General features: G+C 33.7%; 49 protein-coding genes (1 of these 49 running past the window's edge). 24 read left to right on the top strand and 25 right to left on the bottom strand.

The features are described 5' to 3' along the window. On the bottom strand, positions 1-361 hold the beginning of the coding sequence (locus tag FLAPXU55_RS01965; protein ID WP_180856354.1) for a flavin reductase family protein. 515 nt of this gene lie to the left of the window's left edge; only the first 361 of its 876 coding nucleotides appear in the window; its start codon is at positions 359-361; its stop codon lies off the left edge, out of view. Between the two features lie 161 nt (positions 362-522). Between FLAPXU55_RS01965 and FLAPXU55_RS01960 the strand changes: the two genes are divergently transcribed. After that, positions 523-1677, top strand: a complete 1155-nt coding sequence (locus FLAPXU55_RS01960; protein WP_180856353.1) for a sensor histidine kinase — start codon at positions 523-525, stop codon at positions 1675-1677. Positions 1678-1770: 93 nt separating this feature from the next. Here the strand turns inward: FLAPXU55_RS01960 and FLAPXU55_RS01955 are convergent, their stop codons facing one another. Together FLAPXU55_RS01955 and greA are read right to left on the bottom strand one after the other, a co-directional pair. Beyond that, on the bottom strand, positions 1771-2160 hold the full coding sequence (locus FLAPXU55_RS01955) for an HIT family protein (RefSeq protein ID WP_180856352.1): 390 nt from the start codon (positions 2158-2160) through the stop codon (positions 1771-1773). Positions 2161-2212: 52 nt separating this feature from the next. Next, positions 2213-2689, bottom strand: coding sequence for a transcription elongation factor GreA (greA, locus tag FLAPXU55_RS01950; protein WP_053472608.1), 477 nt, complete (start codon positions 2687-2689; stop codon positions 2213-2215). Between the two features lie 155 nt (positions 2690-2844). Here greA and FLAPXU55_RS01945 point away from each other — a divergent pair, with 155 nt between their 5' ends. Beyond that, a complete protein-coding gene (locus FLAPXU55_RS01945) occupies positions 2845-3258 on the top strand; it encodes a Rieske (2Fe-2S) protein (RefSeq protein ID WP_053472607.1) in 414 nt (137 codons plus the stop codon). A gap of 43 nt (positions 3259-3301) precedes the next feature. Here FLAPXU55_RS01945 and FLAPXU55_RS01940 read toward each other — a convergent pair whose 3' ends face one another. From FLAPXU55_RS01940 to FLAPXU55_RS01920, 5 genes are all read right to left on the bottom strand, one after another. Further along, positions 3302-5464: a TonB-dependent receptor gene (locus FLAPXU55_RS01940; RefSeq protein ID WP_180856351.1), complete on the bottom strand. Its 2163-nt coding sequence runs from the start codon at positions 5462-5464 to the stop codon at positions 3302-3304. Between the two features lie 314 nt (positions 5465-5778). Next, positions 5779-6183 (bottom strand): alternative ribosome rescue aminoacyl-tRNA hydrolase ArfB, encoded by a 405-nt coding sequence (gene arfB, locus FLAPXU55_RS01935; RefSeq protein WP_180856350.1) that lies wholly within the window; start codon positions 6181-6183, stop codon positions 5779-5781. After that, positions 6183-8297, bottom strand: coding sequence for a DUF4301 family protein (locus FLAPXU55_RS01930; RefSeq protein ID WP_180856349.1), 2115 nt, complete (start codon positions 8295-8297; stop codon positions 6183-6185). The genes arfB and FLAPXU55_RS01930 overlap by 1 nt, the downstream gene beginning before the upstream one ends. Next, complete coding sequence (gene pnuC, locus FLAPXU55_RS01925) at positions 8261-8881, bottom strand: nicotinamide riboside transporter PnuC (protein WP_180856348.1); 621 nt, start codon at positions 8879-8881, stop codon at positions 8261-8263. Before pnuC ends, FLAPXU55_RS01930 begins: the two co-directional genes overlap by 37 nt. Positions 8882-8912: 31 nt before the next feature. Beyond that, positions 8913-9641 (bottom strand): phosphoglycerol geranylgeranyltransferase, encoded by a 729-nt coding sequence (locus FLAPXU55_RS01920; protein WP_053472602.1) that lies wholly within the window; start codon positions 9639-9641, stop codon positions 8913-8915. Between the two features lie 94 nt (positions 9642-9735). Here FLAPXU55_RS01920 and FLAPXU55_RS01915 point away from each other — a divergent pair, with 94 nt between their 5' ends. The 3 genes from FLAPXU55_RS01915 to FLAPXU55_RS01905 all read left to right on the top strand — a co-directional run bounded on the left by FLAPXU55_RS01915 (position 9736) and on the right by FLAPXU55_RS01905 (position 11096). Beyond that, positions 9736-10332, top strand: coding sequence for a Crp/Fnr family transcriptional regulator (locus FLAPXU55_RS01915; protein ID WP_180856347.1), 597 nt, complete (start codon positions 9736-9738; stop codon positions 10330-10332). Positions 10333-10413: 81 nt separating this feature from the next. Then, the gene (locus tag FLAPXU55_RS01910) at positions 10414-10701 is read left to right on the top strand and encodes a hypothetical protein (RefSeq protein ID WP_180856346.1); all 288 of its coding nucleotides are present in this window, start codon (positions 10414-10416) and stop codon (positions 10699-10701) included. Beyond that, complete coding sequence (locus FLAPXU55_RS01905) at positions 10698-11096, top strand: group III truncated hemoglobin (protein WP_180856345.1); 399 nt, start codon at positions 10698-10700, stop codon at positions 11094-11096. Before FLAPXU55_RS01910 ends, FLAPXU55_RS01905 begins: the two co-directional genes overlap by 4 nt. Positions 11097-11127: 31 nt before the next feature. Here the strand turns inward: FLAPXU55_RS01905 and FLAPXU55_RS01900 are convergent, their stop codons facing one another. Then, positions 11128-11625 (bottom strand): hypothetical protein, encoded by a 498-nt coding sequence (locus FLAPXU55_RS01900; RefSeq protein WP_180856344.1) that lies wholly within the window; start codon positions 11623-11625, stop codon positions 11128-11130. 23 nt (positions 11626-11648) lie between these two features. After that, positions 11649-12299, bottom strand: a complete 651-nt coding sequence (locus FLAPXU55_RS01895) for a 4'-phosphopantetheinyl transferase family protein (protein WP_180856343.1) — start codon at positions 12297-12299, stop codon at positions 11649-11651. Positions 12300-12589: 290 nt separating this feature from the next. Between FLAPXU55_RS01895 and ahcY the strand changes: the two genes are divergently transcribed. The 11 genes from ahcY to FLAPXU55_RS01840 all read left to right on the top strand — a co-directional run bounded on the left by ahcY (position 12590) and on the right by FLAPXU55_RS01840 (position 21166). Next, the gene (gene ahcY / locus FLAPXU55_RS01890; RefSeq protein WP_053472596.1) at positions 12590-13906 is read left to right on the top strand and encodes an adenosylhomocysteinase; all 1317 of its coding nucleotides are present in this window, start codon (positions 12590-12592) and stop codon (positions 13904-13906) included. Between the two features lie 138 nt (positions 13907-14044). Continuing rightward, positions 14045-14566: a hypothetical protein gene (locus FLAPXU55_RS01885; RefSeq protein WP_180856342.1), complete on the top strand. Its 522-nt coding sequence runs from the start codon at positions 14045-14047 to the stop codon at positions 14564-14566. 115 nt (positions 14567-14681) lie between these two features. Next, positions 14682-14966, top strand: a complete 285-nt coding sequence (locus tag FLAPXU55_RS01880; RefSeq protein ID WP_180856341.1) for a hypothetical protein — start codon at positions 14682-14684, stop codon at positions 14964-14966. Positions 14967-14974: 8 nt separating this feature from the next. Beyond that, entirely contained in the window at positions 14975-16057 is a 1083-nt protein-coding gene (locus FLAPXU55_RS01875) for a hypothetical protein (protein WP_180856340.1), read from the top strand. A 211-nt stretch (positions 16058-16268) separates the two neighbouring features. Next, positions 16269-17180, top strand: a complete 912-nt coding sequence (locus FLAPXU55_RS01870; protein ID WP_180856339.1) for a hypothetical protein — start codon at positions 16269-16271, stop codon at positions 17178-17180. 6 nt (positions 17181-17186) lie between these two features. Then, on the top strand, positions 17187-17714 hold the full coding sequence (locus tag FLAPXU55_RS01865) for a metalloprotease family protein (protein ID WP_053472589.1): 528 nt from the start codon (positions 17187-17189) through the stop codon (positions 17712-17714). 56 nt (positions 17715-17770) lie between these two features. Beyond that, a complete protein-coding gene (locus tag FLAPXU55_RS01860) occupies positions 17771-18103 on the top strand; it encodes a DMT family transporter (RefSeq protein WP_180856338.1) in 333 nt (110 codons plus the stop codon). Between the two features lie 220 nt (positions 18104-18323). After that, positions 18324-19172, top strand: a complete 849-nt coding sequence (locus tag FLAPXU55_RS01855; RefSeq protein ID WP_180856337.1) for a bifunctional helix-turn-helix domain-containing protein/methylated-DNA--[protein]-cysteine S-methyltransferase — start codon at positions 18324-18326, stop codon at positions 19170-19172. Between the two features lie 178 nt (positions 19173-19350). Further along, positions 19351-20064 (top strand): 2OG-Fe(II) oxygenase, encoded by a 714-nt coding sequence (locus FLAPXU55_RS01850; protein WP_180856336.1) that lies wholly within the window; start codon positions 19351-19353, stop codon positions 20062-20064. A 261-nt stretch (positions 20065-20325) separates the two neighbouring features. Beyond that, positions 20326-20571, top strand: coding sequence for an Ada metal-binding domain-containing protein (locus FLAPXU55_RS01845; RefSeq protein ID WP_180856335.1), 246 nt, complete (start codon positions 20326-20328; stop codon positions 20569-20571). Next, a complete protein-coding gene (locus FLAPXU55_RS01840) occupies positions 20558-21166 on the top strand; it encodes an alpha-ketoglutarate-dependent dioxygenase AlkB family protein (protein ID WP_180856334.1) in 609 nt (202 codons plus the stop codon). Before FLAPXU55_RS01845 ends, FLAPXU55_RS01840 begins: the two co-directional genes overlap by 14 nt. 2 nt (positions 21167-21168) lie before the next feature. Here FLAPXU55_RS01840 and FLAPXU55_RS01835 read toward each other — a convergent pair whose 3' ends face one another. Together FLAPXU55_RS01835 and FLAPXU55_RS01830 are read right to left on the bottom strand one after the other, a co-directional pair. Continuing rightward, complete coding sequence (locus FLAPXU55_RS01835; RefSeq protein WP_180856333.1) at positions 21169-21492, bottom strand: MmcQ/YjbR family DNA-binding protein; 324 nt, start codon at positions 21490-21492, stop codon at positions 21169-21171. 29 nt (positions 21493-21521) lie between these two features. Continuing rightward, the gene (locus FLAPXU55_RS01830; RefSeq protein ID WP_180856332.1) at positions 21522-22277 is read right to left on the bottom strand and encodes an NUDIX hydrolase; all 756 of its coding nucleotides are present in this window, start codon (positions 22275-22277) and stop codon (positions 21522-21524) included. A gap of 287 nt (positions 22278-22564) precedes the next feature. Here FLAPXU55_RS01830 and FLAPXU55_RS01825 point away from each other — a divergent pair, with 287 nt between their 5' ends. Then, a complete protein-coding gene (locus FLAPXU55_RS01825) occupies positions 22565-22822 on the top strand; it encodes a hypothetical protein (RefSeq protein WP_053472583.1) in 258 nt (85 codons plus the stop codon). Positions 22823-22871: 49 nt separating this feature from the next. On the opposite strand, the gene FLAPXU55_RS01820 is transcribed toward FLAPXU55_RS01825, so the two are convergent. The 11 genes from FLAPXU55_RS01820 to FLAPXU55_RS01770 all read right to left on the bottom strand — a co-directional run bounded on the left by FLAPXU55_RS01820 (position 22872) and on the right by FLAPXU55_RS01770 (position 40522). Beyond that, positions 22872-25100 (bottom strand): glycoside hydrolase family 3 N-terminal domain-containing protein, encoded by a 2229-nt coding sequence (locus FLAPXU55_RS01820; RefSeq protein WP_180856331.1) that lies wholly within the window; start codon positions 25098-25100, stop codon positions 22872-22874. A 14-nt stretch (positions 25101-25114) separates the two neighbouring features. Continuing rightward, positions 25115-26539 (bottom strand): glycoside hydrolase family 30 protein, encoded by a 1425-nt coding sequence (locus FLAPXU55_RS01815; RefSeq protein ID WP_180856330.1) that lies wholly within the window; start codon positions 26537-26539, stop codon positions 25115-25117. A gap of 1 nt (position 26540) precedes the next feature. Next, positions 26541-27380: an endonuclease/exonuclease/phosphatase family protein gene (locus tag FLAPXU55_RS01810; RefSeq protein ID WP_180856329.1), complete on the bottom strand. Its 840-nt coding sequence runs from the start codon at positions 27378-27380 to the stop codon at positions 26541-26543. 73 nt (positions 27381-27453) lie between these two features. Continuing rightward, the gene (locus FLAPXU55_RS01805) at positions 27454-28536 is read right to left on the bottom strand and encodes a glycoside hydrolase family 16 protein (RefSeq protein WP_180856328.1); all 1083 of its coding nucleotides are present in this window, start codon (positions 28534-28536) and stop codon (positions 27454-27456) included. Between the two features lie 6 nt (positions 28537-28542). Further along, positions 28543-30300 (bottom strand): cellulase family glycosylhydrolase, encoded by a 1758-nt coding sequence (locus FLAPXU55_RS01800; protein ID WP_180856327.1) that lies wholly within the window; start codon positions 30298-30300, stop codon positions 28543-28545. Between the two features lie 29 nt (positions 30301-30329). Then, positions 30330-31802: a glycoside hydrolase family 30 protein gene (locus FLAPXU55_RS01795; RefSeq protein WP_180856325.1), complete on the bottom strand. Its 1473-nt coding sequence runs from the start codon at positions 31800-31802 to the stop codon at positions 30330-30332. Positions 31803-31827: 25 nt separating this feature from the next. Then, positions 31828-33297 carry a glycoside hydrolase family 30 protein gene (locus FLAPXU55_RS01790; RefSeq protein WP_180856382.1) on the bottom strand — a complete coding sequence of 490 codons (1470 nt, stop codon included), beginning with the start codon at positions 33295-33297 and terminating at the stop codon, positions 31828-31830. A gap of 91 nt (positions 33298-33388) precedes the next feature. After that, the gene (locus FLAPXU55_RS01785) at positions 33389-34843 is read right to left on the bottom strand and encodes a glycoside hydrolase family 30 protein (protein ID WP_053472577.1); all 1455 of its coding nucleotides are present in this window, start codon (positions 34841-34843) and stop codon (positions 33389-33391) included. 133 nt (positions 34844-34976) lie between these two features. Continuing rightward, the gene (locus FLAPXU55_RS01780) at positions 34977-35852 is read right to left on the bottom strand and encodes a hypothetical protein (RefSeq protein WP_180856323.1); all 876 of its coding nucleotides are present in this window, start codon (positions 35850-35852) and stop codon (positions 34977-34979) included. A gap of 34 nt (positions 35853-35886) precedes the next feature. Next, on the bottom strand, positions 35887-37401 hold the full coding sequence (locus FLAPXU55_RS01775; protein ID WP_056207999.1) for a RagB/SusD family nutrient uptake outer membrane protein: 1515 nt from the start codon (positions 37399-37401) through the stop codon (positions 35887-35889). A 10-nt stretch (positions 37402-37411) separates the two neighbouring features. Then, positions 37412-40522: a SusC/RagA family TonB-linked outer membrane protein gene (locus tag FLAPXU55_RS01770; RefSeq protein WP_180856321.1), complete on the bottom strand. Its 3111-nt coding sequence runs from the start codon at positions 40520-40522 to the stop codon at positions 37412-37414. 345 nt (positions 40523-40867) lie between these two features. Between FLAPXU55_RS01770 and FLAPXU55_RS01765 the strand changes: the two genes are divergently transcribed. After that, positions 40868-43738, top strand: a complete 2871-nt coding sequence (locus FLAPXU55_RS01765) for a triple tyrosine motif-containing protein (protein ID WP_180856319.1) — start codon at positions 40868-40870, stop codon at positions 43736-43738. Positions 43739-43774: 36 nt separating this feature from the next. Here the strand turns inward: FLAPXU55_RS01765 and FLAPXU55_RS01760 are convergent, their stop codons facing one another. Together FLAPXU55_RS01760 and gldJ are read right to left on the bottom strand one after the other, a co-directional pair. After that, the gene (locus tag FLAPXU55_RS01760) at positions 43775-45061 is read right to left on the bottom strand and encodes a UDP-N-acetylmuramoyl-tripeptide--D-alanyl-D-alanine ligase (RefSeq protein ID WP_180856317.1); all 1287 of its coding nucleotides are present in this window, start codon (positions 45059-45061) and stop codon (positions 43775-43777) included. 100 nt (positions 45062-45161) lie between these two features. Further along, a complete protein-coding gene (gldJ, locus tag FLAPXU55_RS01755) occupies positions 45162-46847 on the bottom strand; it encodes a gliding motility lipoprotein GldJ (protein ID WP_180856381.1) in 1686 nt (561 codons plus the stop codon). 214 nt (positions 46848-47061) lie between these two features. On the opposite strand from gldJ, the gene porU reads away from it, so the two are divergent. The 6 genes from porU (at position 47062) to FLAPXU55_RS01725 (ending at position 57447) form a co-directional block, all read left to right on the top strand. Beyond that, positions 47062-50898, top strand: a complete 3837-nt coding sequence (porU, locus tag FLAPXU55_RS01750; RefSeq protein ID WP_180856316.1) for a type IX secretion system sortase PorU — start codon at positions 47062-47064, stop codon at positions 50896-50898. Positions 50899-50939: 41 nt separating this feature from the next. Continuing rightward, positions 50940-52145 carry a type IX secretion system outer membrane channel protein PorV gene (porV, locus tag FLAPXU55_RS01745; protein ID WP_180856309.1) on the top strand — a complete coding sequence of 402 codons (1206 nt, stop codon included), beginning with the start codon at positions 50940-50942 and terminating at the stop codon, positions 52143-52145. A 76-nt stretch (positions 52146-52221) separates the two neighbouring features. Further along, positions 52222-52704: a cytidine deaminase gene (gene cdd, locus FLAPXU55_RS01740; RefSeq protein WP_180856307.1), complete on the top strand. Its 483-nt coding sequence runs from the start codon at positions 52222-52224 to the stop codon at positions 52702-52704. Between the two features lie 157 nt (positions 52705-52861). Further along, positions 52862-53860: a pyruvate dehydrogenase (acetyl-transferring) E1 component subunit alpha gene (pdhA, locus tag FLAPXU55_RS01735; protein ID WP_053472631.1), complete on the top strand. Its 999-nt coding sequence runs from the start codon at positions 52862-52864 to the stop codon at positions 53858-53860. A gap of 4 nt (positions 53861-53864) precedes the next feature. After that, complete coding sequence (locus FLAPXU55_RS01730; protein WP_180856305.1) at positions 53865-55505, top strand: pyruvate dehydrogenase complex dihydrolipoamide acetyltransferase; 1641 nt, start codon at positions 53865-53867, stop codon at positions 55503-55505. Between the two features lie 94 nt (positions 55506-55599). Continuing rightward, a complete protein-coding gene (locus FLAPXU55_RS01725) occupies positions 55600-57447 on the top strand; it encodes a hydrolase/aminopeptidase (RefSeq protein WP_180856303.1) in 1848 nt (615 codons plus the stop codon). Positions 57448-57671: the final 224 nt, after the last annotated feature.

Raw genomic sequence — 57671 nt, 5'->3', positions numbered from 1 at the left:
CTGACGGAATCTGTGTTAAACCTGCTTTAATAAATTCGTTTACACCTTCTCCATATTCTGTACTTGCTAACGAAGTCTGCTGTACCAAATCGTAATTTACGACATTTATAACAACTTCCTTTGTTGCTTCGGCATTAATTAAAGTATGTTTTACTGTATTGTCGCGTACACGTCTTGAAGGCGAAAAAACCAGAATTGGCGGATTAGCACTAAAAACATTAAAGAAACTAAATGGCGACAAGTTTGGAATTCCTTTTTCGCTTATTGTACTTGCAAAAGCTATTGGTCTCGGCCCTACCGAACTTTGCAGATAGGCATGCAGCTGCGGCGTTGATATTTCTTTTGGATTGATACTAATCATAATTTTCTAGTTTAACCGAACCTCATTTCGGTTGTACAAAAGTAGAGAAATCGTTCAATTCATGGAAATAGTTTTAGAAGATAAAACCAAAAAAACTTTTAAAGCCCTGCAAAATATAAAATGTGTTAATTTCGTTATATTTATACCTCAAAAATTAATTTATGCGTTTTTCTGAAAGTAGAAATACAACTCGCTGGGTCATCATTATTATTTCCTTTTCAATCATTACTTTGATTCTTTGGAACACTTATACTTTTTTCCAAATTTTTAAAAATGAAGAACGTCTGAAAATGAACCTTTTTGCGAATGCGCAAATTACAATCGTTAATGCAGACGAAAATACCGATGTAGATCTTCCGCTTCAAATTTTCAGCAACAACACTTCAATTCCTGCTGTAGTAATGCTTTATGGTAATGTTGTAAGTTCTAAAAACGTTCCTGATGATATTCTTAATGACAAGAAAAAATTAAAAAATTTCCTGAAAAATTTAAAGAATGAAAATGAACCCATAACGTTTGAATATGCTCCGGGAAAATATCAACATTTGTATTATGGTAATTCAGAATTACTAAATAAACTAAAATATTATCCCATTGCCTTATTACTGATTATATTTTTATTTGTTGCTTTAATTTATAATTTTTACAAAAGCACCAAAATGGCGACACAGAACAAATTGTGGGCGGGAATGGCAAAAGAAACGGCACATCAAATTGGAACGCCGCTTTCCTCATTAATTGGATGGGTTGAAATTTTAAAAACCGAAGAAATTGATCAGTCTATAACATTAGAAATAGAAAAAGATATTGATCGATTACAAACTATTACGGATCGTTTTTCTAAAATTGGTTCTATTCCTGTTTTGGAACCGTATGATATTGTCAGCGAAACTTTAAATACTTATGAATATTTACAATCTCGTTTTTCTAAACAGGTTTCGTTCTCATATCATGCTCCTGAAAAACTTATTTTTGCTTTAATTAATCCAACACTTCACAGCTGGACAATTGAAAACCTGATCAAAAATGCGATTGACGCCATGAAAGGAAAAGGAACCCTGGAACTTTCAATTGAGCAGGATTCACATCATGTAAAAATACATGTGAAAGATTCTGGAAGCGGAATTCAAAAAAAACAATTCAAGACTATTTTTGAGCCTGGTTTCACAACAAAAAAACGCGGCTGGGGATTAGGCCTTTCTTTAACGAAAAGAATTGTCGAAGAATATCACAACGGAAGTATTAAGGTTTTGCATTCTGAAATTGGAAAAGGGACTACTTTTCAAATCAGTTATAAAATAGTTGAACCTCTTTAAAAAATAGAAATAAAAAAACACCAACTCATAATTTGAATTGGTGTTTTTTTTGCATTTACAAGACTTCGACTTCGCTCAGTCTGACAATTATTTTTAAAGATTTGCCTGAATATCTTTTGCTAAAGCTTCAAATTCATCTTTTGAAAGAGAAACTTTATTTTGAAAACGCATTTCATCCATATGGTTTAACGGAATCAAATGTACGTGTGCATGAGGAACTTCTAAACCTACAACTGCAATTCCGATTCTTTTGCAAGGAACCGTTTTTTCAAGTGCAGCCGCTACTTTTTTAGAAAATTTCATCAAACCTAAATACAGTTCGTCATCCATATCAAAAATCTTATCGATTTCTTGTTTTGGAATACAAAGTGTGTGTCCTTTAGCATTTGGATTTACATCTAAAAACGCTAAAAAATTATCATCTTCAGCAATTTTATATGCAGGAATTTCTCCGTTTACTATTTTTGTGAATATGCTGCTCATTGTTTTATTTTTAAAATCTTAATAGTGTGATTGCTTCGTTCCTCGCAATGACTTAGTCTCTTGAGATTTCCAAGATTTCAAATTTCAAAACACCATTTGGTACCGTAATTTCTGCTACTTCACCAACCGATTTTCCTAGTAAACCTTTTCCAATAGGAGAAGTTACAGAAATTTTTCCTGTTTTTAAATCTGCTTCACTTTCTGCAACAAGTGTATATTTCATTTCCATTCCGTTGCTTTGGTTTTTAATTTTCACATTAGAAAGTACCAAAACTTTCGAAACATCTAATTGTGATTCGTCAATCAATCTTGCGTTAGAATATACTTCTTCTAATTTAGCAATTCTCATTTCTAATAAACCCTGCGCCTCTTTTGCAGCATCATATTCGGCGTTTTCAGATAAATCGCCTTTGTCTCTTGCCTCTGCTATATCTTGAGATGCCTTAGGACGCATTACACTTTTTAAATGCTCTAATTCATCTTTCAATTTTTTTAATCCCTCTGCGGTATAATAAGATACTTTACTCATAACTTCATCGTTTACATAAATAGAAAAAATCCCATCGGGACGGGATTTTGTATTACAAATATACTATTATTTTTAATAGTACATAATTATATGTTAATCATATAAAAATCAAATCTAAATAAATTATTTTTGTTTAACTAATTCTTATTAAAATAATGAAAAAAATCTGGCTCTTACTTCTTTTCGTTTCTGTGCTTATCGCATGCAGCGACAGCGAACGCAGTAATAAAAATCCTTACATACCTAATTACAGCGTTAATTTGTCTGTAGACATGAACCTGCCGGCGTATTCAAATCTTAAATTTGTAAGTAACGGTGTTATTGTTCCTAATTACGGAGCAAAAGGAATTATTATTTTTAATGCAGGAAGTGGCTATAATGCATTTGATGCAGCGTGTCCCAATCAGGAATTAACTTCTTGCGCTGCAATGACAATTGATGGTATAAATGCAGTGTGTTCGTGTGATAAAACTTCTTACAGTTTGTTTACTGGACTTGGAGGAAAAGAATATCCGCTAAAACAATATAAAGTACAAGTAACCGGAACTGTGATTCACGTTTACAACTAGAAATAAAAAAGCCTGAAAATTTAATTTCAGGCTTTTTATTTTTTTAGAATTTCAATGTTAATCCGGCTAAGAAATTAATTCCTGCCTGCGGATAGTAATAGGGATAAATATCCCACATTGCTCCGTTTGAAACATATTTTTTGTCTAAAATATTATTTACCAAACCTGTTATTGTAATTGATTTAAAGATTGATTTTGGTTTTATTTCATAAGAAACATTCAAATCGTTTACAAAATAGTCAGCCAGTTTAGCTTCTGGCAATTCGATATTATTCATGTATTGTTCACCCACATATTTTTGCAATAAAGAAATATGCAAACTCTTGATTGGACTATACACAATTATATTTCCAGCAATAACTTCTGGAGAATAAGCAATTTTAGTTGTTCCATAATATTGTCCTTCAACCGCAAGATCAACATTTTTATTACTGCTAAGAGTGAAATTCGGCCTAAGAATAAATTTATCTGAAAGTGAAATTGTTGCATCAAATTCAAAACCTAAACGGTAGCTTTTTTCAGTATTAGCACGAATTGGCGCTCCAACATCATCTAATCTTCCAGTCAAAATCAATTGATCTTTGTAACCCATATAATAGAAATTAGAATTCAACTGGAATTTCTCTGAATTAAACCTCCATCCTAATTCAAAATCGTTTAGTTTTTCCGGTTTTACATTTCCGCCTTCGTAATCGGTTCTGTTTGGTTCACGATTCGCACGAGCGTATGAAAAATACAAAGTATTTTTTTGATTGATTTCGAAATTCAAACCAGCTTTTGGATTAAAGAAATTGAAAGTATCATCAACTAACCCAGTTTCAGGACTATCTGCTTTATATTCTACTCTTCTATACTGTAAATCACCATAAAAGCTTAATTTTTCTGTAAACTGATAATTTGCTTTTGCGAAGATATTTCCATCTGTTTTTGTAGAAAAATCATCGTAATAATGATCTCCTAATTCTGACTGTGAAGCGTTTCTTGCCCAGATTACTTTTCCGTAATGATCGCCTTCGTATTTGTTCCAGCCGCCGCCAAGAATAACATCTAGTTTTTCATCTTTATATTTTGCTGAAAATGTAGTTCCGTAAAAATCATTATCTAACCATTTTTGACGTACCAAATCTGTTATTGTAATAGCTCCAACAGGATTCAAATTATATTCAGCCATATCGGCATCTTCTTTATAATTTTCATAGTAGCCCTGCCCTTTTGTATAATGCAAAGCTAAATTAGTACTCCATTTATCAGAGAAAGATTCGCTCCAGTGTAACTGATAATGATCTTGTTTATAATTGTCAGTTTCATTGTCATAAAAACGCACATTCCCTGCTTCATCTGTATACATTCCCGCAGAGTTAAAAGTACGGTCTGAATTTAAAGTTGCAGCGTCAATTCCGTTCCAGGATTGGTACGTTTTTTCTGTTCCGCCAAAAACCAAAGCTTTGATTAAAGTTGTTTTTCCAACATAAGTTCCTTGCAGGAAATAAGATTTCAAGTCAGAACTCGCTCTGTCAACATAACCATCAGATTTAATTCTTGACAAACGTCCTGCCAATTCAAAATGATCATTTAGCAGACCTGTGCTGAATTTTACTGTTTCTTTTTGAGAATTAAAACTTCCAAATGAACCTGAGACTTCTCCAGTTGGTTTAGATGCGTAACGATCTGTCAGCATATTTAAACTTGCTCCAAAAGCTCCTGAACCATTTGTAGAAGTTCCTACTCCACGCTGTAATTGTAAGCTTTCTACAGAAGAAGCAAAATCGGGCATGTTTACCCAAAAAGTTCCCTGACTTTCTGCATCGTTGTACGGAATTCCGTTAATAGTCACGTTTACTCTTGTAGCATCGCTTCCGCGGACTCTGATTCCGGTATAACCAATTCCTCCTCCTGCATCTGAAGTTGTAACAACAGATGGAAGATAATTCATTAAAACAGGAATATCCTGTCCAAGATTTCTAAATTTAATTTCCTTTTTGTCCATATTACTAAACGTAACTGGAGTTTTAGTCGTAACACGAACTGCCGAAACCAAAACATTATCAAGCTGATTTACTTGAGTCGAGTCTTGTTCCTGTCCGAAAGTGAATAGAGAATAGAATAAAGAAAATAGAATAAAGAAAATAGATTTGGTTCTGGCTGCATTTTGAACCTTAGAACCTTTGTAGCTTTGTGCATTAGCACCTAAAAAAAAAGTTTTCATTCGTAAAGAATTACGAATAAAAGGGGGAATTATTCTTTTGTTAAATTAATAAATGTGTTTCACGACAAAACAAAGTATTTACACTGAAATTGTCGTTTTTTCCCTTAGCAACATTACTCGCTCAGGTTCTTTGGGTATGATCTCAGCTCGTTATTTAGAGCACCCCTTTGAGACAATGCAAATTTAGTGTTAAAATATTTAAAACTCCAAAAAAGAAATTCCAAATTCCAAAAAACTCACTTTTCAAGTTAGTGTCTTTGGAATTTGGACTCGAGCGATAGCGAACAGGCGAAGCAATTTAAAAAATTGGGATTTTACTCCAAGTTAGGTTTTCTCCTTGATTTTTTTATTTCAGAAACATTCTTTTTGTCTTTAATCCTTTTTTTGATTACCGATTTTGGAATCTTTGTCGCTTTTCGAATCTTCGGAACATATAATCCCTTTTTAATTATTTCCAAAAAACGTTTCGTAACAATATCTTTATTTTTAAGCTGACTTCTGTCTTCGTCGCAATTTAAAATTAAGATATTTTCGGTTGTTAAACGAGCAGCAATATTAGTTTGTAAAAGCAGTTTTTCATCTTCAGACAAAGCTTGTGAAGCATTTAAATCAAAAGACAAAACCACTTTTGATGAAACTTTATTTACATTTTGTCCGCCCGCGCCACTGCTTCTAACGGCTTTGAAACTTAACTCTGATATGATTTTATCGCTATCCATTATTGTGGCTGATGGGCCGGTTTTAGTAAATCATTTACGGTTTTCACCGGATTAAAAGTAATTAACGGAACTGCCACAAAAACAGTTAACCAATTTGCCATTGATCCATTCCATAATCCCGGAAGTTCATAGCTTTTTACCGGTTTTCCTTCAACACTTTTCTCAACGATAAATCCTGATTTTTGATCTACAAATTGTTTCAGGTCAAATTTTTCGCCTTTATAATTCTTAATTCCACAAACTAAATCAACTGGATTAAAATGTGTGGCTTCTTCTAAAATTTCAAGTTGTTTTTTATTCGCTAGATCAACCTGTGATGTTTCTACAATTTGCAGAGAAGTTTCTCCTTTTTCATTCATTACCCAAAACGGCCCGCCGCCCGGTTCTCCTTCATTTTTTACCATCCCGCAAACTCTGATAGGTCTGTCTAATAAATCTTTAATTTTAGCAATTTTATTTTCAAAAGTAAATTTATTAAAATCTTTAGTCATTTTAATGTTTAGCTTTTGCACTAAAAAATCTACAATTTCCTGAATATTATTTTCATATATTTCATTCTTTTCAATGGCACTTAAATAACCAAATACTTTTTGTTGTACGGCAATTAAAATACCTCCTAAAGCTTTTTTGTACAATGTAATTTGATCAATATGATTTTGAATTACATTATCGATATTTTTAATAAAAATGATATCTGAATCCAGATTATTTAAATTCTCAATTAAAGCACCGTGTCCGCCTGGTCTAAAAACTAGATTGCCATCTGCACTTCTAACAATTTTGTTTTTTGCATCAACATTAATAGAATCTGTGCTTTTATTTTGATACGAATAATTTATATTAATTTTTGTTCCTGAAGGTTTTTCTATTTTCTCTCTAACCTCATCAACTGCTTTTTCAAACAAATCCTGATGAATTTCTGAAACTGTGAAATGTAAATTTGAAACACTTTTTGATGTAGCATAATGCACACATTCATTTAAATGTTCTTCAATTGGGTTTGCAATGTGCGTTTTATATAAATGAAATGGCAAAACTGCTTTTGGCTTGTTTGCTGAATTATAATAATCCGGAGACAAGAGCAATTTTATAAAATAATAATTTTTATAATCTCTTTCTAAATTTTCAAAATCAGGATAAATTTCTTTTAGCTTTTGATGAACTTCTTCAAAAAAAGGAAACTTATCCATCCCGATAATAAAAATGGCAAGTTCTTTATCTTTTTTTCGATTTAGATAAGCGTTTATAGTTTCTTTTTCGATATCAAAATCATTTAAAAACGCACTTAAAAACTTAAACATTCTTGTTGCCGCGCCAGAAGCAGGAACGAATTTTTTAATTTTTAGTTTTTCTTTCTGATGATCAAAAAAAGAAGCTTTTTCTTCAAAATCAGTTTCAGACAAACTTAAGATTCCGTTGTTTATGGTTGCCGGACTAATCAGATTGCTTTTTGCTATTCCTTTCTTAAATATTTTTAATTGCTTTAAGATATTTTCGAAAGGGATTCCGTGATTATAAATTTCAACAAAATCTTGAGATGAAAGTCCTTTTTCTTTAAAATTATTTAAAGCATCCACAATAGCGGTTGCTTTTGCTAAACGGCTTTCTTTATCGCCTGAAAGTGTTATAAAAGGTTTTTTAGTATCTATTAAAGTTTGTTTAAAGACAGAGAATACTGTTTCTCTTCCTTCCGGAGTATCTCTAATATCATCTTTCTCCCAAGGAACATCAATATCCGTCAGGAAAAATAAATCGTAATCATGTTCAAGTGCAGCTTCATTTAAAAGAGGGTCGCAAAAACCATAATATACTTCCGAAAAAACTTTGGTAACCATTAAATTGGTATCGCAAAACAAATATTTATTTGCTGCAGCAAGTTTTTCATTTTCTAGTGCAGTCTGCCCGTAAGCAATAGGCATCATATCATCAGCAGTACAAATATGCTGATTTTCTTCCCATTTTTCCTGCAGGTAATCACGTGCAAATTCCGGAACCCATTCGGTTTCATAATAATCTGCAAGCTGTTTTGCTAAAGTTGTTTTACCTGTACTTTCAGGGCCAAATAAAGCAATTTTTATTATTGTTGTTTTTTGCTGTCTAAGATCTTTTTCCATTCTAAATAAGCTGAAATAGCCAAAATTGTAAAAATTAAATATTGAAGTGACAGCATCCCTAAGCCGCGATAAGCATAAAGAGGTACTACAATAATATCACCGATAATCCACAATGTCCAGTTTTCGATTTTTTTCTTTGCCATATACCACATTCCTGCAAAAAAGATTCCAGACGATATCATATCGACATAATTGTCATTGTGTATTTCGTAATTGAAATATTTATAAATCCCGAAAACTACGAAAATGGTCACGAAAAACAACAAAACCCCGATTATTTTTTCATTAAAATTTGTTCTTGTAATTGGCAGGTTATCTTCAACCGTTCCGCCTTTTGCCCAAACATACCAGCCATAAATGCTCATAATCGAGAAATAGGCGTTGATAATCATGTCGCCAATATAACCGGCAACATATAAAAGATATACTGAAATTACAGTGGCAATTAATCCTGTTGGATAAACCCAGATATTTTCTTTTTTAGCAAACCAAACACTTAAAATTCCAAAAACAAAGACCAAAAACTCTAAAGCGATATGCCATAAAGGAGTATTTTTATAACTATTAAGAAAAAAGTCAATCATTTTTGCGGTATTTGTGGCTGTTAAATTTTATTTATAAATCAAAAAAATGACTGTCGTTTTCAAAAGCAGTTCCAATAACTACTAAATCTGCACCGGCATTATATGCCTTTTTAATTCCGTGCAAATCTACAATTCCTCCTCCAACAATTACAGGAATTTCTATGTTTTGAGCAATTAATGAGATCATTTCCAGCGGTACCGCTTTTTTTGCGCCACTTCCTGCTTCTAAATAAATTAATTTATTTCCTAGCATTTCACCTGCCTGAGCTGTTGCTAAAGCCAAATCAAAATTTTCTCGGTTAAGCGGTTCTGTTTTACTAACGCGGGCAACTGCCGTTTCATTACCGCTTTCGATTAAAATATATCCCGTTGAAATAACTTCAAGCTTTGTTCTTTTGAGAATTGGTGCTGCCTGAACCTGATATTCTATTAAATAATCGGGATTTCGGCCAGATAATAACGACAGGAATAAAATAGCATCGGCTTGCGGGGAAATCTGCGACGGATCGCCCGGGAAAATTATAACAGGCAGATTTGTTTTTTGTTTTAACTGTGTAATTAAATCTTCTAAAATGGTACTTTGAACAATACTTCCGCCCACAAAAATATGTGTTGCAGGTGATTGGTTTATTTTAAGTAATAAATGATCTAAATTTTCCCAAACAATTTTATCAGGATCTAAAAGAATAGCCAATAGTTTTTGCCCGTTTTTCTTAGCATCCAAAATTTGTTGGTGAATCGTGCGTATTTTTTGCTCCATAACGGCAGTAAAAGTAAAAAGTTTTTAACGTAGAAGAACTATTTTGAATGAATTATATTTGTAAACTCTCTGTTAACACCCAAAGAAAACAAATATGATTGCGACTGAATTATTAGAAAAATATGGCGCCTTGAAAAAGTCTTTTGAAAAAAGTGAAATCATTTTTGAAGAAGGAAATCTGCCAACGCATTATTATCAGATAATTTCGGGCGAAATTAAAATGAGTAATTACAATGATGACGGACGCGAATTTATTCAGGGCATCTTTTATAAAGGTCAATCTTTTGGAGAACCTCCTTTATTTTTAAACCAAAAATATCCTGCCAATTCTATTGCGGTTGAAGACAGTGAGATTCTACTGCTTCCTAAATCAACTTTTTTGAAACTGCTGGAAGAAAATCCTGCAATAAGCATTAAAATAATCGAAAATCTCGCACAGCGTTTGTATTATAAATCGGTTATGGCTGCCGAAATTTCTACACACGAACCAGAACATAGAGTATTGAAATTAATTGATCACGGAATTGCTTATTTCAATTTTAAAAAAGATGTAAACGGTTATTTAATCAATTTTACCAGACAGCAAATTGGCGACTTAACCGGTTTACGCGTTGAAACCGTTATTCGAGCTATTAAAGCTTTGGAAAAAAAAGGTGAATTAAAGATTATTAACCGAAAAGTATACCGATAAAATAATTCTTGTTTTATGATTTTAATCATAAAACGCAACAGTAGAGTGCATGTACCTTTGTAGTGTAAAAATCTCAATATCATGACACTATATCAAACAACATTCGAAAATTTCAATAAAAATTATATTGGTTCTGCAACAATGGCTGTAATTGGCCAAAGCTGTTTAGGTGCGGCTGCAGCAATGTATATTCTTTCTCACGGAACTTCTATTGGTCAAATGATCCAATTAGCAATTATTGTATTGGCTTGTATCTTTGTAAACACTTCAATTTTGGCACAAATGAAACATAGGGTTGTTTTTAACCTTTTAATTTTGAGTACATTTCTAAGCATATTATTTATTCTTTTAAATACCTTTATTCTGTGAAAAAGCAAATTGAAAATAGAGCCGATATTTCTTTCTTAGTAAATCAGTTCTATGCTAAAATAAGAGCCGACAAAGAGATCGGCTTTTATTTTAATACGATGATTCAGGATTGGGATATGCATCTGGAAAAACTGACTGATTTTTGGGAAACTAATTTGTTTGCCGTAAGAAAATATAAAGGGAACCCGCATGCTGTTCACAATGAAGTGGATGCACATTTTGATGGCAAAATTACGGCTAATGAATTCGGAATCTGGCTTAATCACTGGGCTCAGACATTAGACGAGCATTTTGAAGGCGAAAATGTAGAAACACTAAAAAGACGCGCCCGCAAAATGAGCACTTTTTTATATGTGAGTATGTTTGAGCATCGAAAAAAAGAAAGTGAAGTTTAAAAACTGAACTTACATTCTACAGTAAGAAACTTTATAAATTATAAATTTCTTTTACAAGTAATTTTGATTTTTCAATAATATAAAATGAATCTTCATCTAATATGTCTTTAGGATTTAAAACGTTGTCGTTTTCGAAAATAAACTTTTTAACAACCTGATTTATAGGCTTCAACTTTCGATTATATTCAGTTTTCATCAATTCTGAATATATTAACTCTCCATCTTTATAGTATAGATTTAAGTGTTCGATCCCCTTTGGTGTAGTTTCGCTGTATTTAATTCTTAATGGCTTTTTCTTTTCTTCATCATTAAAAAAATACGCTTCCCATCCATAATTTTTATTTGGTCCATGCGAATATTTAACTATCCCTTCAATTATTCCTTCGGTTTTTTGCTTCCCAATACTGTCAATAAATCTAACTTGATAAGTAATTTCATCAGCTTTAGCTTCAAATCCTGATTTATTTTTTTGTCCATAAATCAATTGAAATGATTGTAAAAGCCAAATTATCACAAATAGTTTTTTCATTTTTCAGACCATTAATGTTAAAACTATTTCTCAAAAGCATAAACCAAAGTAAAATTTCCTTCAAAATTATCTGATTTGATTTCTTCGTAATGCACATCAAAATCTTTTATTAAATCATCAAAATGAAGGCTTGCTTCTGTATGTGGTTTATCTAAAGAAAAATCTCCAACTTTGATATGATCTTTAAAACTAATTCCTTTTTCGTTTCTAATCTTAAAGATTGCTTCTTTTGCACCCCAGATTACGGTAAGTTTTTTAACGTATTCGCCTAAAACATTTGGATTTAAGTACTCAAATTCAGTGTCAACAAATTTATCAGCAATGCGGAGGATTTTTTCACGCTGCAATTCCATATCAATTCCTACGGTTTCATGGCTTATAATTATGGCCGCAAAATGATACGAATGTGTAATTGAAATATAATTATGACAATCAAAATAAGGTTTGCCGAATTCGTCATAATGCAAATCTTTATCTGTAAAGCCCATTTCCTGAATCAGCATGCGAACACTTAAAAAAGCGCGCTGATGCATTTGCGATTTCATTCCGTCCAGTCTCTTTTGTGTTTTTTCTTTCAACACAACTTTGCTCAATAACTCTTCTAAGGATTCGGTTATTTCCCAAATTAAGATTTTAGTCGTTTCATTAAATTGTATGGTTTGAAATAAAGGCATTCGTGTTTTTCGTTACGGTTATTATTTTTAACCATATAAGTCATGTAAGAAAATATAACTTTTGGGTCAAAAAATGTATTAAGTAAATATAAGCAATTCGCAGCAAAGGTAATAGTTTCAGAATCTTTTTTAAATGAACTTACATTACTTATATGGTTAAAAACGATTCATAAACTAACATTCTAGAGATTAAGATTTTAAAGATTTCACAAATCTTACAGAAAGTAGTAAAAATAAAAAGGTATTCCGTAAATTTGCAAAAATTTTACAATTATACAAATATACTATAAATGAGTACTACAACTACGCCTTTTGTGGCTTTCAAAGTAAAAGACATTTCTCTAGCGGCTTGGGGAAGAAAAGAAATTGAATTGGCTGAGGCTGAAATGCCAGGTTTAATGGCGCTTCGTGCAGAATACAAAGACGAACAACCTCTTAAAGGTGCTCGTATTGCTGGATGTTTACACATGACGATTCAAACTGCAGTTTTGATCGAAACTTTAATTGCTCTTGGTGCAGAAGTTACTTGGTCTTCTTGTAACATTTTCTCTACTCAGGATCAGGCTGCTGCTGCTATTGCTGCTGCGGGAATTCAGGTTTATGCTTGGAAAGGTCTTGACGAAGAGTCATTTGACTGGTGTATTGAGCAAACTTTATTCTTTGGTGAAGACAGAAAACCATTGAACATGATTCTTGATGACGGTGGAGATTTAACTAATATGGTTATTGACCGTTTCCCGGAATTAGTTCCTGGAATTAAAGGTCTTTCTGAAGAAACTACAACTGGTGTACACAGACTTTACGAAAGAGTAAAAGCTGGAACTTTACCAATGCCTGCAATCAACATTAACGACTCTGTTACTAAATCTAAATTTGATAACAAATACGGATGTAAAGAATCTGCTGTGGATGCTGTACGTCGTGCAACTGACTTAATGTTAGCTGGAAAAAGAGTAATCGTTTGTGGATACGGAGACGTTGGAAAAGGAACTGCTGCTTCTTTTAGAGGTGCAGGATCTATTGTAACTGTTACTGAAATCGACCCAATTTGTGCTTTACAAGCTGCAATGGACGGTTATGAAGTTAAAAAATTAAATACTGTAATTGCTAATGCTGATATCATCATTACAACTACAGGAAATAAAGATATCGTTCTTGGAGAGCACTTCGAGCAAATGAAAGATAAAACTGTTGTTTGTAACATTGGTCACTTCGATAACGAAATTGATATGGCTTGGTTAAACAAAAACCACGGTGCATCAAAAATCGAAATTAAGCCTCAGGTTGACAAATACAACATCAACGGAAAAGATATCATTATCTTGGCTGAAGGTCGTTTAGTAAACCTTGGTTGTGCTACAGGTCACCCAAGTTTTGTAATGAGTAACTCATTTACAAACCAGACTTTGGCTCAAATCGAATTATGGAACAACAGCGCAGCTTACAAAAATGAAGTTTATATGTTACCAAAACATTTAGATGAAAAAGTTGCTGCTTTACACTTAGCTAAATTAGGCGTTGAACTAGAAGTTTTACGTGACGATCAGGCTGCTTATATTGGTGTTCCAGTTGAAGGTCCATTCAAACCAGAATACTACAGATACTAAGAAATTTTAGATTTACGATTGTAGATCTTAGATTTTTAATTCATATTCCCAACCCGACAGATTTTTAAAATCTGTCGGGTTTCATTTTTTAATCTAAAATCAGAAATCTACAATCTAAAATTTATATTTTGGCATACTGTGGTTTCAAAATATAAGTATATTTTTGAAACCCAAAACCAAATTATGAGAACACTTCTACTTGCCTTACCAATCATACTATTGCCCCTTTTTGCATCCGCACAAAATTTTGATCCTTCAAAATATGGACCTCAAAAACAAGACTTATTATTTCCTGGAGCGAATCAGAATCCAAAACTTCCACAACTGGAAACCGTGAAACCTCTTTCTAGAAATGATGTAGAAAAAACAAAAGCAAAATTAGCAAGAGAAGAGCAAAAACTAATCAAGCTTGCAGAAAAAACATGGCAAATAGAACTCGACCTAAGGGCAAAACGGGAAAGTTTAAAAAACCTTGAAAATACTTCGAAGAACAATAATGATCCTGATTATCAAAAAAATATTGAAAAACTAAAAAAGGAAATCGCTATATCTCAAAATAAACTAGATGACGCGAAAAGTAAGCAGGATTTTAGAGCTGAAAAAGTACTTGAATTAGAAATAATGCTGGAAGAATCCAAATTTACGAGAAAGGGTTCTTAAAAATATTTCAAACCCGATAGGTTTTAAAAACCTGTCGGGTTTTCTGTTTTTAATCTAAAATTTTAAGTTTAAATTTGAAATTAAAGAACTCTCCAAAATAAAATTCTTTAAAATTATGATCGAAAAAGTTTTATGTGACATACATGGTTCAAAAGAAATGTCTTTCACGTGTATTCACATTGCAATGGCAATTGATTCAAAAGAAAAATTAGGTTTCTTCTATTCAGAAGCTGAAGAAGATCTTCCACAAATTGCATGGTGCAAAGAATGCGAACAATATCTTTTAGATAATGACGAAGAATGGACAGAAGTTTTTCAAACTAAAGCCGATTTTAAAATGTTGTGTATTGATTGCTTTGATGAAGCAAAAAACAAGGAATTAGAAATTCACTTACGATAAATAAATTCATGAAAAAAATTATTATCCTACATATATTCCTAATCCTAAGTTTTTCAGCATTCGCTCAAAATAATGATATCTGGTTTTCATTTCCCAATAAAGACACAACGCTTATCGGATTTAAAGATAAAAATGGCATTGTCAAAATACCACCAAAATTTACTACTGGTTTTACAACTGCCCGTAAATTTGAAAATATTATTGCCGCTAGTGAAGAAAAAGATGGGAAATGGAAAAGCTATTATTTAACCAAAACAGGAAAAATAGTTGGTCGTGACAGTTTATATAGTTTTGACAATGGTCCCGATTGTGAAAATGAAGGTTTAATAAGATTTACAGATCGCAAAACAGATAAAATGGGAATGTTTAATGGCAACGGAAAAATTGTAATTCCTGCAGAATACAGTAATATAACCAAAGCCATAAATGGAATGTTCATAGGATTAAAAGACGCGAAGAAAGTAATTGATGGCGAACATTTTTTCTGGACTGGCGGAAAAGAATTCTTAATAGATACAAGCAATAAAATCTTAATCGAAAATTTTGCTTACAATGATGATTTAAACTTTTATTCTGTAGAAAAATCAAAAGATCCAAGCAAAGACCCAATAAGAGAAAATTTCCTTGGGGTTGACCGACAATATTATTCGTTTGTAAATTTTGATAAAGAATTTAAATATTGGCTCCAGAATACATTACTTTCTGATTTATCCAAAAGCAATTTAGAAAAACATTCTTTTGATAAAATCTCGTATTGGAAAGAACCAGATGGCTGGATAAACTTATCAAAAACTAAATTCATCAATCAAAATTATATCTATTTAAAATCTAAACTTCAGGAACTCAAAAATCCAAAAACAGATTACTTTGTTTCTACTGACGGATTAAATCAGTTTATTTTTGAATCAAGCGAATACGAAATATATTTCAACAATTGTAATGAATCAAAAGATTGGATATATCCAGTTAAAAACATTGTGATCAATCCAAAAAATAAACTTGAACACGGACAAGATCATTTTGAATTTTTAAGAACTGAAAACGGATATAAATTGATAAGTGTTTCTACCAAAAAAGAAGAATTAAAGTAAATTGATCTAATACTCAGACATTTATTTTTAATTAAAAATCTTAAAACTTTTAATAATCACTAACTTATTAACTCAAACAAATAAATTTTGTTAATATATTAATCTTTCATAATTGTTTTTCGAAATAAAACATTCAAAAACTTTTATATCTTCGGCACCAAATTCAAAAAAAGATATAAATCTATTAATTCATAGTTGAATCCCTTTTATAATGAAAAAAACAGAATGTACTAATTGTGACAATAAAAGTGTACCAATTAATGAAACAATTACAATTGATGAAAAAGATTTTTGTAACTCCTGTTTTGAAACTAATTTCCCCGACGATAAAAGTCTTAGTGGGAAAAAAGTAGAAAAAAAATATGATCCCACAATTTGTTCTGCTTGTTCTAAAGACTTTGAAGAAATAGAATTAAACAAGATTGGAGTATACCCTCATTGCAATAATTGTGAAACAGCAGTCAATAATCGAGTTTTCCCTACCTGGGTAAAAGCGTTCTTTATTGGTATTATAGCTATTGTTCTATTTTCATTTTATTGGAATTGGCAATATTTCGACGCTTATAATAAATTTCAAGAATCAATTGGTTCTTTTGAAAAAGGAGATTTTGCCAATGCATCAAACTTAATGCAAAAAGCAAGTACAGAAGTTCCTGAAGTAGAAGACCTCAAAACGCTTGCTGATTTTTATAGTGGCTTCAATTTTCTTAAACAAAACAAAAGCAAAGAAGCTTTAAACAAATTTAATTCCTGCATAGGAAAAATACCTCCTGATTACAATCTTGATTTATATATTAATATGGCAAAAATTGGGGTGACTTTTGATAAAAAGGATTACGACGGTTTTCTTGCCGCATCTCAGGAAGTCCTTAAAATTGACTCAACTTCTGCAGAATGCTATTCAGGTGTTGCTTCTGCTTATTCTTGCATTTATGCCACTAAAAATGATGAATCTGCAAAAATTAAAAGCTTCGAATATTTAAAAAAAGCAAAAGCAATAGACAGTACAAGTTCTGAAGCCAAATTCTATTATAATATGATAGAATATAGATTATTTGCCCATACAGTAATAACTAGAGAAGAGTTTATTAAAAAATTTCCAAACGGTTGGATTAAAAATTAAAAAGATATGTTTTTTATACCTGGTGAATTAATTTCAATTGTGTCATTTCCCGGAATCATTGTTCATGAATTTGCACATATGTTATTTTGTAAAATTAGAAAAGTAGCTGTTTTTGACGCATGTTATTTTAGAGTTGGAAATCCTGCGGGATACGTGATACACGAAAACACGAGCAATTTCACATCAACTTTTTTAATCTCTATGGGACCATTTTTTGTAAACACTCTTTTATGTTTACTTATATGTCTTCCTGCTTATATGCCAATAAAGTTTTTTGATATTGAACATCCATTATCTTATTTTTTAATCTGGCTTGGAGTTTCAATAGGCATGCATGCTATTCCATCAAATCAAGATGCCGAAAATGTGTTTAAAGAAGCAAAAATAGCAATCAAAAATAAAAACATATTAGCAATAATATCTTTTCCCATAATTGGATTAATTTATGTCTTTAACATTCTAAGAATCATTTGGGCAGATGTAATTTATGGTGTTGCAATAGGAATAGGAATTCCTTCTTTAATATTTGGATAAAATTTAAGATTCTTCATTTCACTTTATAAAGTCTAACTTTGTAAAAAACCGGAACTATGAAGAATTTTTTATTTTTATTTATTGCCATTATCTTCGAAATCATTGCAACTTCGGCATTAAAAAAGTCTGAGCAGTTCACACAGCTTTTACCAAGCATTATTACCGTTGTTGGCTATTTTGCTGCGTTTTATTTTTTGAGTTTTGCAATCAGAACAATTCCGGTTGGTTTTGCATATGCAATTTGGTCTGGAGTTGGAATTGTTTTAATTACAATCATTGGTGCTATTTTCTTTAAGGAAATTCCAGATCTACCTGCGATAATTGGATTGAGTTTAATTATAATTGGCGTTGTTGTCATTAATGTGTTTTCTAAAACTACGGCTCATTGAGACATAATGCCACGAAGTCGCTAAGGCACAAAGTTTTTATTTTTTAAGTTTATATCAATCTTTGCCGATTTACTTTGCGTTCCTTCGACTTCGCTCAAGATGACAATATTGTGAAAGAAAAACTTAGCGACTTTGTGCCTTTGTGGCAAAAAACTCAGCAAGTTTCAGATTTTATACCTGCAAAAAGCAATCGATATTTGCCTTATAAAATTGAATGAAAATGAACACACAGGAAAACATCAATTATAATCGTATCGCAGATGCCATCGATTATATTAAAGCAAATTTTAAAGAGCAGCCAAATCTTGATGAAGTTGCAGAGAAAGTGCATTTGAGTCCGTTTCACTTTCAGAGGCTTTTCAGCGATTGGGCAGGAACAAGTCCGAAGAAGTTTTTGCAGTATACCAGTTTGGAACACGCCAAAAAACTACTCAAAGAAAATCAGGCGACTATTTCTGAAACCGCATACGAAACGGGACTTTCAGGCACCAGCCGACTTCATGATTTATTTGTAAATATTGAAGGAATGACACCGGCCGAATACAAAAATGGCGGAAAAAATCTGGAAATAAACTACAGTTTTGCCGAAAGTCCGTTTGGGAATATTATTGTGGCTTCAACTCAGAAAGGTGTTTGTTTTATGGCTTTCGCCGAAGATGAAGCTATTGGATTTAATGATTTAAAGAATAAATTTCCAAATGCTGCTTTTTCCCGAAAACTTGATTTAACACAGCAAAATGCACTTTTTATTTTCCAAAATGACTGGAGTAAATTATCTGAAATAAAACTGCATTTAAAAGGAACCGATTTTCAACTGAAGGTTTGGGAAACTTTATTAAAAATTCCGATGGGACAGCTTTCTACTTATGGAACTATTGCGCATCAAATTCAAAAACCAAATGCTTCAAGAGCCGTTGGAACTGCAATTGGGAGTAATCCAGTCGCATTTTTAATTCCGTGTCACCGCGTAATTCAGTCTTCGGGAATCTTTGGCGGTTATATGTGGGGAAATACCCGAAAAACGGCTATTATTGGCTGGGAAGGTGCGCAGGTAAATCCAAATTTATAATTTACAACATAATATAATACACACAATATATGTGTAGAGACGCACAGCAGTGCGTCTAACATTATGTATTCCAACCAAAATTGACGAGCAATCTATGTCGACAATCGTTGCGTAGACGCACCGCTGTGCGTCTCTACGGATATGCTTTGTCAAAAACTCAATCTTTATTTAAAAATTTATGCAAACTATACAATCAAAAATGGCTTCTCAAAATTGGGAAAGCATCACCGAATCTATGCACGAAAATGGCTTTGCTATTATTCAGAATGTACTCAATAACGAACAATGTGAAGACTTAAAATTCGATTATGATAATCCAAATTTATACCGAAAAACGGTTGTTATGGAACGTTATAGATTTGGTTTGGGCGAATACAAATATTTCAATTATCCCCTGCCCGATTTAATTCAAAATATACGAAATTCCATTTACCCGAAATTAGCACCAATTGCAAATGCATGGATGAAGGCTTTGAATATTAATACTTTTTTTCCTGAAACACATCAAGAATTATTAAAACAATGTCACGACAATAATCAACTCAAAGCGACTGTTTTAATTTTAAAATATGGAAAAAGCGGATTCAATACTTTACATCAGGATTTATATGGTGATATTTATTTTCCCATTCAAATTGTGCTTTTTCTTTCTGAACCTGATGAAGATTTTACGGGAGGCGAATTTGTATTAACACAGCAAACGCCAAGAGCGCAATCGAAAGCAATTGTTTTAAAACCTAAGAAGGGTGATATTTTAGTTTTTACAACAAATTTTAGACCTGTAAAAGGCACAAAAGGTTATTATCGGGTAAATACGAAACATGGTGTGAGCGAAATTCATTCTGGCGAAAGATATACGCTGGGAATTATTTTTCATGATGCATTAAATTAAGGTTCAAAGGCCCAGAGGTTTCAAAATAACGCATATCTGTAGAGACGCACAGCAGTGCGTCTACGCAACGTGAATCAAAAAAGAAAGATAATTTCTCCCGCAGATTTGGCAGATTTAAACAGATTTTTTAATCATTATAATCCTTTAAATCTGTGGCAAAAAACATCATATACAGCGTCTATCACCGTATTCAATCTGTGTCGACAATCTTTGCGTAGACGCACTGCTGTGCGTCTCTACAGAATAAAATGTGGTAAAATTATGATTGAACACAATAAAATTTCAGATTCAGATCTTCGGAATAAAATTAAAAATGCGGAGATTTGTTTCGGCGGCAACCGGAAACTAAAAATTTACGGAACCCTGAAATGTTCTTCGGGAAAAAGAATGAAACGTGAAAATCGGGTTTTCTTTTCTTCTGAAAATGAAGCAAAACAAAACGGTTTCAGACCTTGCGGACATTGTATGAAACCTGAATATTTAAATTGGAAAAATGGACTTATTTAATCCTGAAATAAACGAAACAACAAACCTACTTCCGAAAGATGGAACTGTAAATTATTACGGAAAATTATTTTCGAGAGAAGATTCTAATCATTATTTGGATGTTTTATTGAATACAATTGAATGGAAAAATGATGAAGCCATAATCTTTGGGAAATTAATTTTGACCAAAAGAAAAGTGGCTTGGTACGGCGATCAGGAATTTGAATATACGTATTCGAATACTACAAAAAAAGCACTTCCGTGGACGAAAGAATTATTGGAATTAAAGAAAATTATTGAGGATGAAACGGGAGAAACTTTCAATTCCTGTCTATTAAACTTATATCATTCCGGCGAGGAAGGAATGGCCTGGCACAGCGATGCCGAAAAAGATTTGAAAAAGAATGGTGCCATCGGTTCTGTAAGTTTTGGTGCTGAACGCAAATTTGCTTTCAAACATAAAGAATCTAAAGAAACGGTTTCTTTGATTTTACAACATGGAAGTTTATTGGTTATGAAAGATGAAACACAAACGTACTGGCTACATCGTTTACCGCCAACAAAAACTACTCAAAAACCTAGAGTAAATTTGACTTTTAGAACTATTGTAAGGTAGATTTATTTCTTCTTTTTTGGAGCCACGTTTTGGTAGGAAAGCTGTAAAGCATCTTGAAACATTTCTGGCCGAACTTTAGAAAGCTCTACAATTGTCCAGCCTTGTTTTCCCCATTTATTTGGAATTGGATAAAAAATCATTTCGCTTGAAGCACAAAAAACAGATTGATCAATTTCGTTTAATTTCAAAACGGCGTGATTGTTTTTTTCATCAAAAGTGGCAAATATCTTTTTGTTTACCCTAAAAGAGGTTTTCTCAAAATGTGGTTCTTCAACTGCATTTTCAAAGGATAAAGCTGCTTTTCTAAAATCTTCAGAAGAAACCATAATTGTAAATTTTAAAGTTAGACCTTTATTTACCAGCCTTGATTCAATCCATTTTTTAAAACTTCATCGTATTTCTCTTTATCAAAAGAATATAAGTTTGGCGCTTTATGTGCTACATTATTTTTCTTTTCATCCAATTTATTCAAAATTCCGATATTAGTTATTTTTCGCATAAAATTTCTTCTGTCAAGTTTTTTGTCCAGAATCGTTTCATACAATTTTTGCAGTTCCGGCATTGTGAATTTTTCCGGTAATAAATTATATCCAACAGGCATTAAATTTAATTCTGTTCTTAGTGTGTCAAGGGCTTTATCAAGAATTTCTTTGTGATCTAAAATAAGTTCAGGAACTTCTTTATGGTCGATCCATTCTATTATTTCAGAAGAACTTGTTCGGACAGGAACAATTTTTAAAAAATCTACCAAAGCATAATACCCAATGGTTACAAAACGACGTGTCAGCCATTTGCCTTTCTCCGGATCGATATCTAAATATTTTAGAACCTCTTTTCCAAAATGGTCATCATTTCGTTTAATTTTTCCAAATGCTGCAAACTGTCTTAAAAAAACACCTTCTACTCCGGTCCTTTCATTTAAAACAGTCACTGCTGCTGTATCAATATCCTGATCTATCGGAATAAACCCGCCTGGTAAAGACCACTTTTCACTGTGCGGAACTTTAATCAGCAAAACTTTTAATTGATTATCATGAAACCCAAAAATAACGCAATCAATGGAAAGTCCCGGCTGGTAATTCTCGTTATTTTCTATAATAAATTTCAGCATTTGAGTTCTTATTAAACTTGCAATTTACTTTTATTTTTCAAAACTGTTACATTTTTATAAAAAGCACGTCTTTATAAAATAAATAAGTATTGAAAAAATCAAAAGTGTACAAATCACAATTTTAGTTAAAATTACGAAATGAATTGAAAAAATAAGTACATTGCGTCATAATAACACATTTGAACAACAAATTGTTAAAACAGAAACATTAAGAAAGAAAAAGATTACAAATATTTAACTTTGTATTCTGTAGATAAATAGAGAATTGAAATTTAATAAACGAGATTATGAGTGTCAATCCGCTAAAAAATATTAACAAAAAAATTAGATCCAAAATCTGGACTTCCTTCGGATTTGTTTCTAAGACTTATCTTTTAGAAGCTTCGCTAAAATACAGTGAAGAACAGGAAAGAATTTTTAACGAAATGATCGTTAAAACTGAAGCGAAAGATAAAAAAGCAAAACGCGAAGCTTTTGATAAAGCTTTGTACGCATCTTATAAAGGAATTGGCGCTATGGATTTTATAAATACTGTTTTGAAATAATTCAAAACCTTTATAAATCCATAGCGCCAATTTTAATTGACATTCTATATTACTGTACTAATTCAAAATCTGATTTTAGTTTAATATCTGCTGATGAAGCTCCAATCAGCACTTCAAAATCTCCAGGCTCTGCCGTCCATTCTAATTTATCATTGTAGAAAGAAAGTTTTTCTTTGTCGATTGTAAATTCGATTGTTTTAGTTTCTCCTGCATTTAATTTCACTTTTTGGAAATCTCTTAGTTCTAAAACCGGACGAACTACTGATCCAAATTTATCTTTTAAATATAGCTGAACCACTTCTTCTCCAGCAACTTTTCCAACATTTGATAATTGAAATGAAACTTTAATTGTTTCGCTGCTTTTGATTTTTGTCGAAGAAAGTTTCAATCCTGAATAATCGAATTTAGTATAACTCAAACCGTATCCGAAAGGAAATTTAGGCGAGTTCTTTAAATCGATATATGCTGAAACATAGTTTTTTGAATCTTCATTTTTAGCTGGTCTTCCTGTGCTGAAATGATTGTAATAAATTGGGATTTGTCCAACTTCTCTTGGAAAAGTGATTGGTAATTTTCCTGATGGATTGTAATCTCCAAATAAAACATCTGCAATTGCATTTCCTGCTTCTGTTCCTAACCACCAAGTGTATACGATTGCAGGAACGTTATCTGCAGTCCAATTAAAAATAAGAGGTCTTCCTGCATTAATTAAAACTACAACTGGTTTTCCTGTTGCCTGAATTGCTTTTACTAAATCTTCCTGAACACCTGGCAAATTGATATTACTGCGGCTTTTTGCTTCACCGCTCATATCGTGTCTTTCACCAATACTCAAAATTACAATATCTGCTTGTTTCGCTGTTTCAACTGCTTCAGCAAAACCATCTTTATTATCTCCGGTAATGTCGCACCCTTTTGCGTAAAGTAATTTTGTGTTTTTACCTACTTTATTTTGTAAACCATCCCATTGCGAAACTACCCATTTATCATAGTTTACATCTGGAAGTTCAACAGACCAAAATCCCATATTGGCTTTATATTCTTTTACCATTGGACCAATGAATGCAATTGTTTTTACACTTTTAGAAATTGGTAAAGTCTGGTTTTCGTTTTTCAACAAAACGATACTTTTTTCTGCTACTTCAAGCGCTGCTTTTCTGTTTGCAGGATTTGCTAAAACTTTTTCAGCTCTTTTATCGTCAGAATATCTGTAAGGATCATCAAATAAACCTAATTCGAATTTTTTGCGAAGAATACGTTTTACAGCATCATCAACCAAATCAATAGAAACTCTGCCTTCTTTTACCAGTTGCGCTAAATTGTAACGGTATGCATTACTTTCCATATCCATATCACTTCCGGCTGTAATGGCAGAATATGCAGCTTCTTTAAGGTCTTTTGAATAACCGTGAGCTACCATTTCTCCAATTGAACCCCAGTCTGAAACTACGAATCCCTGAAAGTTCCATTTTCCTTTTAAGATATCTCTTTGTAAATGTGCATTTCCAGTTGCAGGAATTCCGTTTAAATCATTAAAAGAATTCATAAATGTTGCTGCTCCAGCGTCTAAAGCAGCTTTAAAAGGTGGTAAATAGGTTTCAAGAAGCATTCTTTCGCTCATATCAACTGAGTTGTAATCCCTGCCTCCAACTCCAGCTCCATACGCTGCAAAGTGTTTTACGCAGGCCATAACAGAGTTTAAATCTCCTAATTTATTTCCCTGAAAACCTTTTACTCTTGCATATGCAATTTTAGATCCTAGATAAGTATCTTCTCCTGCGCCTTCCATTACACGTCCCCAGCGCGGGTCACGGCTAATGTCTACCATTGGTGCAAATGTCCAGTGAATTCCATTTGCAGAAGCTTCTTCTGCAGCGACTCTAGCCGCTAATTCAATAGCTTGTAAATCCCAGCTTGCTGCTTCGGCTAACGGAAGCGGGAATGTTGTTTTGTATCCGTGAATAACGTCCTGACCAAATAACAACGGAATTTTAAGTCTTGACTGCATAGCCAATTCCTGATATTGTCTGGTATATTTTGTTCCGATGATATTTAACATCGAACCTATTAAACCTTGTTTGATTTCGGCTTGTTTGTTAGGGTTTATTGTAATTGGACCTGTTGCCTGATTATCTCCTGTGTATTGATTAAGCTGACCAATTTTTTCTTCAATTGTCATTTTCTTCAACAGATCATTTACTTTTTGATCTATTGTTTGCTGCTGGGCCGCCGCAAAAAACGAGACCATCAACAAGGCAAATGTGGTTATTTTTTTCATGAATTTAATTTTGGTTACCAAACGTAAGTTGCAACTGCACCAGCGTTTAAAGTAGTTGAAATTTGTTTTTGATTGTATTTGATATTGAATGTTTCTGTCGAAGTTCCGTCGTTTTCTAAAATTAAAACGGTTTGTCCAGATGGCGTTTTGAAAGCTGCATTATATAAGTTTCCAACAATATTACTTCCAATTCTTACTGAACCTTCGGGAACAAATTTAGAAGCATGTCCAATAATGTAATAACCAACTTCACGCTTAATGTTTTGATTTTGATCAATCATTAAAGCTCCTTTACAAGTCGAACATCCGCCTGGTGTAAATGGTTTGTAATATTCATCGTTTGCCAATCCCCACGAAAGTGCATTTTTACTCCAGTTACGCATTGAACCAATTACGACATTTTTTACAGTCCATTTTAAATCATTTTCAAAACTGCTTTTTGATCCTGTATATTGTTCTGTAAAATATAAATCTTTGTTTGGAAATGCATCATGAACTGTGGTCAAAGCGCTGATATCTCCTTCGTATAAGTGAAATGCTGAACCAGCAACAAAAGGATTCGCTTTTGCATCTTTTAAAATAGTTAAAGGATATTCTGGTTTATTACAATTGTGATCGTAAACTATAATTTTGGTTTTAATTCCTGCTGCTTTGAAAGCTGGCCCTAAATGATTTCCAATAAAATCTGCCTGTTGTTCTGCAAGCATTAATAAACTTGGATTATTTCCCGGATGCAACGGCTCATTTTGCGGTGTAATGGCATCAATAACAATTCCGTGAGATTTCATTGCCTGAATGTATTTTACAAAATACTGGGCATAAACCTCATAATATTTTGGCTGAAGGCTTCCTCCTTTTGAGCTTCCGTTGTCTTTCATCCAAACTGGAGGAGACCAAGGTGAGCCCATAATTTTTATTTTTGGATTTATGGCTAAAATTTCTTTTAACACTGGTACCACATCATTTAAATCCGGACCAAGATTAAAGTGCTCCAGTTTTAAATCTGTTTGTCCTTCTGGCATATCATCATACGAAAAAACTTTCTCATTCAAATCTGAAGCTCCAATACTAATACGCAGGTAACTTATACCAATGGCATCATTTTTTCTGGAAAACAATTCCTGAAGCAATGCTTCTCTTTTTGCTTTATCCAGTTTTAAAATGGTCTGAGCGCTTCCTCCTGTTAACGAAAATCCAAAACCTTCGATAGTTTGAAATTTTTCAGAAGGATTTACTTCAATGGTTTGGTTTGAATTAGTTTCGGTACTAAAAACTAAATCATCCTGTTTTTTAAGTTTAGAAGATTCATCGGTAGTTGTAATCCATGATTCTGCTTTTCCAGAATTGGCAACTACACTTTTTGAAGATCCGCATTTTATCTGCATCGCAATAAGCGGCAGTAAAAGTAAGATTTGAAGTTTTTTGTTAATGTTTTTCATTTTAATCTATTTCTATTAAAACAGGTAAATGATCTGACGGATATTTTAAATCTTTAGAATCACTTAAAACTGCATGTTTTTGAATTTTTAATCCGCTATTTTTTGAAATAAAAATATAGTCTATCAATAATGTAACTGGTTCGTTATGTTTAAAACCATTAAACGTTCCTGATGGTCCAAAAGGTTTTTCTATTGAAACATCTCTAGTATCATCCATTACTTTTTTTATTTCTGCAATTTGAGGTGTGTTTGGTTCTGAATTGAAATCTCCCATTAAAAATGCCGGATATTTCTTTGTGTTTACTTCACTTATTTTTTTCAAAACAAGCTGTACACCTTTTATTCTTGCTTCTTCTCCCATATGATCCAGATGCAGGTTAAAAACCCAGAACGTCTTTTTTGTTTTTAAATCTGTAAAAAGCGCATACGTACAAACTCTGTTACAAGCTGCGTCCCAGCCTCTTGAAACTACGTTTGGTGTTTCTGAAAGCCAAAACGTGTTGGAATTCTGCACCTTAAAACGATCTTTTTTGTAATAAATAGTACAAGCTTCTCCCGTTCCGTTTTCTTCTCTTCCTATTCCAAATCTGTTATAATTTGGAAAAGCTCCTGCGATATCTATTACCTGATTTGGCGTTGCTTCCTGAACTCCAAAAATTTCCGGACCATAAAATTTTATTTGAGAAGTAAAATAATCTTTTCGTTTCGGCCACGCATTTTCTCCGTCTGATGCAACATCTAAACGAATATTATAAGTCATAATTTTTAAATTTTGACCATAAAATGAAACACTTACAAAAAGTAAGAATAATACTAAAATAAATTTACTTGTCTTTTTCATAATTTTTAAAATTTTAATCCGTAAAGCTAGTGTTTCTCTATACTTAAAGAAAAAAACTTATTTAAAACTTATGTTAATTATATACTCTCACATAATCAACTTCGAAAGTTGCATTAGTGAAATTTGGATCAACCGTTCCTCCAAAATTTCCTCCCATTGCTAAATTTAAAATCAGGAAGAAATTAGCGTTAAATGGTGTTGAAGCAGAATTTGCATAGGTATAAAACAAATTATCATCTACATAAAACTTAATGCTTTCGGCACTCCATTCTGCAGCGTAAATATGAAATTCTGTCGCTGAATTTGGAACTGTTGTCGTTTTAGTATCAGGTGTGTTTCCTGAACGTCCAGGCGAATGCAGTGAAGAGTGGTTCACGTTTGGATTATTTCCAACTGATTCCAGAATATCAACTTCACCACAAGCAGGCCAAGGCGCAGTATCGATATTATCTCCTAACATCCAGAATGCCGGCCATGTTCCGCCGCCCACTGGTAATTTTGCACGAACTTCTGCTCTTCCGTATTTAAATGAAAATTTACCTTTTGTAAGCATTCTTGTCGATGTATAATGGCTTCCCATATACTCTTCTTTAATGGCTTTAATTTTTAGGGTTCCATTTGAAATAATTACGTTTTCTGGACGAGTTGTGTAATATTCTAATTCGTTATTTCCCCATCCGTCTCCTGTTCCTGTGTTGTAACCCCATTTCGAAGTGTTTGGCGCACCATCTACATCAAATTCATCTGCCCAAAGTATTTTTCTGGCAACATATACATTTACCGAAGAAGTTGAACTGATAAATTGCCCAGAACCATTGTAAGCCGAAACAATTATAGAATATGTTTTTGTCCCTGAACCTGTAAATGTGTATGTAAGTTCTCCGTTTGTAATTTCTTTAAGCTGATTGTCTATTAAGACTTTATATGAAACTGCATTTGCTGCATTAATTTTCAAGTTTACTTTACCGCTTCCATCCCCATCAGGGTTTGCTGCAGTTTTACCCACAACTTCAACCTGAATAGTTAAGTTTGAAGGGGCTGGATTATCTGAACCTCCGTCTGAGCTATCGTTACTGCTGCTGCAAGATTGAAATATCAGCAATAAAATAGTGGTTAGAAAACCTGCTTTGTCCATTATATTTTTAAATTTTTTCATTTGCTTTTATTTTTTAGAAACACTTTTTTTACCGTCCAAAAAATCCAGATAATTCAAATTGAATCCTCCTTTTTCAAAAACTACTTTTATTTTATTTTCACCTGCGTTTAATTCTACATCAGATAAAATAATGGTTTTCCATTTTTCATTTCCACCAGTTACAGGCAATGTTATGGTTTTTGATTTTGCGCCATTTGCTGTTTCTAAATGAAGCTGTCCTTCAAGATTTTCGCTTGAATAACGTATGGCAACATTGTATTTATTTTGCTTTTTAATCTGTGCAGTAAATTGTAACCACTCTCCTTCTTCAATAAATGAAACCTGATAACCGTTTGATCCGACATCTTTACAGGGCAAAATATCAACGCCATCGTTACGCATTGTATTTCCTTTATTCCATTGATCAAAATTTCCTGTTGCAACTCTGTAATTGATAAAATCTTTATCAGAATAAGCAAATCCATTTGTTCCTAAATCATATTCCGTTGCAATGATTTTTCCGGGAATTGCATGTTTTTTATATGGTTTTGTATCGTTGGTCTGCACTTGTCTGAACATCGCATCGATTACATCTGGTTTTACGGTTACGTTTTCCATTTTGTAGTTATCGGCCATTTTCATTAATGCTTTTTTCGAAAATTCTGCTGATGGTTTTTGACCGCCATCTCTCCAGTATTTTAGTAAAACATCGTATTCCGGAATTTTGGTTACCGAAGTTACTCCTGCAATGTTTTCGATTTTTTTCATTGGCCAAAAAGCCCATCCAATATTATTGGTTTCCACCAATGTCAAAGCGTCTTTAAACCAAACATTTGAGTTTTCGCCACTTTCTCCTAACCAGATAGGAACATTATATTGTGTTCTGTAATCCAGCATTTTCTGGATCGATTCCTTGTCGTTGTAGTTCCAGTATTTGTGGAAACTCAACGCCATGTTTTCATCCCATAAAGGGAAAATACCGTTGTAATTATTTCCCCAGCAATTTCCTTCGATAATTACTAAGTGGTTTGTGTCGACTTCGCGAATTGCTTTTGTCACGGCAACCATTAAATCTCTTAAAGGTCCGTTTGAGTTCTCGTCGCAGCCATTTTTATTTGATCCGGTAAAATTCCAGTTTGGTTCGTTGATAATATCATAAGCTCCAAGCCACTGACTGTCTCTGTAGCGAGAGGCCAGTTTTTTCCATAAAGCAATCATTTTTTTCTGATTGGCTTCACTTTGCCATAATGATGGTTTTGTGGTATCGTAATCAGAAATTGCGGCATCATTTCCTTGTCCGCCTGGTGCAGCGTGTAAATCTAAAATCAAGTAGATTTTGTTTGCTTCGCACCATTTCAATAAATTATCTGTCATGGTGAAGCCTTCTTCTATCCAGGTGATTTCTCCATTTTTTTCCTGCTCAATGGGCGGCGTATATAAGTTATAATGCATTGGAAGACGGATCGAATTGAAACCCCAAGCTGCCAGCGAATCGATATCACGCTTTGTGATTCCGTTTGCTTTGTAGGCTGCGTAAAATTCCTTTGTTCCCTGTTCTCCAATAACTTCTTCAATTTTTTGTTTGATTTGGTATTGCGGACTTGCAAAAGGCTGTGTTTGTAACATATAACCTTCCTGAACCATCCATCCACCAAGGCCTAAGCCTCTTAGAATGATGTTCTTTCCGTTTCCGTCAACAATTTTTTGTCCGTCTCTATGCAGAAATCCTTGTCCAAAAATTGTAACAGAAAACAAAAGCTGTAATGCTATTATTGCTTTTTTCATTTGAAAATCAATTTTACTTTGCCTTTAATTTATTTCCAAGTGTAAGTTCCAACAGCTCCTGCTTCAAGAGAAGTTGTGATCCATTTATCATTGAATTTAACATTGAAAATTTCACTTACTGATGAATCATTTACTACCACTAAAACTTTTGATCCAGATGGCGTTATAAAGGCAACGTTTTGTAAACTTCCGCTTGAGTTACTAGCAATTCTAATAGATCCTGAAGGAACAAATTTAGATGCATGTGCAATAATGTAATAAGCAACGTTACGTTGAAAACTTTCTGATGAAGTTACTGTCAACGCACCTTTACACATGGAGCAGCCGCCGTTTGTATGAGGTTGGAAAGCCCCATCATTGGCTAAATTCCATTCTAATGCGTTTTTACTGTAATTTCTCATAGAGCCAATAACTACATTTCGAACGTGCCATTTTAAATCTCCTGCAAAATCTCCTGCTGAAGATGTCCATTGTTCTGTGAAATACACATTTTTTGTTGGATAAGAGTTGTAAACATTACTTAATGCACTGATATCTCCGGCATATAAATGGAATGCTGATCCGTCTACAAATGGAAAGGCATCGGCATCAGCCAAAATTGCTTTTGGATAATTTGGGTTATCACAGTTATGATCGTAAGCAATAATTTTCACACTAAGATTTGCTGCTTTAAAAGCCGGCCCTAAATTGTTTTTAATAAAATTCGCCTGCTCTGCTGCAGACATATACATACTTGGGTTATTTCCGTCATGTAAAGGTTCGTTTTGCGGTGTTATTGCATCAATTGTAATTCCTTCTGCTTTCATTTGCTGAATGTATTTTACAAAGTATTTAGCGTAAACATCATAATATTGTGTTTGCAATTTTCCTCCAATAAAGCTGTCTTTATCTTTCATCCAAAGCGGTGCTGACCAAGGTGATCCTAAAATTAAAATCTTTGGGTTAATTGCTAAGATTTCTTTTAAAAGTGCAATTACTCCTGCTTTGTCTTTTTCTAAACTAAATTTTGCTAAAGTTAAATCCGTTTCACCTGCTGCAAGATCATCATACGTAAATGGTGTTGCATTTAAGTCAGATGCTCCAATACTGATTCTTAAATAACTAATTCCAATTGAATTAGCTCCAGTACCAAATAATTCTTGTAAAAGTGCGCTCTTTTTTGCTGCTGTTAATTGATTGATTACTTCAGCACTTCCGCCGGTTAATGTGTATCCAAAACCATCAACAGTTTGATATTTTTGTGCCGCATTAACTTCAATATTGGTATATGAATTTGGTATTGTACCAAATCCTAATGTTCCGCTTTGTTTTGCTAATAATACGCTTTGGTCTCCTTTTGTTAACCAGAAATCAACATCGTTTGTTACCACAACTGGCGGGTTTACAACAGGTGGATTTACTACAGGATCAACTGCATCATTTGATGTAGAACATTTTACCTGAGAAAATACTGCCATTGAGAAGAACAGTATTTTTATAGTGTTTTTAAAATTTAGTTTCATTTTTGATCGTTTTTTAGTGCAGCACTTAGTATACAATAGTTTGTATTGCGTGTGCCGGGATAGTTATAGTATTTTGTGAATTGTGGTTTATTAGGGTATAAATAATCTCATTATCTGATTGATTCATGACAATGGTTACTATTTTATCATCAGAATTTTTAAAAGAGGTGCTTATTAATTTTTTATCGCTTATTGTCTGTATTATTCTTTTCGCATTTGGGCGAATAAATTTTGAAAGATGCCCTATGTAATAATACATCGGCGTGTAGATTAATTCATCTTTTGCAGTATCAGCATGAATTGGTGAAAAACAGAAATTCCCAACATGATTTGGACCTCCGTTTTGATCCAGAAGAATATTCCAGTCTGTCCATCCAACGGTTCCGTTATTAAAATCGTTGATCATATTAAGTCCGTATCGTTCTGCATTTCCCCAAAACTGAAATCTTGAAGCATCAAATTTTTCGATACAACCTTCTGTAAAAAGTAAATTTTTATTTGGAAAAGCTTCGTGTACTTCCCCTACTGATTCAAATTTAGGTGTACCGCCGTTCCATGTTTCGTACCAATGAAACCCAATTCCCCATGCATATTTTGAAACTTCAGGATCTGAAAAAACAAGATTGGCTCTTTTGGTTAACATATCTCCGCGATTGTGATCCCAGATTATTACGTTTTTAGAATTTAATCCTTCTTTCTCTAAAGTTGGTCCCAGAAAGTTTTTCAGGAAATCTCTTTCGGCTTCTGGAGTGTAGATGCAAGATTCCCATCTTTGTTTTGCCATTGGCTCATTTTGAATGGTTAACCCCCAAACAGGAATTCCTTCTTTTTCGTAAGCTCTTATAAATTTAACATAATAATTTGCCCATGATTGTGCAAACTCTGGCAACAAAACGCCGCCGTGCAAAATATCATTATTGTCTTTCATGAAAGCTGGGGGACTCCATGGACTAACTAATAACGTTAATTTCCCGCCGGCAGTTTCGATTGCACTTTTTATTAATGGAATTCTATATTTTCGATCGTGATCAATGTTGAAGGTTTTTAAATCTTTATCACCCTCTGCAACATATGTATAACTGTCACTGCTAAAATCGCAGCTATGAATATTTGTTCTGGCTAAAGTATATCCTATTCCTTTATTTTTATCGTAATAAGCGGTTAGGAATTCTTGTTGTTTTTTTGGAGATAGCTTTGCATAGACTTCAGCACTTGCGTCTGTAATTGCGCCGCCAATTCCTAGGAAAGTCTGATCTGTTTTATCGGCATCTAAAGAAATAGAAACCGTTGATTTTGTTTGTTGTGCAGTAGATTTTGAAATTAAATTATCTGATAATGATAATCTCAAATTGGTGTTTTCGGCTGTAGTGTAAACCGTAATTTTTTTATTTGTTTTGGATGCAGAAACAGCTGATCCGTTTGCAGTTTTTGATGTTGAACAACTTACTTGCAAAATTATTATTAAAACTAATAAGATTCTATTGATGGTTTTCATTGTTACTTCAAAAAACATTTTATTTCTAGTTAAAAATTGAGGGCTGAGTTGGATGATTCAAATCAGCCCTCTTCTGTTAACTCAAAAAATATTAATAAACAAGCGTTTGTATAGCGTGGGCAGGAATTTTAACTACTGATTTTTCTGCTGCTATTATCAAATTATATGTAATTTCTTTATCTGTTTTGTTCATTACAATTGTTGCCATTGTACCATCTGTATTTAAAAATGATGTACTTAACAAACCGCTTCTGCTAACTGCAGAACTAACTCTTTTTGCATTTAGTCGAATGAATTTTGAAAAATGCCCTATGTAATAATAAGAAGGAGTGTAAATTAACTCACCCGTTGTTGTGTCTGCATGAATTGGTGCAAAACAGAAATTTCCAACATGATTAGGCCCTCCGTTTTGATCTAAAAGAATGTTCCAGTCTGTCCATCCAACGGTTCCGTTATTGAAATCGTTAATCATAGAAATTCCGTAACGTTCTCCATTACCCCAAAACTGATATTTTGCAGCATCGAATTTTTCTACACATCCTTCTGTAAACAATAGTTTTTTATCTGGATATGCTTCATTTACTTTTGCAACATTGTCAAACATTGAGTCTCCTCCTGACCAGTTTTCATACCAGTGAAAACCCATTCCCCAAACATATTTTGCGGCTTCAGGGTCAGAGTAAATTACGTTTGCTCTGTAATTCATTAGGTCACGATTGTGATCCCAAACGATGATTTTTTTATCTCCAAGTTTTTCTTTTTTCAAAGTTGGCCCTAGAAAGTTTTTAATGAAATCTCTTTCAGCTTCTGCTGTGTAAATACAAGATTCCCAAGTTTGAACAGCCATTGGCTCATTTTGAGTTGAAGTTCCCCAAATTGGAATTCCTTCTTTTTCATATTCTTTTATAAACTTGACATAAAAGTTTGCCCAGGTTTGATAATATTCTGGTAATAATGTTCCTCCTTTTAGCACGTTTCCGTTGCTTTTCATGAAAGCATTTGGAGACCAAGGGGCAACATAAGTCAATAATTTTCCTCCTGCAGTCTGGATTGCCTGTTTGATTAACGGAATACGAAATTGTCTATCGTGTTCAATAGTAAACGTTTTTAAATCTTTATCTCCTTCTGTGATATAAGAGTAGCTTCCACTGCTAAAATCAGAACTTTGGATCGTGGTTCTTAGCAAAGAATAGCCAATTCCTTTTTGTTTATCGTAATAGGCATTTAAGAATTCTGTTTGTTTCTCTTTTGAAAGTTTAGCAAAAATTTCGGCACTTGCGTCAGTAATGGCACCTCCAATTCCCATAAATGTTTGAAACTTTTTAGACGGTTCTACAAAAACAGAGATCTCCGTTTCAAGAGGCTGTTTTGATGCTGAAAAAGTCAAATTATCTGTTGATGTTAATCTCAGTTTTGAATTTTCGGCAGTAGTGTAAACCGTTATCTTTTTCCCGTTGGTTGTAAATTCTTTCTTTGCTTTTGTCTGCTGTGCAAGAGCGGTGACTGTAAACAAAAAGCACAGAAACTTTAAAGTATTTTTTTTCATTCTTTTCTTTGATTTTTTAATTCTAAAAGAAGTTTTCAGAAACTCGTTCTCTGATTGCTTAGGATTTAAAAATAGCCCATACTCATAATGATTATGGGCTATTTACAACCAAACTTAAACTTAACTTAAACTTTTATTTTCCTCTCATTTCGATTCTGCTCACAGTAATTCCATCTTTTGTGAAAGTATTACCACCAGAACGAATTAGTAGATAGATTTTACCTGTAGTATCAAATTTTACAACATTTGAAACAGAAGCTGTTCCGTCATTTTTAACACAGCCAACTGAAGAAAGCCTTCCTGTAAAAGCTCCTTTTGCGCAGCCATCCCAAGTGCTCAGACCCATTACTTTGTTGTCTTTATATTCGACACCATCTTTAGGTACAGATTTTCCAGCATATACTTCAAACCATGTTTCATCAGATCCACTTGGACAAGAAACAAGCATATCAATTGTATATTCTTTATCTTTTACAACATCAATTGCTTGATAAATTCCTTCTTGCGCCCATCCTCCTGGAGAATGAATTGTTGCAGTTCCTGAATTAAATGACCAAAATGCAGCACCAGTAGCGCTTAATTTTGCTGATGACCATTGAGCTATATCAGCTGCGTTATTAAAGAATCCTCCTCTAACTAAATTAGGTTTAGCAGGATCTGAAGCTGCAACTACAATATCATGAGAAACTTTAGATGTAGCACCTCCAGCAGCAATAGCTGTATGAGTTACAGTATAAGTACCGGCATCTGGTAAAACAACTTCTTCTTCCATTTTACCCATATAAGGTCCATATCCAATATCCCATTTTGATGAAATTACTCCATTTTCCTGAGCAGTTAAAAGATAAGTATTTACTTTTCCCGCAACAGGAGCAATTGTAAAAGCAGCATCAACATTTGTAGCTGTTAAACCGTTATTAGCCGGATCATCATCACAGCCTGTAAGCGAACCTAATGCTATCGCAAGCATTAGGTAAGCACTTCTTTTTAAAATTATACTTAGGTTCATTTTCTTTTTGGTTTTTGGTTAGATAGTTTTTTTGTTATTCGTAGTTAGGGTTTTGTTTTAATTTAGTCCCTGTTAATTCTACGTAAGGAATTGGGAAAATTTCATCTGTCCCAGCATTGAATCCTCTGTCAGATAAAGCAGTAGCAGCATCACCCCATCTTACTAAGTCGAAGAATCTGTGTCCTTCACCTGCAAGCTCCATTCTTCTTTCATTTTTGATAGCAGCTAATGTTACCGGAATTGAAGCAAGGCCAACTCTCGCTCTTACTGCATCAAGTAAAGCTTGTGCTCTAGCACCTGTAGCACCTAATGCTTCAGCTTCTAATAAATAAGTATCTGCTAATCTGATAACATAAGAGTTTTGTTTGTAGTTCAACTCAGCAGCTCCACCACCCGTACGAACGTCAGTTTTTCTTGGTAAAAATTTGTTCAAGAAATAACCTGTGTCTTGGTAACCTGGAATATAATCCGCTTTACCAGCAGCTTTTAATGCTTTTAAGTCAAAAATAGTTGCGTCAAATCTAGGATCAGTTTTCATTGCATCGTATAGTTTTTGTGTTGGAACACTAAAACTCCATCCAGAAGGAAGGTCTGCTGCATTAGAATTTGCTGGTCTAGAATAACCTCTAGGTCCAACCATTACGTTTAATGAGTTTCCTTCGTCTCTTCCAGACCCCCAGAATCCCCAATCAGAGTTTCCAGCACTAGTATGAGATACTTCAAGAAGTGATTCTGAATTAAATTTGTTAGCTACAACCCATAAATCACTAAACTTAGCAAGTAATTTATTTCCATATTGGTTAGCTTGTCCTGGTGTACCATTTACCTGAGCAAGAATTGCAGCAGCTTCTGCATTTTTCCCATCATATAAATAAACTTTTCCAAGTAATGCCTGAGCAGCTCCTCTTGTTAAACGACCTGATCCTGTAGCAGCATCTACACTAGTAGGTAAAGCTGGAATAGCTTCCACTAAATCTTTTTCGATTTGAGCATAAACAGCAGTTGGAGCTGATTGCTCAACATTTAACATAGTTGATGTTGTAAGTGGTTCCAAGATTAATGGAATATTCTTAAACATTCTAACTAAATTGAAATAGTATAATGCTCTTAAAGCTTTAGCTTCACCTGTGAATCTAACTTTTAATGCATCTGACATATTAACTCCAGACATTTTTGATAACAAAACGTTTGCTCTGTAAACACCTTGATAATGATCATTCCAGAAACTTCCAGGAATAATTAATGAAGTTAATGAGTGAGTTGAAAAATTTTGAATTCCCTGACCATCTGAAGCTCCACCACCACCAGCATAGAAATCATCTGAACCAGCATTTAGCATAGCAACCAAGTTTTCAAAACCTCCAGTATTTTTTCTTAATGGATCGTAAACCCCAACAAGAGCAGCAGTAGCTTGCTGTTCGTCTTTGTAGTAACTAGTTGATAGGAAAGATCCCTTTGGGTCAACGCTCACGAAATCTTCTGAACAAGATCCTGCTAAAGCTGCCAAAGCTACAACAGCGTATATATATTTAAATTTATTTTTCATCATTCTTTAATTATTAAAATTGTACGTTCGCTCCAAGCATAAAAGTTCTTGCTTGTGGATAAACACCTCTATCTACACCAAATACCTGACCTCCAATTTCTGGATCATATCCTGTATATTTTGTAATAGTGTATAAGTTCTCACCAGTTAAGTAGAAACGAATTCTGTCTGCCCCAATTTTAGAAGAAAGATCAACTGGAAGAGTATATCCTACCTGAACTATTTTCAAACGAGCATAATCACCGCTTTCTAAATAAAAATCAGACATTTTGCTGAAGTTACCATTACCATCATTATTAGCAAGTCTTGGGTAATCATTTGAAGTTCCTTCTCCTGTCCAACGACCTAATGCTTCTGTTTGATAGTTAGCATTCAAGATATCTAATCTGCGTAATCCTTGGAAGATTTTGCTTCCAGCAGCACCTTGAACGAATGTCATAAAATCAAATCCTTTGTAATCTAAGTTTAATGTTAAACCGAAAGTGTATTTAGGAATACTTGTTCCTAAGAATTGTTTATCTGCATCAGAAATAGATCCGTCACCATTGTTATCAACCCAACGGAAATCCCCTGGTTTTGCATTTGGCTGGATTAAACCACCCGCACCATTTTTATAAGCGTTAATCTCTGCTTGGTTTTGGAAAATACCTGCAGTTTTGTATCCATAGAATTCATTGTATGAATGACCAACTTGAGTTCTTGTAACAGGTCCCATAGATTGGAAAGAAGCATCTCCAATAATAAAGTCATTATCTTTTCCTACGTAAGTAATTTCATTTTTCAAGTAAGCCACGTTTCCGTTAACACCTAAATTAAAATCACCAAGTTTTTTCTTCCAACCTAATTCAAATTCAATACCGCTGTTGTTCATATCAGCAACGTTAGCCCATGGCTGCTCAGCAACTCCAACATATCCAGGAATTACAACTGGTCTTAAGATACCTGTTGTTTTCTTTTTGTAGAAATCTAATGTTACTGTGAAATCATTAAATATTCTTGCATCAAGACCAATACTTGCCTGAGAAGTCTCTTCCCATTTCAAATCAGGGTTATCAAGAGTTACGTTAGCATAACCTGTTGTGATTGAACCAGCATTTCCAAAAGAATAGTTATAACCTCCAGATACTAATGAAATATATCTAAAGTCAGCAACCTGGTCATTACCTACAATTCCGTAACCTCCTCTAAGTTTTAATGAATTTACAGCATTATTTTCTTTCCAGAAACCTTCTTTTGAAACAACCCATCCTAAAGAGAATGATGGGAAAACTCCAAATTTATGATTTTCTCCAAAACGAGTAGATCCATCACGACGAATAACTCCGGTTAAAAGATATTTCTCCATATAATCGTAGTTTATACGACCAAATAAAGAGGTTACCTTGTGTTGAATAAAATCATCTGTAGCACTGTTTCTGTCAGCTTGTGGGATATCAAATTTGAAAGATGCATCTTTATAGCTTGTAACAGGTAAACCAAACATTGTAGCTCCAACGTATCCACCAATATTATCAACATAAGATCCTTGTCCAGCTAAAACGCTTAAGTTATGATCTCCAAATTTGTTAGAGTAAGTAAGAACGTTTTCAATATTCCAGTTGAATGATTTATTGTTATTTTGATAATAACTGTTTTTAAGAACATTCACGTTTGAACTTAAGAAGTATACAGGAGTAAATCCTTGGTCTCCCCAATAAGAAAGTTTACCACCAAGTGTAGATCTAATTTTTAAATGTGGAGTAATAGCAGCTTCTAAATAAGCATTTCCAACGAAATCATCAGACCATCCATATCTTCCTAATCTTGTTTGGATGTATCCAAGTGGGTTTGTCATCTCCTGACCAACTACACTTGAAATTCCATAAGGATTTCCGTTAGCATCACGAACTACAGGGTTTGTAGAATATGGAGCTGAATTTGCAACAGTTGGATCAGTAACTACAAGTGGAGTTAATGGATCTAAGTTGATAGCAGAGCTTAAAGGCCCCCCAAACTCACTGTTTGTATTTCCAATTCCAACAGTCTTTTGTCTTGTATATCCAAAAGTTTGTCCAAATGTGAAATATTTAGAAATCTTGTGAGTAGAGTTTAAACGGAAATTCTTTTTAGTATAATTAGAAATTTCTGTAGCAACAATACCTTCTTGATCCTGAATACCAAATGAAGCATAGAAAGTAGAAAATTCTCCACCACCACTAATACTTAATTCGTGTGTGTATCTGAAAGCACTGTCATTAAAAATAGCATCTTGCCAGTTTGTTCCTTTTCCAAATGCAGCTGGATTAGAGTAAAGAATCCCTCCGCCATCAGCAACTGATTTTTCGTTCATTATTGTAGCATACTCTGTAGCATTCAATAAATCTAATTTTTTTGCTGGAGAAGATACACCAGCAAAACCATTATAGTTTACTGTAATTTTACCTGCCTTACCTTTTTTAGTAGTAACTAAAATAACCCCTGTTGCAGCACGTGTACCATAGATTGCAGCAGAAGCAGCATCTTTAAGCACCTCGATAGACTCGATGTCTGATTGATTTAGGTAACCAATTCCACCAGCATCAACAACGTTACCGTCAACAACCCAAAGTGGGTTATTTCCACCGTCTCCAAACGTTGTAATACCACGTACACGGATTGTAGATCCTGAACCCGGCTGACCTGAACTGGAAGCGATTGTTACACCCGCAACACGACCTTGTAAAGCCTGTTCAACTCTACCATTTGGTACTTTCTCTAAATCTGCAGCTTTTACACTTGAAATTGCACCTGTAACTACTGCTTTCTTTTGAGTACCGTAACCAACTACCACAACCTCATTTAATGTTTGTGATTCTGGTTTTAATTGAATTGTAATTTTTGTTCTTCCGTTTACAGCTTCAGTTACTGTAGTGTATCCTATAAAAGTAACTGTCAAAACTCCGTTTGAAGGTACTTGTATTTGGAATTTCCCATCAAAATCTGATGCGGTCGACTTTGTTGTACCTTTTAGGACAACTGTTGCGCCCGGAACCGGCATTCCACTTTCATCGTTTATCATTCCATTTACTGTGACATCCTGAGCCACAGCTATAACCGAGAATAATAAAGACGAAACACAAAAAATAAGTAATTTTGTTAATTTCATTTTTCTAAAAATTTTGGTTAATTAATTAGTAATTTGATGCAATAATAATGTTATTTTTTTACTATCAACATTTAAATTTCATTACAAAAACACATCAAACTAAAATTTTATACATTACAAAAACACATCATTTTTTTTATAAATATCTAATATAGTGATATTTAAAAACAAAAAATAAGATGTTATGAAAATGTTAATTGAAAAAATAAACACTACAATTATATAAGATTGCTTATTTTTATGAACGAAATGCTTTTCTACAACGTGATAGTACAGAAAAAATATTCTTAAATACCTAAAAACAAACAACTTACAATCTAAAAAACAAATTAAATCGAATAATTAATGAAATTAACAATATCATATTTTTATATTACTTTTTTTACATTATTCACAATCACCTTTTTTGGGCAGGTTAAAAACATCGGATTACCGGATGTAAGAAATTACAAGCGTAATGAATACAAAGGAGGAACACAAAACTGGAATATTGATCAGGATAAGAATGGAAATTTATATTTCGCCAACAATAATGGTCTTTTACAATTTGACGGCTCTTCATGGAAGAAATATCCACTGCCAAATTTAACTTCCGTACGATGTTTAAAAATTGATAACTCAGGAAAGATTTATGTGGGAGGTTATAATGAATTTGGATATTTTCAACCAGATAATAAAGGAAAACTTCAATATACATCATTATCTAAAAAAGTTGATAAGAACAAAATTAAGATCATTGACTTTATATGGAAAATTCATTCCATAGATAATCAAACTGTTTTTCAATCTTTTGCCAGGGCATATATCTTTAAAAAAGGAAAATTATCAATACTAAAAGCCCCTAAACGCTTTCAATTCTCATTTGTAGTAAATAACAAGCTTTACTTTCAAGATGAAGAAAAAGGGATTTTAGAATATAAAAACGGAAAGCTTTATTCGCTGCCAAACACTACGAGCCTAAATAACACCGAGATTTGGGCTATGTATTCTATAGGCAAAAACAAAATCTTAATTATTACATTAGAAAAAGGCTTATTTATTTACGAAAATAACACGTTAACACCATGGAATACTGAAGCTAATAATTTTGTAAAACGAAACAATTCACTTGGAGGTGTTATCATAAACAATAAATTCATTGTTTTAAATTCGGTTTTGGATGGAATTGCTATCTGCGATTTTGACGGTAAGATCATTCAGCATATTAATAGAAAAAAAGGCCTTCAAAACAACACGGTTTTAACTTCATTTATCGACAACAAAAACAATCTTTGGCTTGGACTGGATAATGGTATTACTTATGTTAACGAAAGTTCTCCTTTTACCTATTTTGGGTTTAGTTATGACATTAGCACCGTTTACGCATCTGTTGTTCATCAGGGCAATTTATATGTTGCAACCAATCAGGGTGTTTTTTATCATGCCTGGAATAATAGTTTTAAGGAAGATGTTTTTAAACTTGTTGAAGGAACAACTGCCCAATCATGGAATGTACAAGTTATCGACGATGAATTAATTTGCGCCAATAACAGAGGAGCATTAATAATTAAAGGGGGAAAAGTTACCAATATTATAGATTCAAAAGGATATTTTGGATTTAAGAAAATCCCAAGTCATCCAGGGTTTTATATTGGCTCCAATTATGACGGATTTGCCATTTTTCAAAAAACAGCAAACGGACTTTCATTTAAAAATCAAGTCGCAGGATTTGATAAATCATCAAATAGTTTTGAGCTGGACCAATCTTATTTATGGCTTAAAAAAGACGAATCTATCTATAAAATGACTTTAAGTGAGGATTTAGCAAGGTTTTCAAGCATCAAAAAAATTGATCACTTAACACCTCAGTTTAAAAATATAGGAAGTATTCAAAAAATTGACGGTAAAATATACTTCCAAACCAATAATCATTTTTATAAATATTCTTCAGAACAGGAAATATTTTATGAAGACAAAAAACTAACCAGTCTTTTTAAAAATATTCCGGTTATAAATGCATTAAGTGAAGATTCACAATCCAATCTTTGGTATGCCTATGATGAGTCATTAGGGGTTTTAATGAAGCAAAACAATAATTATAAAAACATTGTTGCACCATTTTCTAACCTAACCGGTAATTTGGTTACTAATTATCTTTCTGTAAATACCATTGACTCTAAAAATATTTTTATAGGATTAACAGATGGTCTGGCACATTACGATTCTGAACTTTTAAACAATTTTGTGACAAAACCAAAGGCATTCGTTCGCAGCTTTTCATTTCCGGGTGATACAATAATCCTTGGAAACAATCAAAACAAGAGTGAAAACATCCGAATTCCTTATTCGTCAAATCATGTTCGCTTTACTTTTTCGTCTCCAACATACGAAAACCTTGAAAACGTGCAGTTTTCTTATCAATTAGAGCCTTTTGACGAAAAGTGGAGCAACTGGTCAACTATTTCAATTAAAGAGTATACAAACCTTCGTGAAGGCGATTATGTGATGAATGTAAAAGTGCGAAACAGTTACGGAGTTCAATCTGAACCGTCAACAATATCTTTTACTATTTCTCCGCCCTGGTACAGGCACTTTCTGGCTTTTATGCTATATTTTATTCTATTAATAATTGCCATTTATGTAATTTCCAGTCGAATTAAAATGAAAATTAGAAAGAATAAATATTACGAAACTATTGAACAGCGAAGACTTTATCTTGAAAAAGAATCCAGAATTAGACAGGAACAATATGATCTTGAAAAAGAAATCGAAAAATTAAAAAACGATAAACTGCAAATTAAGATTTTAGCAAAAGACAAGGAATTAGTCAACAACTCTTTACAAGTAGTAAAAAAGAATAAAATTCTAAACGGAATTATTCATAAATTGAAAGAAATTGATATCGAAGCATTGGACGACTCCACTAAGTTCCAAGTCAGCAAACTAAACAAGAGCATTGTAAAAGAGGTAAATACAGATAAAAGCTGGAAAGATCTAGAAAAACACATCAAGAATGTTCACTTTGAGTTTTTAAAACGTTTAAAGGAAAAATATCCAACAATTTCACCTCGTGAACTCGATTTATCGACTTATTTATTAATGAATATGTCTACCAAAGAAATTGCCGAAATTATGAATATTTCAACCGGAGGAGTAGAATTAGCCCGTTATCGTTTGAGAAAAAAACTCGGATTAAATAAAAAGGAAAACCTAATTGGTTTTTTAATGAGTATATAAATAAAAGGCCTTCTGTAATAGAAGGCCTTTTTATGTTTAAGAAATATATTCTAAAGTTCTCTCGAGAGCCATTCCTCTCGATCCTTTTATCAAGATAGTATTATCTTTAAATTGAATACTTTTTAGATAATCTGCGAAAGCATCAAAAGTTTCAAAAAATTGAATCGTATCGCTTGAAATTTTATTTTCATAGAATGATTTTCCAATCAAATAACAAAGTGATTCTTTTTGATTCACTAAAGAATCTACAATCAGTTTATGTTCCTGCGGACTTTCTTCTCCTAGCTCAAACATATCACCTAGAATCATAATTTTATTATCATTCTCTAATTGAAGAAAATTCGCAATTGCAACCGCCATACTACTTGGGTTTGCATTGTAAGCATCCAAAATAATTTGGTTAGAACCTTTATTCAGCAATTGAGATCTGTTATTTTCCGGAATATAATTTTCTATTCCATATTTTATCGAAGTATCTTCTACTTTAAAGTATCTTCCAATTGCTGTAGCGGCATTAATATTATTTGCGTTATAAAGTCCAATTAAATGCGATTCTACTACAAAATCATTATAGTCAATCACCACAAAAGGATTTGCCTTTATGTCTTTAATTTTTAGATCTGCGTTTTCTTTATGTATTCCGAAAGTGAAGGATTTTATGCCATTTGATTTTTCAATTTGAATAGCATCTTCAAGATTAACAAAAGCAATTTTATTGTTTTTTGCTAAGTATTGATACATTTCGCTTTTCCCTTCAATAACACCTTGAACACCTCCAAAACCTTCTAAATGGGCTTTCCCGAAATTAGTTATATAACCAAAATCAGGCTGGGCGATTTCACACAAAAATTCGATTTCTTTTTTGTGATTTGCTCCCATTTCAACAATTCCAATTTCTGTTTCTTTTGTAAAAGAAAGCAATGTTAAAGGAACTCCAATATGATTATTTAAATTCCCAATAGTCGCTTTAGTTTTAAATTTTTGACACAAAACAGCATTTATCAATTCTTTTGTCGTCGTTTTTCCATTACTTCCTGTAAGCGCAATAATAGGCAGTTTTAAATAGGCACGATGAAATTTTGCAAGTTCCTGAAGCGTTTCTAAGCTATTATTTACCAAGATCGTTCTCTCATCAATAAAATAAGATTCGTTGTCAATAACAACATATAAAGCACCTAAATCAAGCGCTTGTTTAGCAAAAGTATTTGCATCAAAATTTTCGCCTTTTATAGCAAAAAACATAGAATCTTTTTCAATTTTTCGAGTATCAATTGAAAGAGACCTGCATTTTAAAAACAAGTTATGAATTTCCTGAATATTCATTTATAACACTTTAAAATTATAAAAATAAAAAAATTCCAAATTCCAAAATCTGAATATTTCAGTATGGAATTTGGAATTTTTTTATTGAGTTTTTTAAACTTTAGTTTCTTGGTGATTTTCTTCTTTCAGTTTTAGCACCTACTCTAGACATTGCACATCTAAATCCAATGTAATCAGTTGCCATATCCTGAGGAAAATATCTTCTTTGAGCTGGATCTAACCAGTAAGCTCTATCTCTCCAAGATCCTCCTTTGTAAACTCTTACTTTATCATCGATTAAAGTAGTACGTTTACTAGAGTTATCATATTTTCTAATCATTTTACCTAAACTATCAACTGTTACGTTATGTTTAGGAGAATTGTACATTGCCTGATCAGGTTTAGGTCCAGACTCAGACTCTCCAAAGTCAAAGAATCTTGAAGATTGTTTATCTCCGTCTCTATAGTTGATGTTATCGCTTGTACTGAAATTTTGCCTTAAGTAAGTTTCTTGTTCATCAACCGGAACCTGAGCAATTTCTCCAGGAAGGTTTCTTGCAATCACTTTACCGTTACTTAAAGTATCGTATTTAATTGAAGCAGTCGAAACAATTTCAATTTTACCATCTTTACCAATTTTGTTTTTAGCATATTGATTTCCTCTGTAGTAGTTAAAATCATTTGCTTCATTATCAATAATAGGTCTGTAAACATCGGCAACCCATTCTGCTACGTTTCCTGCCATATCGTATAATCCGAAATCATTTGCAGCATAACTTTTTACCTTATTTGTAATATCAGCACCATCATCAGACCAACCAGCAATTCCACCGTAATCACCGTTTCCTTGTTTAAAGTTAGCCAATTGATCACCTTTGTTTTTACGTTTTGCTGAACGAGTATAATCTCCAGACCAAGGATATTTCTTTTGTCCTTTGTAGATGTTATATTCTCTTTGTCCAACATCAGCAGCAGCAGCATATTCCCATTCTGCTTCGGTAGGAAGTCTGTATTCTGGTAAAATTACACCAGAAGAACGTTGTGCATAAACATTATGCTCTTCAGGTACAACACCATCTTTTCCTGCTTTTGGTCTTTTTCCAGCTGGGTTTTTCTTTAAAACTAACTCTTCGTTTCCACCATAAGTAGTAGTTGGAGAAGCCAAGTAAGTTTCTGTATTAAATAAGCTTTCTGCACTAACATCTTGTGTTTTAGCTCCTTTTTTAAGATATCCGTTTTTTTCTAAAACAGCCTCGTTTACACGGTCTGTTCTCCATTTACTAAATTCAACAGCCTGAATCCAGTTAACACCAACTACAGGATAGTCAGCATAAGAAGGATGTCTTAAATAGTTATTAGTCATCGTTTCGTTGTAACCTAAACGATTTCTCCAAACTAAAGTATCTGGCGATGCTCCTTCATAAATATTTTTGTAATTTTCTTCTGTTGGAGGAAAAACTTTTTTCAACCACTCAAGGTACTCTAAGTACATACCATTCGTAACTTCAGTTTCATCCATATAGAATGATTGAACGTGCTGTTGAGTTGGCGTGTTATTCCAATCGTGCATAACATCATCCTGTACTTTACCCATTGTAAACGTACCTCCTTCAACAAAAACTAAACCAGGTCCAGCTTGTTGTTTTTTTCCAGCATTTCTAGCAGCTGTTCCGTTCTGACTATCTACATCCCAGCCTGTTGCTCTAGAAGCGTGACTCGAACTCGATTTTTTGCTACAACTAGCCGTGCCCAACATCAATACCATTGACATCATTAATTGCAAGACTACAATTTTGTTTACTTTCATACTCATTCTTAGGTGATAAATTTAGGTGCTGCAATATAATAATTAACATTTAATTAGCAACATCTGTTCTAATAATTTTATTTAGCTGTTTTTTACCAGAAAAATAACCTATAGTTACGAACGCAAAAATATACTTTTTATTATTTACTGTAACATGAAATACTATATTTTTACTTACTAATTTTATTTTAATTAAATTTCGGTTTTTAAGCTAATGAAACAAGCCATAATCCTATACATTTTTCTACTCCCTATCTTATCATTTTCCCAGATAAATGGGAGCTTAACGCTCGATTGGCAGAGTAAAAAAGAGATGAATTACGGCGACAGCAAAATTATTATTCCTTACTTTTCCGGAAACGCTTTTCGCTTCGACATTACAAAAAAAAGCATAACATTATTGCTTAATCTCAATCAGGCAAACGTCGCAAACAATAGTTCTGTAGAAATTACAAATATAAATTTTGAACCTATTTCGAGAACTGATTTAGGAGATTTAGCTATAGAAAACATTCCGAATAAGATAACCGAAACGATAAAAATCACTAATTCGAGAGACACAAAACAAGCATTTCTGTCTCTCTATCCTATTATAAAAGACGGAAATAGCTATAAAAGAATCAGATCATTTTCTTACAATATAAATAATTCTTCTGCAAAAAGCAGCAACTCATCGGTCTTTCAAAAAACTGCGATTATTTCAAATTCTGTTTTAGCTTCTGGAGACTGGTATCGATTTTATGTAGAAAAATCTGGCGTTTATAAAATTACACGGGCATTTTTACAAAGTTTGGGTTTTGACCCAGGAAAAACTGATCCCAGAAGGATTAAAATTTACGGAAATGGCGGAAGAATGGTTCCATTAGCCAACAACTCTTATTATCCGGAAGATTTAACTGAAAATGCCATTCAAATCATTGGCGAAGGCGACGGTACATTTAACAACGAAGATTATATCTTATTTTATGCCGAAGGTGTGGATAAATGGAACGATGAAAGCCAGACTAATTTAAACTTATACAGTAATAGGTCTTATTATTATGTTACCACATCAGGGAATGATGGAAAAAGAATTGCGAACCTGACTCAGCCAACAGCAAACAGCACTCTGGAACTGAACACGTTTGATGACTATCAATATCACGAAGTTGACCAAACCAACATTGTACATTTGGGGCGTCAATGGCTTGGTGAATCATTCGACATTAATCAGGAACAGGAATTTACTTTTAATTTCCCTAATCTGGATGCAACTGTACCAGTAAAAATTGAATTAAACGCCGCTTCAGCCGCTTTTACGCCAACTTCATTTGTTGTTGCTGCAAACGGACAAAATATCGCAACGCTAAATTTTGCAAGCTTAACAGCTAGTTCAGAAATTAAGTATTTAACCAGCAAAACTCCTGCAAACACAACATTTACAGGTGCCGAAAGTGTAAAAATAAAACTTACCTATAATAATAATGGTGTACCAGGCTCAAAAGGATATTTAGATTACATTAATCTAATTGCCAAAAGAAGACTTTTAGGAACAGGCAAACAATTTAAATTTCAGTACAATTTAGCAGGTTCAACCGCGGGAATTGTAAATTATACAATAGGAAGTGCTTCGGGAATTTCTCAAATTTGGGATATTACAGACCTATATAATGTATCAAAAGTTGAAAATGCAAATCAAGCCTCTTTTAGTTTTAAAGCTAATCTGGGTGAAATTAGAAATTACATCGCCATTGACCCTGCTGATTATTATACTCCTTTAAAAGAAAGCCAGTCAAAAATTGCCAATCAAAATTTAAAAGGAACACTCTTAAAAAACAATCAGAATAGTTTTCAGGATATTGATTATGCCATTATAACCCCAAGATCTTTAGCATCACAAGCCGAGAGACTGGCTAATTTTCATCGAACTAATTCTAATTTAATTGTAAAGGTTATTGCATTAGAAGATATCTATCAGGAATTTTCATCGGGAAAACAAGACATTGCAGGCATTAGAAATTGTATACGTTATATATATGACAACGCTTCTTCTCCAGATAAAAGAATAAAATATGTAAACTTATTTGGTGATGCTTCTTACGATTATAAAGACCGAATTTCGAACAACACTAATATTGTACCTATATATCAATCCTTAAGCAGTAACACAACTGGCGAAGCGTCTTTTGCCTCTGATGACTTTTTCGGACTTATGGATGCTAATGAAGGAATTGTGGCTTATCCTTTTGGAGGAATCGACATTGCTGTTGGCCGAATGTTAGTATCAGACAATGCGCAAGCACAGGAAATGGTTAATAAAGTTTTAGAATATTACGATACAAAATCATACGGAAACTGGAGAAATAATTTTGTTTTAATCAGTGATGATGCTGATCAAAGTTCTGACGCTTCATTACAATCACGTCAAAATACCTTAGCTGATTTAATTGCTGTTGAAAAACCATTTTTAAATATCGACAAAATATTTTTAGATGCTTATACTCAAGAAGCTTCTGCGGGCGGATCAAGATATCCAAAAGCGAGAACAGATATTTTTAATGCTTTTGAAAAAGGTGCATTAGTCTTTAATTATTTAGGCCATGGAGGTGAAGACGGATTAGCAGGTGAAAGAATTTGGGAAAAATCAGACGGGCAAAACCTGAACAATCAATATAAATATCCTTTATTTATAACTATTACCTGCGAATTTTCCCGATTTGACGACCCTACCCGACCAACTGCCGGCGAATATACTTTTTGGAACCCAAAGGGAGGAGCAATTTCGATGCTGACAACAATTCGGACTATCGGACAGTTTAATGCTGAAAATTTCAATGACAGTTTAAGCAAAAATCTGCTTTCATACGGCTCAAATCAATATAATAGTATTGCAGAGTCGCTTCGAATTTCAAAAAATGAAAACCCAAGTTCTTCAAGTAATGTTGTAGTATATATAGGAGATCCGGCTTTGATGTTAGCGATTCCAAAACCGCGAATTAATTTAACGAAAGTAAACGATATTGTGATTTCTCAGCCAATTCCTGACTTTAAATCCTTATCAAAAATTAAAATTTCGGGTGAAATTACAGATGAAAACAATGTACTTTTAAGCAATTATAACGGAGAACTTGCCACAGCTATTTTCGACAAAATGATTACGGCTTCGACCTTAAATAATGATGGATATAGCCCTGCAATGTCATTTAAAACTCTTGGAGAAACCATATTTAGAGGGAATGCCTCTGTAACCAACGGCCAGTTTGAGTTTAGCTTTGTTGTACCAAGAGATATTCGCATTCCTGTTGACAATGGCCGAATTAGTTTTTATGCTAAAAAAAGCCAAGCACTTGAGAATCAATCGGGCTATAATAATGTCATAAAAATTGGAGGAATAAATGAAAATGCACCTCAGGACAATATAAGTCCAAAAGTTAAGTTATATATGAACGATGAAACTTTTGTATCAGGCGGAATTACAAATGCATCGCCTTTTCTTTTAGCGTTTTTAGAAGATGAAAATGGTATAAATACAGCTAGCGGAATTGGTCATGACATCATAGCAGTTCTGGATGGAGACGTAAGCAACCCGTATATTTTGAATGATTATTATCAGACAAAATTAGATGATTATACAAATGGAAATTTACGTTTTCCGTTACGAAATTTATCTGCCGGATTGCATACCATTAGTTTTACGGCATGGGATGTTTATAACAATCCCGTAACAAGCGAAATACAATTTGTTGTGGTTGGTGACGAAGAATTAAAATTGACACACGTGCTCAATTATCCTAATCCTTTTTCAACATACACACAATTTTGGTTTTCACATAACAGGCCATATGAACCTTTAGATGTTCAGGTTCAGGTTATGACAATTACAGGTAAAGTGGTTTGGACAAAAAACCAGATCATTACGACTGAAGGCTTTTTATCAAGGGAAATAACATGGGATGGGAAAGATGATTTTGGCGACCGAATTGGAAAAGGAGTTTACATTTACAAACTGACTGTAAAATCGAACTTAACAAATAAAAAAGCAGAAAAATACGAAAAACTTGTCATTCTATAATATTATATATATTTGTAACATAAATACCATTATTCCCAAAAATGAGAAAAATATCACTTTTATTAATTTGTTTATTAGTAATTTCCTTCGCCAAAGCCCAAAACATTGAACCTATTACAACCGGAGTTCCCTTTTTATTAGTCGCAGCCGATGCAAGAGCAGCCGGTTTAGCAGATCAGGGAGTTGCCACTTCTTCAGATGTTTTTTCACAACAATGGAATCCTGCAAAATATGCTTTCGCAGAAGATGCACAGGGACTTTCAATAAGTTACACTCCGTATTTAACGGATCTTGCCAACGATATTTCGCTTGGTCAATTAACCTACTACAACAAAATCAATGATAAAAGTGCTTTTGGAGCAAGTTTTCGTTATTTTGGTTTTGGAGGAATTGAACTAAGAGAAACCGGAGACCCAAATGAAGCTACCCGAGAAGTAAGCCCTAATGAATTTGCATTAGACGGGTCCTACTCTCTAAAATTGAGCGAGACTTTCTCGATGGCAGTTGCGGGTAGATATATAAGATCAAATTTAAAAATCCCTTCCGGTGAAGTTGACGCTTCGGCAGCAAGTTCATTTGCTGTAGATGTAGCTGGTTTTTATCAATCAGAAGAAATTGTATACAGCGATTTTAATGGAAGATGGAGAGCAGGTTTCAACGTTCAAAACTTAGGTCCAAAAATTAGCTACGATAATGACGATTTAAGCTCAAACTTTTTACCGGCTAATTTAAGATTAGGAGGAGGTTTTGATTTTATTTTAGATGACTATAACAAAGTTAGCGTTAGTGCTGAATTTACTAAACTATTAGTTCCAACTCCTCCGGGACCAGGAACACCATTTGACGCAAACGGAGACGGAGATTTTACAGATCCGGATGATATTTCTCAAACTGAAGCAAACGCAATTAGCTATAACAAATACAAAGACACTGGCTGGGTTGAAGGAATTTTCAAATCATTTGGAGATGCTCCGGGAGGTTTTAGCGAAGAAGTTAAAGAAATAACGTATAGCGCAGCAGCAGAATATATGTATCAGGATTCGTTTGCAATGCGATTAGGGTATTATCACGAAAGCCCTGAAAAAGGTGCAAGACAATTCTTCTCTTTAGGAGCAGGTTTTAAATACAATATTATAAAAGTTGATGTTTCGTATTTATTTTCAGCATCAAAAGTTAAAAATCCTTTAGAAAACACACTTCGTTTCTCTTTAACTTTTAACTTTGGCGATAAATACGAAGTTTATTAAACAAACGATATAAAAAACAATTACAATCCAAATTTCTAACTTTTTAGGAATTTGGATTTTTTTTCCCATAAAAACAATGAAAGAAATTAGCATTACATCATCGTTCACTATTTACGATAACATCAATGAGCTTTCTCAAGATGTACAAGATTTAATGAATCAGGCTATCGAAATTCGTAAAAAAGCGTACGCTCCTTATTCACAATTTAGAGTTGGAGCCGCCTTACTTCTTGATAATGGTAAAGTAATTTTAGGATCTAATCAGGAAAACGCCGCATATCCGTCAGGATTATGTGCAGAAAGAACAGCAATTTTTTATGCGGGAAGCGCATATCCCGAAGCTAAAATTTTAAAAATGGCAATTACTGCCGCTTCAGATACAAATCAAACTCAGGCTCCAATTCCACCGTGCGGTTCTTGCCGTCAGTCGATTGCAGAATATGAAATCAAACAAGACACCCCTATTGAAATTTATTTTATGGGCGAAATTGGCGAAGTTTACAAATCGGCATCCCTAAAAAATCTGCTTCCTTTTATGTTTGATAAAAAGTTCTTGTAAAAAAAAGCCAAAAAAGACCTTTTAAATTTTAGTTCTTAAACGGAATGTCTTATTTTTGCATCCCGACCTTTCGGGCGCAAATTTGTGGGAGGAAACTATTTTGCGTTACAGGCAACAATTGATAACACAAACAACTTTAGCAAAAGAAAGAATTCAGATGAAAGAAGTTACAAAAGAGGTATATTTAAAGTGGTACGAAGACATGCTGCTTTGGAGAAAGTTTGAAGACAAACTTGCAGCATTATACATTCAACAAAAAGTTAGAGGTTTTTTACACCTATATAATGGTCAGGAAGCTGTATTAGCGGGCGCTCTGCACGCTATGGACCTGACTAAAGACAAAATGATTACTGCATACAGAAATCACGTTCAGCCTATTGGTATGGGAGTTGATCCTAGAAACGTAATGGCAGAACTTTTAGGAAAAGTTACAGGAACTTCTAAAGGCATGGGAGGTTCAATGCACATCTTTTCTAAAGAACACCGTTTTTACGGAGGTCACGGAATCGTTGGTGGTCAAATTCCTGTTGGTGCAGGTTTAGCTTTCGCTGATAAATATTTCAATACTGGCGGAGTTACTATGACTTACTTTGGTGACGGAGCTGCGAGACAAGGTTCTTTACACGAAGCTTTCAACATGGCTATGTTATGGAAATTACCAGTTGTATTTATCGTTGAAAACAACGGTTATGCAATGGGAACTTCTGTAGAAAGAACTGCAAACCACACTGATATCTGGAAATTAGGTTTAGGTTATGAAATGCCTTGCGGACCTGTTGACGGAATGAACCCTGTAAAAGTTGCCGAAGCAATGCACGAAGCTATCGAAAGAGCACGTCGCGGAGACGGACCAACTTTCCTTGAAATGAAAACGTACCGTTACAGAGGACACTCTATGTCTGATGCACAATTATACCGTTCTAAAGAAGAGGTTGAAGAGTACAAAAAAATTGACCCAATTACACAAGTTCTTGATGTAATCTTGGATCAAAAATATGCTACAGAAGAAGAAATTGAAGTAATTGACCAAAGAGTTAAAGACTTGGTTGAGGAATGTCAGAAATTTGCTGAAGAATCTCCATATCCAGACTTACAACAATTATACGATGTAGTATACGCACAAGAAGACTATCCATTTACACCTCATAAACTATAACATCATGGCGATTAAAGTAACAATGCCTCGTTTGAGCGATACTATGACGGAAGGAACGGTAGCGACTTGGTTAAAAAAAGTAGGCGACAAAATTAGCGAAGGAGATATCTTAGCTGAAATTGAAACAGACAAAGCAACAATGGAGTTCGAATCTTTTAACGAAGGAACTCTTTTACATATTGGAATTCAAGCTGGAGAAACTGCTCCGGTTGATTCATTATTAGCAATCATTGGTAAAGAAGGAGAAGATATTTCTGCTCTTTTAGCTGGTGGTGATGCTCCTGCTGCTGAAGCCCCAAAAGCGGACGCTCCTGCTGCAGAAGCAAAAACAGAAACTGCTGCTCCTGCAAAAGCTGCAGCTGAATTACCTAAAGGTGTTGTAGTAGTAACTATGCCACGTTTGAGTGATACTATGACGGAAGGTACAGTAGCAACTTGGTTGAAAAAAGTGGGTGATACTGTAGCTGAAGGTGATATTTTAGCAGAAATTGAAACAGACAAAGCTACAATGGAGTTTGAGTCTTTCAATGCTGGAACATTATTATACATCGGAATTCAAGAAGGAAACACTGCTCCAGTTGACAGCTTATTAGCTATCATTGGGCCAGCTGGAACTGATATTTCTGGAATTGCTGACAACTATGCTGCCGGAGGCGCTGCAAGTGCTCCTGCTGCAGAAGAAACAAAAGCAGCTCCTGCTGCTGAAAAAGCACAAGAAGCTGCTGTGGCTGACAACTCTAACGGAGGAAGAATTTTAGCTTCACCTTTAGCCAAGAAAATTGCTTCTGATAAAGGAATTCAATTGAACCAAGTTAAAGGTTCTGGAGAAAACGGACGTATCGTAAAAAGCGATATCGAGAACTTTACTCCATCTGCACAAGCACAAACTACTGCTTCAGCACCAGCTGCTAAAGAAGAAGCTTCTGCTCCTGCTGCTGCGAAAATATTTGTTCCTGCCGGAGAAGTTTATACAGAAGAGATCAAAAATTCTCAAATGCGTAAAATCATCGCAAAACGTCTTGCTGAATCATTATTTACTGCACCTCACTACAACTTAGTGATCGAAGTAAGCATGGACGAAGCAATGGGTGCAAGAGCAACAATCAATACTGTTCCAGATACAAAAGTATCTTTCAACGATATGGTAATTAAAGCTTGTGCTTTAGCATTGAAAAAGCATCCAAAAATCAATTCTCAGTGGAAAGAAGATGCAATCATCATCAACCACCACGTAAATATTGGTGTTGCTGTAGCAGTTGAAGACGGATTAGTAGTTCCTGTATTGAAATTTACAGATGCTATGAGTTTATCTCAAATTGGCGCTGCTGTAAGGGATCTTGCAGGAAGAGCTAAAAACAAAAAACTTGGACCACAAGAAATGGAAGGAAGTACTTTTACAGTATCTAACCTTGGAATGTTTGGTATTACTGAATTCAATTCAATTATCAACCAGCCAAACTCTGCAATCCTTTCTGTAGGTGCAATTGTTGAGAAACCAGTAGTTAAAAACGGTCAAATCGTAGTTGGAAATACAATGATGTTATCATTAGCTTGCGACCACAGAACAATTGACGGTGCAACTGGTGCTCAGTTCTTACAAACATTAAAACAATACATCGAAAGCCCAGTTACAATGCTGGCGTAATTAGCTGTTAATTTTATAATTAAATCCCGTTTTGTTTATTCAAAACGGGATTTTTTGTTTAATTTTCATCCTCAAAATTCAATACTTCATAAATATGAAAAAACTAACCTTTCTAATCTTGTTTCTTACAGCATTAGCCTGCCAGAAAAAAGATCAAACAGAAAAACCAACCAGCGTTGTTGATGAACACAGTTATTCTAAACCAGAACTTGCTGTAGTTAAACACCTTGATCTTGACATTAAAGTTGATTTTGATACACAGACAATTTCAGGAAAGGCTTCGTGGACAATTGACAACATCAGCAAAGGAAACGAGATTATTTTCGACGAAAACACACTAAACATTACCAAAGTAACTTTAGGTGACGACGAAAAAGAAACCAAATTTGAACTTGGAAAAGATGTCGAATTTCACGGAAAACCTCTTCACATTACGATTGAACCAAATACAACCAAAGTAAACATCTATTACAGCACAACTAAAGATGCTGTTGCATTACAATGGCTTTTACCGGCACAAACTGCAGATAAAAAGAAACCTTTCCTTTTCTCTCAGGGAGAAAGCGTTTGGTCAAGAACCTGGATTCCATGTCAGGATTCACCGGGAATTCGTTTTACCTATAATGCAAAAGTTACCGTTCCTAAAGATTTATTAGCCGTAATGAGCGCTGTAAATCCGCAGAAGAAAAATGATACCGGAGTTTATACTTTTAAACAAGACAAAGCAATTCCATCTTATTTAATGGCAATCGCCGTTGGAGATATTGAATTTCAAGCAATCGATAAAAGAACCGGAGTTTACGCAGAACCATCAATGCTAAAAAAATCAGCTTGGGAATTTGCAGAACTTGGAAATATGGTTGTGGCCGCCGAAAAACTTTACGGTCCATACCGTTGGGGACGTTACGATGTTTTGGTTTTACCTCCAAGTTTCCCTTATGGCGGAATGGAAAATCCAAACTTAACATTTTTAACTCCGGGAGTTATCGCCGGAGATCGTTCGTTAACTAGTTTATTAGCACACGAATTAGGCCACAGCTGGAGCGGAAATTTAGTTACAAATGCAACCTGGGATGATATTTGGTTAAACGAAGGTTTTACAACTTATGTAGAACACCGCATTGGTGAAGCAATCTTTGGAAAGAAAGAATTTGAAATGCAAAATGTTATCACAAACAAAGAATTGGTTGATAATGTAGCCGAATACGGAAACACAAGTCCAGATACAAGACTTAAAGTTTCGCTGACAGGAAGAAACCCTGACGACGGAATCAGCCAGATTCCTTACGTTAAAGGATATGCCTTTTTAAGAGTTATCGAAAATGCTGTTGGACGTGACAAATTCGATCCGTTCATTAAGAATTATTTCGATTCACATGCTTTCAAATCAATTACTACAGAAGATTTCGTGAAATATTTAAACGAAAATCTTATCAAAGGCGATAAAGCATTAGCTGATAAAATCAAATTAGAAGACTGGATTTATAAACCGGGAATTCCTTCAAACATTCTTCCGGTAAGTTCAGTAGATTTTGATGCTATCGATAAAATTCAAAAAAGCTGGAGAGAAACAGGTGTTGCAGGTTTAAGCAAAAAAATCACAACTACAGCAGAAAAACAGCACTTTATAGATCATCTTCCTGCTGATATTACAGCAAAAGAAATGGAAGCGATTGACAGTGAATTCAACTTTACAAAAGGCGGCAATTTCATCATTAAACGCCAATGGTTTGTTCAGGCACTAATTCACCAATACAAACCTGCTTATCCTGCAATTGAACAATTTTTAATTGGAATTAGCAGAACCGGATCTGTAATGATGCTTTATAAAGAAATGGTTAAAACACCTGAAGGAAAAGTTTGGGCAAATCAAATTTTCGAAAAAGCAAAATCTGGTTATCATGCAACAACAATTCAGGCGGTTGAAGGTATTTTGAAATAAACTTTTCATGAATATAATTTAAAAATAGGTTGTCCTTGAAAGGACAACCTATTTTTTTACACCTTATTTGTCATTCCGAGGAACGAGGAATCGCACTAGAAATTCCACAAACAATCAACACAATCTTGTCATTTCGATTTCTATGATAAAACCAAATCTTTTTCATAAAAGGTTTGGTTTTTTATTACTGCAAAAACTCGATGGATTATTTTGTTTCTCACAGC

This window comes from Flavobacterium panici, assembly GCF_903819335.1.
Taxonomy (GTDB): domain Bacteria; phylum Bacteroidota; class Bacteroidia; order Flavobacteriales; family Flavobacteriaceae; genus Flavobacterium; species Flavobacterium panici.
The sequence above is the reverse complement of the archived record's forward strand: the minus strand, read 5'-3'. Positions and strand labels throughout refer to the sequence as shown.

Coding starts and splice junctions, on each gene's coding strand:
- FLAPXU55_RS01960 (WP_180856353.1), top strand. CDS start 523: ATGCGTTTTTCTGAAAGTAGAAATACAACTCGCTGGGTCATCATTATT.
- FLAPXU55_RS01955 (WP_180856352.1), bottom strand. CDS start 2,160: ATGAGCAGCATATTCACAAAAATAGTAAACGGAGAAATTCCTGCATAT.
- greA (WP_053472608.1), bottom strand. CDS start 2,689: ATGAGTAAAGTATCTTATTATACCGCAGAGGGATTAAAAAAATTGAAA.
- FLAPXU55_RS01945 (WP_053472607.1), top strand. CDS start 2,845: ATGAAAAAAATCTGGCTCTTACTTCTTTTCGTTTCTGTGCTTATCGCA.
- FLAPXU55_RS01940 (WP_180856351.1), bottom strand. CDS start 5,464: ATGAAAACTTTTTTTTTAGGTGCTAATGCACAAAGCTACAAAGGTTCT.
- arfB (WP_180856350.1), bottom strand. CDS start 6,183: ATGGATAGCGATAAAATCATATCAGAGTTAAGTTTCAAAGCCGTTAGA.
- FLAPXU55_RS01930 (WP_180856349.1), bottom strand. CDS start 8,297: ATGGAAAAAGATCTTAGACAGCAAAAAACAACAATAATAAAAATTGCT.
- pnuC (WP_180856348.1), bottom strand. CDS start 8,881: ATGATTGACTTTTTTCTTAATAGTTATAAAAATACTCCTTTATGGCAT.
- FLAPXU55_RS01920 (WP_053472602.1), bottom strand. CDS start 9,641: ATGGAGCAAAAAATACGCACGATTCACCAACAAATTTTGGATGCTAAG.
- FLAPXU55_RS01915 (WP_180856347.1), top strand. CDS start 9,736: ATGATTGCGACTGAATTATTAGAAAAATATGGCGCCTTGAAAAAGTCT.
- FLAPXU55_RS01910 (WP_180856346.1), top strand. CDS start 10,414: ATGACACTATATCAAACAACATTCGAAAATTTCAATAAAAATTATATT.
- FLAPXU55_RS01900 (WP_180856344.1), bottom strand. CDS start 11,625: ATGAAAAAACTATTTGTGATAATTTGGCTTTTACAATCATTTCAATTG.
- FLAPXU55_RS01895 (WP_180856343.1), bottom strand. CDS start 12,299: ATGCCTTTATTTCAAACCATACAATTTAATGAAACGACTAAAATCTTA.
- ahcY (WP_053472596.1), top strand. CDS start 12,590: ATGAGTACTACAACTACGCCTTTTGTGGCTTTCAAAGTAAAAGACATT.
- FLAPXU55_RS01880 (WP_180856341.1), top strand. CDS start 14,682: ATGATCGAAAAAGTTTTATGTGACATACATGGTTCAAAAGAAATGTCT.
- FLAPXU55_RS01875 (WP_180856340.1), top strand. CDS start 14,975: ATGAAAAAAATTATTATCCTACATATATTCCTAATCCTAAGTTTTTCA.
- FLAPXU55_RS01870 (WP_180856339.1), top strand. CDS start 16,269: ATGAAAAAAACAGAATGTACTAATTGTGACAATAAAAGTGTACCAATT.
- FLAPXU55_RS01865 (WP_053472589.1), top strand. CDS start 17,187: ATGTTTTTTATACCTGGTGAATTAATTTCAATTGTGTCATTTCCCGGA.
- FLAPXU55_RS01860 (WP_180856338.1), top strand. CDS start 17,771: ATGAAGAATTTTTTATTTTTATTTATTGCCATTATCTTCGAAATCATT.
- FLAPXU55_RS01855 (WP_180856337.1), top strand. CDS start 18,324: ATGAACACACAGGAAAACATCAATTATAATCGTATCGCAGATGCCATC.
- FLAPXU55_RS01850 (WP_180856336.1), top strand. CDS start 19,351: ATGCAAACTATACAATCAAAAATGGCTTCTCAAAATTGGGAAAGCATC.
- FLAPXU55_RS01845 (WP_180856335.1), top strand. CDS start 20,326: ATGATTGAACACAATAAAATTTCAGATTCAGATCTTCGGAATAAAATT.
- FLAPXU55_RS01840 (WP_180856334.1), top strand. CDS start 20,558: ATGGACTTATTTAATCCTGAAATAAACGAAACAACAAACCTACTTCCG.
- FLAPXU55_RS01835 (WP_180856333.1), bottom strand. CDS start 21,492: ATGGTTTCTTCTGAAGATTTTAGAAAAGCAGCTTTATCCTTTGAAAAT.
- FLAPXU55_RS01830 (WP_180856332.1), bottom strand. CDS start 22,277: ATGCTGAAATTTATTATAGAAAATAACGAGAATTACCAGCCGGGACTT.
- FLAPXU55_RS01825 (WP_053472583.1), top strand. CDS start 22,565: ATGAGTGTCAATCCGCTAAAAAATATTAACAAAAAAATTAGATCCAAA.
- FLAPXU55_RS01820 (WP_180856331.1), bottom strand. CDS start 25,100: ATGAAAAAAATAACCACATTTGCCTTGTTGATGGTCTCGTTTTTTGCG.
- FLAPXU55_RS01815 (WP_180856330.1), bottom strand. CDS start 26,539: ATGAAAAACATTAACAAAAAACTTCAAATCTTACTTTTACTGCCGCTT.
- FLAPXU55_RS01810 (WP_180856329.1), bottom strand. CDS start 27,380: ATGAAAAAGACAAGTAAATTTATTTTAGTATTATTCTTACTTTTTGTA.
- FLAPXU55_RS01805 (WP_180856328.1), bottom strand. CDS start 28,536: ATGAAAAAATTTAAAAATATAATGGACAAAGCAGGTTTTCTAACCACT.
- FLAPXU55_RS01800 (WP_180856327.1), bottom strand. CDS start 30,300: ATGAAAAAAGCAATAATAGCATTACAGCTTTTGTTTTCTGTTACAATT.
- FLAPXU55_RS01795 (WP_180856325.1), bottom strand. CDS start 31,802: ATGAAACTAAATTTTAAAAACACTATAAAAATACTGTTCTTCTCAATG.
- FLAPXU55_RS01790 (WP_180856382.1), bottom strand. CDS start 33,297: ATGAAAACCATCAATAGAATCTTATTAGTTTTAATAATAATTTTGCAA.
- FLAPXU55_RS01785 (WP_053472577.1), bottom strand. CDS start 34,843: ATGAAAAAAAATACTTTAAAGTTTCTGTGCTTTTTGTTTACAGTCACC.
- FLAPXU55_RS01780 (WP_180856323.1), bottom strand. CDS start 35,852: ATGAACCTAAGTATAATTTTAAAAAGAAGTGCTTACCTAATGCTTGCG.
- FLAPXU55_RS01775 (WP_056207999.1), bottom strand. CDS start 37,401: ATGATGAAAAATAAATTTAAATATATATACGCTGTTGTAGCTTTGGCA.
- FLAPXU55_RS01770 (WP_180856321.1), bottom strand. CDS start 40,522: ATGAAATTAACAAAATTACTTATTTTTTGTGTTTCGTCTTTATTATTC.
- FLAPXU55_RS01765 (WP_180856319.1), top strand. CDS start 40,868: ATGAAATTAACAATATCATATTTTTATATTACTTTTTTTACATTATTC.
- FLAPXU55_RS01760 (WP_180856317.1), bottom strand. CDS start 45,061: ATGAATATTCAGGAAATTCATAACTTGTTTTTAAAATGCAGGTCTCTT.
- gldJ (WP_180856381.1), bottom strand. CDS start 46,847: ATGAAAGTAAACAAAATTGTAGTCTTGCAATTAATGATGTCAATGGTA.
- porU (WP_180856316.1), top strand. CDS start 47,062: ATGAAACAAGCCATAATCCTATACATTTTTCTACTCCCTATCTTATCA.
- porV (WP_180856309.1), top strand. CDS start 50,940: ATGAGAAAAATATCACTTTTATTAATTTGTTTATTAGTAATTTCCTTC.
- cdd (WP_180856307.1), top strand. CDS start 52,222: ATGAAAGAAATTAGCATTACATCATCGTTCACTATTTACGATAACATC.
- pdhA (WP_053472631.1), top strand. CDS start 52,862: ATGAAAGAAGTTACAAAAGAGGTATATTTAAAGTGGTACGAAGACATG.
- FLAPXU55_RS01730 (WP_180856305.1), top strand. CDS start 53,865: ATGGCGATTAAAGTAACAATGCCTCGTTTGAGCGATACTATGACGGAA.
- FLAPXU55_RS01725 (WP_180856303.1), top strand. CDS start 55,600: ATGAAAAAACTAACCTTTCTAATCTTGTTTCTTACAGCATTAGCCTGC.